Annotated in this window: 50 protein-coding genes (1 of these 50 running past the window's edge); 24 read left to right on the forward strand and 26 right to left on the reverse strand. The window is 60.2% G+C overall.

Annotation, left to right across the window (positions count from 1 at the left end):
* Positions 1 to 59: 59 nt before the first annotated feature.
* The 5 genes from J5286_RS23515 to J5286_RS23535 form a co-directional block, all read right to left on the reverse strand.
* Positions 60 to 695, reverse strand: coding sequence for a FecCD family ABC transporter permease (locus tag J5286_RS23515; RefSeq protein WP_245206509.1), 636 nt, complete (start codon positions 693 to 695; stop codon positions 60 to 62).
* Between the two features lie 52 nt (positions 696 to 747).
* Positions 748 to 1,887, reverse strand: a complete 1,140-nt coding sequence (locus J5286_RS23520; RefSeq protein WP_209192143.1) for an ABC transporter substrate-binding protein — start codon at positions 1,885 to 1,887, stop codon at positions 748 to 750.
* A 346-nt stretch (positions 1,888 to 2,233) separates the two neighbouring features.
* Positions 2,234 to 3,373 (reverse strand): mandelate racemase/muconate lactonizing enzyme family protein, encoded by a 1,140-nt coding sequence (locus J5286_RS23525; RefSeq protein WP_209192144.1) that lies wholly within the window; start codon positions 3,371 to 3,373, stop codon positions 2,234 to 2,236.
* A gap of 10 nt (positions 3,374 to 3,383) precedes the next feature.
* Positions 3,384 to 4,292 (reverse strand): dihydrodipicolinate synthase family protein, encoded by a 909-nt coding sequence (locus J5286_RS23530; protein ID WP_209192960.1) that lies wholly within the window; start codon positions 4,290 to 4,292, stop codon positions 3,384 to 3,386.
* A 13-nt stretch (positions 4,293 to 4,305) separates the two neighbouring features.
* A complete protein-coding gene (locus J5286_RS23535) occupies positions 4,306 to 5,016 on the reverse strand; it encodes a GntR family transcriptional regulator (protein ID WP_209192145.1) in 711 nt (236 codons plus the stop codon).
* 128 nt (positions 5,017 to 5,144) lie between these two features.
* On the opposite strand from J5286_RS23535, the gene J5286_RS23540 reads away from it, so the two are divergent.
* From J5286_RS23540 to J5286_RS23560, 5 genes are read left to right on the forward strand one after another with little or no spacing between them, the layout of a single operon-like run.
* Complete coding sequence (locus J5286_RS23540; protein WP_209192146.1) at positions 5,145 to 6,740, forward strand: ABC transporter substrate-binding protein; 1,596 nt, start codon at positions 5,145 to 5,147, stop codon at positions 6,738 to 6,740.
* 24 nt (positions 6,741 to 6,764) lie between these two features.
* A complete protein-coding gene (locus J5286_RS23545) occupies positions 6,765 to 7,826 on the forward strand; it encodes an ABC transporter permease (RefSeq protein WP_209192147.1) in 1,062 nt (353 codons plus the stop codon).
* A 4-nt stretch (positions 7,827 to 7,830) separates the two neighbouring features.
* Positions 7,831 to 8,742 (forward strand): ABC transporter permease, encoded by a 912-nt coding sequence (locus J5286_RS23550; protein WP_209192148.1) that lies wholly within the window; start codon positions 7,831 to 7,833, stop codon positions 8,740 to 8,742.
* Complete coding sequence (locus J5286_RS23555; RefSeq protein ID WP_112436484.1) at positions 8,735 to 9,583, forward strand: ABC transporter ATP-binding protein; 849 nt, start codon at positions 8,735 to 8,737, stop codon at positions 9,581 to 9,583. The genes J5286_RS23550 and J5286_RS23555 overlap by 8 nt, the downstream gene beginning before the upstream one ends.
* Before the next feature lies 1 nt (position 9,584).
* Positions 9,585 to 10,367, forward strand: coding sequence for an ABC transporter ATP-binding protein (locus J5286_RS23560; RefSeq protein WP_209192149.1), 783 nt, complete (start codon positions 9,585 to 9,587; stop codon positions 10,365 to 10,367).
* 167 nt (positions 10,368 to 10,534) lie between these two features.
* Here J5286_RS23560 and fhuB (J5286_RS23565) read toward each other — a convergent pair whose 3' ends face one another.
* The 18 genes from fhuB (J5286_RS23565) to J5286_RS23650 all read right to left on the reverse strand — a co-directional run bounded on the left by fhuB (J5286_RS23565) (position 10,535) and on the right by J5286_RS23650 (position 34,709).
* The gene (fhuB, locus tag J5286_RS23565; RefSeq protein ID WP_209192961.1) at positions 10,535 to 12,502 is read right to left on the reverse strand and encodes a Fe(3+)-hydroxamate ABC transporter permease FhuB; all 1,968 of its coding nucleotides are present in this window, start codon (positions 12,500 to 12,502) and stop codon (positions 10,535 to 10,537) included.
* A complete protein-coding gene (locus J5286_RS23570; protein ID WP_209192150.1) occupies positions 12,499 to 13,380 on the reverse strand; it encodes an ABC transporter substrate-binding protein in 882 nt (293 codons plus the stop codon). The genes fhuB (J5286_RS23565) and J5286_RS23570 overlap by 4 nt, the downstream gene beginning before the upstream one ends.
* Positions 13,381 to 13,393: 13 nt before the next feature.
* Positions 13,394 to 14,224, reverse strand: coding sequence for an ABC transporter ATP-binding protein (locus tag J5286_RS23575; RefSeq protein WP_209192151.1), 831 nt, complete (start codon positions 14,222 to 14,224; stop codon positions 13,394 to 13,396).
* Between the two features lie 3 nt (positions 14,225 to 14,227).
* Positions 14,228 to 15,118, reverse strand: coding sequence for an alpha/beta hydrolase (locus J5286_RS23580; protein WP_209192152.1), 891 nt, complete (start codon positions 15,116 to 15,118; stop codon positions 14,228 to 14,230).
* A gap of 49 nt (positions 15,119 to 15,167) precedes the next feature.
* Complete coding sequence (locus J5286_RS23585; protein ID WP_209192153.1) at positions 15,168 to 17,285, reverse strand: TonB-dependent siderophore receptor; 2,118 nt, start codon at positions 17,283 to 17,285, stop codon at positions 15,168 to 15,170.
* A 506-nt stretch (positions 17,286 to 17,791) separates the two neighbouring features.
* The gene (gene fhuB / locus J5286_RS23590; RefSeq protein WP_209192154.1) at positions 17,792 to 19,750 is read right to left on the reverse strand and encodes a Fe(3+)-hydroxamate ABC transporter permease FhuB; all 1,959 of its coding nucleotides are present in this window, start codon (positions 19,748 to 19,750) and stop codon (positions 17,792 to 17,794) included.
* Between the two features lie 10 nt (positions 19,751 to 19,760).
* Complete coding sequence (locus J5286_RS23595) at positions 19,761 to 20,645, reverse strand: ABC transporter substrate-binding protein (protein ID WP_348529900.1); 885 nt, start codon at positions 20,643 to 20,645, stop codon at positions 19,761 to 19,763.
* Positions 20,646 to 20,647: 2 nt separating this feature from the next.
* On the reverse strand, positions 20,648 to 23,083 hold the full coding sequence (locus J5286_RS23600; RefSeq protein ID WP_209192156.1) for a TonB-dependent siderophore receptor: 2,436 nt from the start codon (positions 23,081 to 23,083) through the stop codon (positions 20,648 to 20,650).
* A 147-nt stretch (positions 23,084 to 23,230) separates the two neighbouring features.
* The gene (locus tag J5286_RS23605) at positions 23,231 to 24,169 is read right to left on the reverse strand and encodes a FecR family protein (protein ID WP_209192157.1); all 939 of its coding nucleotides are present in this window, start codon (positions 24,167 to 24,169) and stop codon (positions 23,231 to 23,233) included.
* Positions 24,170 to 24,217: 48 nt separating this feature from the next.
* Positions 24,218 to 24,730: an RNA polymerase sigma factor gene (locus J5286_RS23610; RefSeq protein ID WP_209192158.1), complete on the reverse strand. Its 513-nt coding sequence runs from the start codon at positions 24,728 to 24,730 to the stop codon at positions 24,218 to 24,220.
* A 333-nt stretch (positions 24,731 to 25,063) separates the two neighbouring features.
* The gene (locus tag J5286_RS23615) at positions 25,064 to 26,077 is read right to left on the reverse strand and encodes a LacI family DNA-binding transcriptional regulator (RefSeq protein WP_209192159.1); all 1,014 of its coding nucleotides are present in this window, start codon (positions 26,075 to 26,077) and stop codon (positions 25,064 to 25,066) included.
* Positions 26,078 to 26,187: 110 nt separating this feature from the next.
* Complete coding sequence (locus J5286_RS23620) at positions 26,188 to 27,468, reverse strand: D-tagatose-bisphosphate aldolase, class II, non-catalytic subunit (RefSeq protein WP_209192161.1); 1,281 nt, start codon at positions 27,466 to 27,468, stop codon at positions 26,188 to 26,190.
* 1 nt (position 27,469) lies between these two features.
* A complete protein-coding gene (locus J5286_RS23625; protein WP_209192164.1) occupies positions 27,470 to 28,414 on the reverse strand; it encodes a tagatose kinase in 945 nt (314 codons plus the stop codon).
* A gap of 19 nt (positions 28,415 to 28,433) precedes the next feature.
* On the reverse strand, positions 28,434 to 29,396 hold the full coding sequence (locus J5286_RS23630; RefSeq protein ID WP_037179243.1) for an ABC transporter permease: 963 nt from the start codon (positions 29,394 to 29,396) through the stop codon (positions 28,434 to 28,436).
* A complete protein-coding gene (locus J5286_RS23635; RefSeq protein WP_209192166.1) occupies positions 29,393 to 30,910 on the reverse strand; it encodes a sugar ABC transporter ATP-binding protein in 1,518 nt (505 codons plus the stop codon). The genes J5286_RS23630 and J5286_RS23635 overlap by 4 nt, the downstream gene beginning before the upstream one ends.
* 173 nt (positions 30,911 to 31,083) lie before the next feature.
* A complete protein-coding gene (locus tag J5286_RS23640; RefSeq protein ID WP_209192168.1) occupies positions 31,084 to 31,977 on the reverse strand; it encodes a substrate-binding domain-containing protein in 894 nt (297 codons plus the stop codon).
* Positions 31,978 to 32,521: 544 nt separating this feature from the next.
* Complete coding sequence (gene purU, locus J5286_RS23645; RefSeq protein WP_209192170.1) at positions 32,522 to 33,406, reverse strand: formyltetrahydrofolate deformylase; 885 nt, start codon at positions 33,404 to 33,406, stop codon at positions 32,522 to 32,524.
* A 76-nt stretch (positions 33,407 to 33,482) separates the two neighbouring features.
* Positions 33,483 to 34,709 (reverse strand): NAD(P)/FAD-dependent oxidoreductase, encoded by a 1,227-nt coding sequence (locus tag J5286_RS23650; RefSeq protein ID WP_209192172.1) that lies wholly within the window; start codon positions 34,707 to 34,709, stop codon positions 33,483 to 33,485.
* A 402-nt stretch (positions 34,710 to 35,111) separates the two neighbouring features.
* On the opposite strand from J5286_RS23650, the gene J5286_RS23655 reads away from it, so the two are divergent.
* From J5286_RS23655 to J5286_RS23685, 7 genes are all read left to right on the forward strand, one after another.
* On the forward strand, positions 35,112 to 36,728 hold the full coding sequence (locus tag J5286_RS23655) for an extracellular solute-binding protein (RefSeq protein ID WP_209192174.1): 1,617 nt from the start codon (positions 35,112 to 35,114) through the stop codon (positions 36,726 to 36,728).
* 69 nt (positions 36,729 to 36,797) lie between these two features.
* On the forward strand, positions 36,798 to 37,658 hold the full coding sequence (locus J5286_RS23660) for a carbohydrate ABC transporter permease (RefSeq protein ID WP_209192176.1): 861 nt from the start codon (positions 36,798 to 36,800) through the stop codon (positions 37,656 to 37,658).
* Positions 37,655 to 38,611 (forward strand): carbohydrate ABC transporter permease, encoded by a 957-nt coding sequence (locus J5286_RS23665; protein WP_209192178.1) that lies wholly within the window; start codon positions 37,655 to 37,657, stop codon positions 38,609 to 38,611. Before J5286_RS23660 ends, J5286_RS23665 begins: the two co-directional genes overlap by 4 nt.
* Complete coding sequence (locus J5286_RS23670) at positions 38,608 to 39,702, forward strand: ABC transporter ATP-binding protein (RefSeq protein ID WP_209192180.1); 1,095 nt, start codon at positions 38,608 to 38,610, stop codon at positions 39,700 to 39,702. The genes J5286_RS23665 and J5286_RS23670 overlap by 4 nt, the downstream gene beginning before the upstream one ends.
* Complete coding sequence (locus J5286_RS23675) at positions 39,702 to 40,772, forward strand: ABC transporter ATP-binding protein (protein ID WP_209192181.1); 1,071 nt, start codon at positions 39,702 to 39,704, stop codon at positions 40,770 to 40,772. Before J5286_RS23670 ends, J5286_RS23675 begins: the two co-directional genes overlap by 1 nt.
* A 24-nt stretch (positions 40,773 to 40,796) precedes the next feature.
* Positions 40,797 to 41,891, forward strand: a complete 1,095-nt coding sequence (locus J5286_RS23680) for a Gfo/Idh/MocA family protein (RefSeq protein ID WP_209192182.1) — start codon at positions 40,797 to 40,799, stop codon at positions 41,889 to 41,891.
* A 22-nt stretch (positions 41,892 to 41,913) separates the two neighbouring features.
* A complete protein-coding gene (locus tag J5286_RS23685) occupies positions 41,914 to 42,828 on the forward strand; it encodes a sugar phosphate isomerase/epimerase family protein (RefSeq protein ID WP_209192183.1) in 915 nt (304 codons plus the stop codon).
* 101 nt (positions 42,829 to 42,929) lie between these two features.
* Here the strand turns inward: J5286_RS23685 and J5286_RS23690 are convergent, their stop codons facing one another.
* Positions 42,930 to 43,952, reverse strand: a complete 1,023-nt coding sequence (locus J5286_RS23690) for a LacI family DNA-binding transcriptional regulator (RefSeq protein WP_209192184.1) — start codon at positions 43,950 to 43,952, stop codon at positions 42,930 to 42,932.
* Between the two features lie 315 nt (positions 43,953 to 44,267).
* On the opposite strand from J5286_RS23690, the gene J5286_RS23695 reads away from it, so the two are divergent.
* Genes J5286_RS23695 through J5286_RS23725 form a run of 7 tightly spaced genes read left to right on the forward strand, consistent with a single transcriptional unit; the run spans position 44,268 to position 50,524 of the window.
* Positions 44,268 to 45,206 (forward strand): sugar ABC transporter substrate-binding protein, encoded by a 939-nt coding sequence (locus J5286_RS23695; RefSeq protein ID WP_209192185.1) that lies wholly within the window; start codon positions 44,268 to 44,270, stop codon positions 45,204 to 45,206.
* 48 nt (positions 45,207 to 45,254) lie between these two features.
* Positions 45,255 to 46,253 (forward strand): ABC transporter permease, encoded by a 999-nt coding sequence (locus tag J5286_RS23700; RefSeq protein WP_209192962.1) that lies wholly within the window; start codon positions 45,255 to 45,257, stop codon positions 46,251 to 46,253.
* 1 nt (position 46,254) lies between these two features.
* Positions 46,255 to 47,034: an ATP-binding cassette domain-containing protein gene (locus J5286_RS23705; RefSeq protein WP_209192186.1), complete on the forward strand. Its 780-nt coding sequence runs from the start codon at positions 46,255 to 46,257 to the stop codon at positions 47,032 to 47,034.
* A gap of 13 nt (positions 47,035 to 47,047) precedes the next feature.
* Positions 47,048 to 48,247, forward strand: a complete 1,200-nt coding sequence (locus tag J5286_RS23710; RefSeq protein ID WP_209192188.1) for an aldose 1-epimerase family protein — start codon at positions 47,048 to 47,050, stop codon at positions 48,245 to 48,247.
* Positions 48,248 to 48,263: 16 nt separating this feature from the next.
* Positions 48,264 to 49,373, forward strand: a complete 1,110-nt coding sequence (locus J5286_RS23715) for a fatty acid desaturase family protein (protein ID WP_209192190.1) — start codon at positions 48,264 to 48,266, stop codon at positions 49,371 to 49,373.
* Positions 49,374 to 49,387: 14 nt separating this feature from the next.
* Positions 49,388 to 49,696 (forward strand): MocE family 2Fe-2S type ferredoxin, encoded by a 309-nt coding sequence (locus J5286_RS23720; RefSeq protein WP_209192193.1) that lies wholly within the window; start codon positions 49,388 to 49,390, stop codon positions 49,694 to 49,696.
* Positions 49,697 to 49,726: 30 nt separating this feature from the next.
* The gene (locus tag J5286_RS23725; RefSeq protein WP_209192195.1) at positions 49,727 to 50,524 is read left to right on the forward strand and encodes a 3-methyl-2-oxobutanoate hydroxymethyltransferase; all 798 of its coding nucleotides are present in this window, start codon (positions 49,727 to 49,729) and stop codon (positions 50,522 to 50,524) included.
* A 214-nt stretch (positions 50,525 to 50,738) separates the two neighbouring features.
* Here J5286_RS23725 and J5286_RS23730 read toward each other — a convergent pair whose 3' ends face one another.
* Entirely contained in the window at positions 50,739 to 51,749 is a 1,011-nt protein-coding gene (locus J5286_RS23730) for a LacI family DNA-binding transcriptional regulator (protein ID WP_209192197.1), read from the reverse strand.
* Between the two features lie 264 nt (positions 51,750 to 52,013).
* Between J5286_RS23730 and J5286_RS23735 the strand changes: the two genes are divergently transcribed.
* From J5286_RS23735 to J5286_RS23755, 5 genes are all read left to right on the forward strand, one after another.
* Positions 52,014 to 53,060 (forward strand): ABC transporter substrate-binding protein, encoded by a 1,047-nt coding sequence (locus tag J5286_RS23735; protein ID WP_037179377.1) that lies wholly within the window; start codon positions 52,014 to 52,016, stop codon positions 53,058 to 53,060.
* Between the two features lie 69 nt (positions 53,061 to 53,129).
* Positions 53,130 to 53,951, forward strand: coding sequence for an ATP-binding cassette domain-containing protein (locus J5286_RS23740; protein ID WP_209192199.1), 822 nt, complete (start codon positions 53,130 to 53,132; stop codon positions 53,949 to 53,951).
* A complete protein-coding gene (locus J5286_RS23745) occupies positions 53,948 to 55,210 on the forward strand; it encodes a sugar ABC transporter permease (protein WP_209192201.1) in 1,263 nt (420 codons plus the stop codon). Before J5286_RS23740 ends, J5286_RS23745 begins: the two co-directional genes overlap by 4 nt.
* A gap of 22 nt (positions 55,211 to 55,232) precedes the next feature.
* Positions 55,233 to 55,961, forward strand: coding sequence for an SDR family oxidoreductase (locus J5286_RS23750; protein ID WP_209192203.1), 729 nt, complete (start codon positions 55,233 to 55,235; stop codon positions 55,959 to 55,961).
* A gap of 61 nt (positions 55,962 to 56,022) precedes the next feature.
* Positions 56,023 to 57,639: an FGGY-family carbohydrate kinase gene (locus tag J5286_RS23755; protein ID WP_209192205.1), complete on the forward strand. Its 1,617-nt coding sequence runs from the start codon at positions 56,023 to 56,025 to the stop codon at positions 57,637 to 57,639.
* A gap of 10 nt (positions 57,640 to 57,649) precedes the next feature.
* Here the strand turns inward: J5286_RS23755 and J5286_RS23760 are convergent, their stop codons facing one another.
* Positions 57,650 to 57,671, reverse strand: partial view of an efflux RND transporter permease subunit gene (locus J5286_RS23760; protein WP_209192207.1) — the 3' portion only. The gene runs 3,143 nt beyond the window's last position; 22 of the gene's 3,165 nt are visible here — the last part of the coding sequence; its start codon lies off the right edge, out of view — the gene reads right to left on this strand; its stop codon occupies positions 57,650 to 57,652.

The following is a 57,671-nucleotide window of genomic DNA, read 5'->3' on the forward strand; positions in this document are numbered from 1 at the left end:
GCCGCTGGTCTTCCGGGGCGCGCCCCGGAAGACCAGCGGCCGCAGCACCTGGGGAAGATTCAAACGGCACTAATGAGGAGTATTGCTCCGGTACTGACAGCCGTCAGCGCGCCGAAGAGCTGCGAAAGCGCAATGCCGACGAGGATGAGCGTCGTCGCATGGAGATTGCGCGACGATGCGAGTGAAAGGACAAGCGCCGTGTTGATGAGGGAGAACAGAAGCGCGCCGATGACAAGCGACACCGCCGCACTTCCGGCCGTCGCGCCAAAGACGACGATCGCCAGCGAGGCGCCAAAGGCTGCTGCAGGCGCGATGCCGAGCGTATAGGGGCTGACCAGCGGATTGCGCAGCAGGCCCTGAAACAGCGTGCCGGCGACGGCGAGTGCCGCGCCGCCGAGAATGGCGAGAAGCACGCGCGGCAGGCGCAGCTCCCAGATGACGTTGTGCATCAGAAGCGTTGTGCGATCCGTCGGTACCGTGCCGGTGATCTTCGCCCAGAAGGTCTGCAGGACGTTGACCAGTGTTGCCCCGGAAGTTCCAATCTGGATGCCGACAAGAGCGGTGATGACGACGGCGGCGATCCCGAGGCCGATTGCAAGCTTCTGGCCGGTATAGCGGTCACGCGGTTTGCGGGTATCGGTCGGCAGGGAATGCGGTAAAGGCGAAGAATGGGATTCCGTTTGGACTGAACTCATCTTTTCCTCGAAACTGAATGGGTGTCATAGCGCTGAGGCGCGTCGCGGCATCTCAGACCTTGCCGTCGAGCCTGTAGGCGTAGTCGGCGACGGAGCGGGCTTCGACGCCCTGCGCCTTGAGCCAGCGGGCGAAATAGGCATCGACATCGACATCCGCGAGACGATCGGGATAAAGCCATTTGGCGACGGCGAGCGCGCCGAGCTGCTTGCCGAGGGCGGAGAAGAAGAAGTTGCTGAAGACGATGACGTTTTTGTCCTGAACCGCCTTGATCGCGCTCCAGCCGGGGCGATCGATGATGCGCTGCGCCTGCGCCGCGAACTGTGTCTGGTCCCACGGCTGATAGCCGGCCGCCAGGCCGTCGACGCCATTGTGGATGATCACATCCGGGTTGCGGTTGATGATCTCGACCGGATCGACCGTGTAAGTGTGGACCGATGCACTGCCGGTATTGGCAATGGCGATGTCGCCGAAGATGTTCTTGCCGCCGCCGAGCACAATCGTGTCATGGAAGCCGGAGCCGGGAAGCGAGGTCGCGAAATCCGCATTGTTCTCGAAATAGACCTTCTTCGGCTCGACACCCTTCAGATGCTGTGCAAGCACCGCATCGATATCATCGTAGAGTGCTGCAAGATCCGCCGCGCCCTTTTCTTGGCCGAAGATCTTGCCGAGGTTGGGCAGCTGCGCGCGCAGAACCTTCGGGTCCCAGGTGCTGACGACGACAACCTCGATGCCGAAAGGCTTCAGCTTCTCGATCGCATCCTGCCATGGCGCATTGCGGCGGGTGAAGAAGACTTCCGCGCCGGAGGCGGCAATCGTCTCCCAGTTGGGGCCATTGTAATTGCCGGCATCCGGAAGGCTGGCGAATTTGGCGAAATAGTCCTTGTTCGCCGGGTTCTTGGCGGGATTGGTGCTCTGGTCGATCGAGACGATCGTATCGCCAGCGCCTATCGCCCGAACGATCTCCGCCTGGTACCAGAGGTCGGTGTAGACGGCCCTGATCGGCGTCTTGACGGTGACCTCACGGCCAAGTTCGTCGGTGATCGTCACCGTCTTCCTGTCATCCGTCTCGGCGAGGACCGGTGGCGAAAATCCCTGGACCGACAGTAGCGAGCCGAAAGCCAAGGCGCCAGACAGCGCAAGCGCCCCGCGACGATTGACGGAAACGTCGGATAGGATGGTCGATTTGCGCATTGGTGTCCCCTTGCAGCCGGATGGTGAAGGCGGATCGGACGAAACCCCTCGCCGACCGCTTGACTGTGAGCTTAGGGAAACCGACAGCGTCTGAGAAAGGCCGATTTTTTATTGTCTATAGATTTAGTAGAATATTATTTGGCCCTCGATTGCCGCGCTGCCGCTATGTGCCGGACCCACGCCGAAAACTGTTCCGTTACAGTCAGATTGCCCTGACCTTGCGGTTGCCGATCGACCAGCTTTCTGGAGAGTTTGGTTCGAATTCTCTCAAGAGCGATAATATTCAGATCTCTGGATCTAATGCTGGCCGCGGCGCACTCCGTCGCCGCGGCCAAGCTAGAGCATATCAGGGATAAGCCGTCGCGCCGTCGGGCTTGCGGGTAATCTTCCGCTCCCAGTGGATGTAATCCTCCGTCTGCAGCGCCTTTTCGTCGATCTCCAGGCCCCAGCCAGGGCGATCCGGGCGTAGCTCCATGTGTCCGTCGACAGGCATGTAGGGGTCGGCTGCCCAGGGCGCATGGACATGCGGCTTGAATTCCAGCACCTTGAAGTTCGGCTGGGCCGCGCAGAAGTGGATGTTGACCGCGGTTGCCAGCGGACCCATCGGGTTGTGCGGCGCGACCGTCACATAGTGCGCCTCGGCGATAGCAGCGATGCGCCGCATTTCGCTGACCCCGCCGACCACGCAGATATCGGGCTGGATGATGTCGGCGCCACGGGCCGACAGCAGCGCCAGGAACTCGAAGCGCGAATAGAGCGATTCACCGGTTGCGAGCGGAACGGTCACCTTCGACTTCAGCTCCGTCCATGCCGGGATGTGTTCCGGCCGGATCGGCTCTTCGTAGAAAAGCGGATCGTTTGGCGCGATGGCGGCTGCAAGCTGGACGGCCTGATACGGTTCGAAAATCTTCGCATGAGCGTCGAACGCGTAGTCAAAATGCGATGGCGTGATCTCGCGGATCTTGCCGAACCAGTCGCCCGTTTCCTTGACGAGTTCGCCCCAGCGGCCGGTATGAAGATCGCGGCGATAGGGGCTGAGCTTGAAGGCGGTGTAGCCGTATTTCTCGTTCAGCTCGAGCGACTGGTCGCGCGCGGCTTCCGGGTCCGGCGCCGTATAGACGCCGCAATAGACCTTGACGCGATCGCGTACATTGCCGCCGAGCAGCATGTAAACGGGCAGGCCGGCAGCCTTGCCGGCGATATCCCAGAGCGCGTGGTCGATCGCCGAAATCGCCGCGAGGCCAAGCGCACCCGGCGGAAAACGGCATTGCTGGTTGAGCTTGAGCACGAGGAATTCCACGCGGCGCGGATCCTCGCCCTCGATCTGATGAAAGAGGTAGTCGAGAAGCGGCGGCAGTGCCCAGTCCGGGCCGTGGTTGTAGCACTCGCCCCAGCCGGAGATGCCTTCGCTGGTCTCGATTTTCAGAAGCAGGCGAGGGCGGTCGTCCACGCGCTGCATGTAGGTCTTGATGCCGGTGATATGCATTGGATCTTCCTCAGGCCGCGCGGCTCTTTTCGGCGACATTGTCGACGATGGCGCGCAGGTCGGCGCGTTCGGCTTCGGTCAGGCTCTCGACGCCGGGCACGCGCACGGGGCCGACCTCTGTTCCGAGCATGCCGAGCGCTTCCTTGACGACGGTGACATTGGCGCCGTTGAGGTATTTGGTGCGCAGCGCCTCGAAGCCGGCGATATCGTCGATGAGCGCGCGAGCGGCGGCGTAGTCACCGGTTTCCAGCGCCTGATGGATGGCGTGCGAGCGTTCCGGAAAGACGTTCACGAGGCCCGAGGTGAAGCCACGGGCGCCCGTGGCATAGAAGGCCGGCGCCCAGCCCTCGGCAAGGCCGCAGACCCAGATCGCCGGCGCATCCCTGGTGGCGCGGATCACTTCGGCGAGCAGCATGAGATTACCGGATGCAAACTTGATGCCGGCGATATTCGGGTGCAGCGCCAGCTTGCGGAAGTCGGCGACGGAGAAGGTGTCGCTGCGCACATAGGCGATGACGGGAACCGTGCTGGCGTCGGCGAGCTCCAGGAAGTAGCGCGCCTGGTAGCTTGGGCCGGCGAAGGGGTCCATCGGGTGATGGCCCATGATCGCGTCGGCGCCTTCGGCGATGGCATCGCGGGCAAGCGCCTTTGCTTCGGTCAGCGAACGACCGACAGCTGCGCTAACCAGGGACTTGCCGCCAGCGGCCTTGATCGTCGCGGCGTGGACAGCGCGCACTTCATCCATGGTCAGGGTGAAGAACTCACCGGTGTTGCCGGCGGCCATCAGATTGTGGACCCGCGCATGGGCGAGGCGGGTGATCAGAGCCGAGAGCTTGGCGACATCGACGCTGCCATCTGCTTTGTAGGGGGTCACGGGCACGCCCGATATGCCCGTCAGGGCCTTGCGGATCTTTTCCATTGCCTCGGTCACGTCAGATGTCCTCCTTCTTCTTGAACACGATGTTGAGGTAGGTTTCGCCGGAACGGACGACGTGGTCGCGCATCACGCGTTCGGCCTTGTCGCTGTCGCTGGAGATGATGGCGGCGGCGATCGCGGCATGTTCGGCCAGCGCCTTGCCGCGCTCGAGCGGATCGGAATGAATGACCCGGCGGATGCTGCCGTCGTAAAACTGCTGCCGTTCGATCATCCGCGAGAGATACTGGCATCGCGAGGCGATGTGGATCTGCTCATGAAATGTCTCGTTGAGCGAGATCAGATCGTCGGCCACGCCCTCCTCGGTCGCTTTGCGCATCAGCGCGACGATATCGTCCAGATTGGCCGCTTCGGTCTTCTCGATGCGCTTGGCGGCGAGGTGGGCGATCATCGATTCCAGCGCGGCGCGCGCCAGGATCATCTCTTCCGCCCAGCCGGCATTGAAGCGGATCAGCACGCCGCGACGCGGCAGCGTCTCCACCAACCCTTCGGTTTCAAGCTGACGCAGGGCTTCCTTGATGGGTGTCGTACTGACGCCGAGCTGCTCTGCGAGCTGGCGCTCGTTGACGCGCTCATCCGGCGCAAAGCGGCCGGAGAGGATCGCGGTGCGCAGCGTCTTGTGCACGTGGTCGCGCAATGTCGTCAGAAAACGCGGGTCGATCTTCGCGATGCGGTCTGCGGCAGGCTGCGTCGATGCCTCTTTTTGCATGTCCCGAAAATTCCCCCGTTGACGACAAAATCGTTTTGTGAGATCTGATATACCAGATTTCAGATCGATGTCGATATGAAAATTCGCGCTCGGGGCGAGGTCCGGCGCACCAGGGAGGAGATAGGACGATGAAAAGACGCAGTTTTCTGATGGCATCGGCTATGGTGGCGTCGACGCTTGCCATGCCGCTCGCAGTGCAGGCGGCAACGCCCAAGGATCAGCTGGTGATCGCCACCAACATGTCCTCGATGCGCGGTCTGGATCCGAACGAGCTCAACCAGCTGGAATCAGCGGAAATCGTCGCCAATCTCTATGAGCGGCTGATCGTGCTCGCCGCTGACGACATCACCAAGCCGCAGCCGGGCATCGCCGAGAGCTGGACAGTGTCCGACGACGGCAAGACCTTCACCTTCAAGATCCGGTCCGGCGTCACCTTCCATTCCGGCAACGCGCTGACCGCCAAGGATGTCGAGTGGTCGCTGCGCCGCCTGGTGAAGCTCGGGCTGGCGCCCTCCGTCGATCTTCGCCAGTGGGGCATCACCGACAAGAATGTCGATGAGCTGATCAAGGCAACGGATGATTCAACCGTCGTGCTCCAGACGCCCGAGGTCTGGAACCCGAACCTGATCCTCTTCTCGCTCGCCAGCTTCTCGACCTCGATCCTGGATAGCCAGCTTCTCGCCAAGAACGAGAAGAACGGCGACATGGGCCGCGAATTCCTGCAGACCAATGATGCCGGGTCCGGCCCCTATTCGCTGCGCACCTGGCGCGTCAACGACCTTTTGATCGCCGAGGCCTTCAAGGATTACTGGCAGGGCGCCCCGAAGATGCGCCGGGTCATCCTTCGCCATATGCCCGAATCGTCAGGCCAGCGTCTGCAATTGGAAGCCGGCGACGTTGATGTCGCGACGCGTCTGTCCTCTACCGATCTGGCGGCGATCGAGGCCGGCGGCAAGGCCGATATCCAGAAGACGCCGGGCTTCGGCTTCTACTATCTGGCGCTTAACCAGAAGGACGAAATCCTCTCCAAGCCGAAGGTCCGCGAGGCATTCCGCTATCTCATCGACTATGACGGCCTCGCCAACACCGTCATGAAATATTACGGCATCAAGCAGCAGACGATCATTCCGGGCGGCCTGCCCGGCGCCAGCACCGAGAACCCGTACAAGCTCGATATCGACAAGGCCAAGCAGTTGCTGGCGGAAGCCGGCTATCCCGATGGCTTCTCCAAGGTCTATTACGCAACGCCTGTGACGCCCGAATACGAAGTCGCGCAGTCGCTGCAGGCCAACGCCGCCAAGGCCGGCATCAAGCTCGATCTACAGGGTGGCGATCATATCGGCAAGTTCCGCAACCGCGAGTTCGAGATCTTCTCGGCGCGCACCGGCGAACGTCTTCCCGACCCGCATGCGGTTCTGGCGTCCTATGCCACGAACCCCAACAATGCCGACGATGCGAAACTCTCCGGTCTGATCGCCTGGCGCTCTGCTTGGGAGGTTCCGAAGGACATCCAGGACATGGTGACAGCGGCCGCGCACGAGACCGACCAGCAGAAGCGCGCCGATCTCTACGCCAAGATCAACAAGGCCTATCTGGATGCTTCGCCGGCCTTGATCACCTCCTTCCAGCGCACGGACGCAAAGGCGGTCAGAAAAGAAGTCAAGGGCTATGTCGGCCATTCGACCTGGCTCACCCGTTGGGACACCGTCTCGAAGGGCGATTAAGCCCTTCCTGTCGAGGAGAATGACGTGAGTATCTCACAGACATCTGGAAACACGCCGGCAGGCGCACGGGCGGCGCTTGGCGCGCTGCGCAAGGTGACGGCATCCTTTGCCGTCATCCTGACAACGCTGCTCGGCCTGCTCGTGATTACCTTCGTTGTCGGTCGCATGGTTCCCGCCGATCCGGTTATCGCCGTGATCGGCGACCAGGCCGATCACGAGACCTACGAGCGCGTCTACAAGGAGATGGGGCTGGATCAGCCGCTCTATGTGCAGTTTGCCACCTATCTCGGCAATGTCGCACATCTGGATTTCGGCCAGTCACACGTGACGAAGAACCCCGTCGCCAGCGATCTCGCCCGCGTCTTTCCGGCAACGCTGGAGCTCGCCACGCTGGCAACGATCATCGGCGCCGGCTTCGGTATCCCGCTTGGCATCATCTCCGCTGTGCGCAAGGGCACCTGGGTCGATCACCTAGCGCGTGTCGTCGGACTGCTCGGCCACTCGACGCCGATCTTCTGGCTGGGCACGATCGTCATCCTCGTTTTCTACGCGAAGTTCGGTCTCATACCCGGCAGCGGCCGCCTCGATGTCTATAATGAAGGGCTGGTCGAAGGACCGACCAATTCCATCCTCGTCGACGCGATCCTTGCCGGCGAGTGGGAAGTCTTCCGCGATGCCCTGCTGCATGTTGCGGCGCCTGCGCTGATCCTCGGCTATGCCGCGATGGCCTATCTCAGCCGCATGAGCCGCAGCTTCATGCTCGAGCAGCTGCGGCAGGAGTATGTGTTGACCGCCAAGGCCAAGGGCCTCGGTCAGCGGGCGATCGTCTGGCGCCACGCGTTTCGCAACATCCGCGTGCAGCTGCTGACGATCGTGGCTCTCGCCTATTGCGGCCTGCTCGACGGCACGGTTCTGATCGAGACGGTTTTCGCGTGGCCCGGCCTTGGCCAGTATCTCACCTCGGCACTGTTCTTCGCAGACATGAACGCGGTGCTCGGCAGCGTGCTCCTCATCGGCATCATCTCGATCGCCATCAACCTCCTGTCGGACCTGACCTATCGGTTCCTTGATCCGCGTACCCGGTGACATCATGGCGACACGTTATTTCAACGATCTGCACAATTGGCTGATCAACGAGGAGTTTTCCTCGACGCGTCAGGCGCGGCTCCACAAGGCCTATGTCCTGTGGCTGAACCTGATTGCCAACCCATTGGCATTCGCCGGCTTCATCGTCGTGCTTTTGCTCGTCTTGATCGCGACCTTCGCGCCGCTGCTCGCCAATCATGATCCGATCCTCCAGGATCTGACCATGGCGCTGAAGCCGCCATCATCCGCCAACTGGTTCGGTACCGACGAATTCGGCCGAGACGTCTATTCGCGCCTCGTCTACGGTGCCCGCACGACGCTCTACATCAGCATTCTGGTCACGGTCATCGTGGCGCCCATCGGCTTTGCGATCGGCGCGACCGCCGGCTATCTTGGCGGCTGGGTCGATGTCGTCTTGATGCGCATCACCGATATCTTCCTTTCGTTTCCAAGTCTCGTTCTGGCGCTCGCCTTTTCCGCAGCCCTTGGTCCCGGGATCGAGAATGCGGTCATCGCCATCGCGCTCACCGTCTGGCCGCCGATCGCGCGTCTGGCGCGTGCCGAAACGCTGACGTTCCGTGCTGCAGATTTCGTCGTTGCAGCCGAGCTGCAGGGCGCTGGCATGGGCCGCATTCTGTTTCGCCATATCGTGCCGCTCTGCGCGCCGTCGATCATCATCCGCCTGACGCTGAACATGTCGAGCGTCATCCTGACGGCCGCCGGTCTTGGCTTCCTCGGGCTCGGCGCGCAGCCGCCAATGCCCGAATGGGGCGCCATGGCGGCTTCCGGACGCCAATATCTTCTCGATGCCTGGTGGCTGACGACGGTTCCCGGTATCGCCATTCTCCTGGTCAGTCTCGCCTTCAACCTGCTTGGCGACGGACTGCGCGACATCATGGATCCCCGCAATGCCTGAACAGTCAAAACCGATCCTCTCGGTCAAGAACATGTCGGTGCAGTTTCCTACGCTGTCCGGCGTGGTCAACGCCGTCAAGAATGTGAGCTTCGATGTCGGCCGCGAGAAAGTTGGCATCATTGGCGAATCCGGTTCCGGCAAGAGCACGACCGGACGCGCGATCATGCGCTTGCAGCCGGGTACGGCTCAAGTCGTCGCCGATGAGCTGCGCTTCGAGGATGTCGATCTCCTCGCTGCCAGCGAGGCCGACATGCGCGCGATCCGCGGTAGCCGGATTTCGATGATCCTGCAGGACCCGAAATATTCGCTCAATCCCGTCATGACCGTCGGAGAGCAGATTGCCGAAACCGTCATCCTGCACGAGCGCCTTGGCAAGAAGGCGGCGCGCGAGCGTACGCTTGCCATGCTGGAGCGGGTGAATATCCGCGACCCGCAACGCGTCTTCAATCTCTACCCGCACGAGGTCTCGGGCGGCATGGGGCAGCGCATCATGATCTCGATGATGCTGATCTCCTCGCCATCGCTGATCATCGCCGACGAACCGACCTCGGCACTCGATGTGACCGTGCGCCAGCAGGTGCTGTCGATCCTCGACGACCTGATCACGGAACGCAACATCGGCCTGATCTTCATCTCTCACGACCTCAACCTCGTGAAGAGCTTCTGCGACCGCGTCATCATCATGTATGCGGGCCGGATCGTGGAAACGATCGAAGCCTCAAGGCTCGACGAAGCAACCCATCCCTACACACGCGGCCTGCTTGAGGCGCTGCCCAGTCTCGACCATCCCAGGGATCGGCTGGAAGTGCTGAAGCGTCAGGCAAGCTGGGCGGAGGCGTGACATGTCCATCATATCGGTAAACGATCTCGCCGTGTCCTTCGGTAGCGGCAATGATTTCAAGCAGGTCGTAAAGAGCGTCGCCTTCGAGGTCGCGCCGGGCGAGACATTCGGTCTGGTCGGCGAAAGCGGCTGCGGCAAGTCGACTGTGCTCGGCGCGCTGGCGGGACGCATCAAGGAATGGAGCGGTTCTGTCTCGATCGACGGCGACGTGGTCGGCTCGAAACGGTCGCGCGCGCAGCTCGCCAAGCAGCAGATGGTGTTTCAGGATCCCTTCGGCTCCCTGCATCCGCGCCATACGATCGGTCGCACGCTGCTGGAGCCCCTCGAGATCCACGGGCTGGATCGCAGGCAAGAGCGTGTCGAGCAGGTGCTGCGCGACGTCGGCCTGCCACCCGGCTTCCGGCATCGTTTCCCGCACCAGCTCTCCGGCGGCCAGCGGCAGCGCGTGGCGATTGCTCGCGCGCTTATCCTTGAACCCAAGATCCTTTTGCTCGACGAACCGACATCGGCGCTCGACGTCTCGATCCAGGCGGAAATTCTCAATCTCCTGAAGGATCTGCGTGAACGCTCGAAGCTGACCTACATCCTCGTCAGCCATGACATGGCCGTTATCGCGCATCTCTGCAACCGCGTGGCTGTCATGCAGGACGGCGTTTTTGTCGAGATCGCGACGCGCGAGCAATTGCTTTCAAACAACGTCGAGCACGCGTATACGAGGACGTTGCTCGATGGGAGCAGAGGATATGTGCCCCATCCAAGGTCACGCGCGAACGGCGCGCCATGACCGCCGGTTGCCAACGACACGGCAGTGAGTTCAAAAGATTGGCCATTTCCGGGACGCTCGCAGTCCCTGCAAAGCTAGGTCGGCCATGCAGATTTGCCCCATACCCGACGGGCGCATCGTGTTTGCGTGTCGAGGCGTGACGTGGAGATCATGTTGCGGCGCCTGACCTAGGCCTTCCTCCGCATCATGAACATCAGGAATGGCGCCCCGATCATCGCGGAAACCAGTCCGGCCGGGATCTGATAGGGCGATACGAGCGTGCGCCCCAGGAAATCGGCAGCAACCATGAGTGCGCCGCCGATCAGGGCTGCGCCGATCATCTGTGGCAGTGCGCGCGTCAGACCGGCCTCTCGTGCCAGATGCGGTCCCATCAATCCCACGAAAGAAAGGGGGCCGACAGTGAGGGTAGCGGCGCCGGTCATCAGGCCTGCCAAAGCGAAAAGAACAAGTCTCGACTGCGCCAGTGATATGCCAATGGCTGATGTCGGTGACGGTCCGAGTGGAAGGATATCCAGCCAGCGTCGCGTGGCAAAGGCAATGGTCATCAGTACCAAACCAATGGTCATTTCCGCGAAGGCCGTTGACCCATCGACGAGATAGGTCGAGCCGCTCATCCATCTCATCAGAAGAGCGGCTCTTGGATCGCCGGTGGAGCTCAACACGCCGACGACCGCATCGACCATTGCGCTTAGCGCGATCCCGGCAAGCAGGACGCGTTCGGGAGAAAAGCCGGACCGGCGTGAGCTTAAGAAAATGACGACAAGCACACCGATCGAGCCGGCGACCGCGAAGGTAAACTGGCCAAACAGGCCGGGTCCGATGGCAAACAGCCCGATTGCAACTCCGAATGTCGATCCGGCGCTGATGCCGAGAACCTCGGGGCTCGACATTTCGTTGCCTGTGAGGCGTTGCAGGACAGAACCTGCGACCGCAAGCATTGCGCCTGAGGCCAAAGCTGCAAAAACCTTTGGCGCTCGCATTGCGAGGATGTCCGATGACATGTCGCCGGAAAGAATTGAAAGGCTGCCATCAACGCCGCGTCCCACGACCATGCTCACGCCAACGGCCAGAAGCAACCCAAACGCGACAAAGGAGATCGATGCCGCTGTGTTGGTACGTCGAGGTCTGTTCCACACCCCAGACTGTTGAATCCGGTGGCGGATTTTCAGTCGGGGCAAAAGCGCCAACAACAGGGGGGATCCGAAGATCGCGGTAACTGCGCCCGTCGGCAGGAAGTCCCCAAGCCCGCCAGCAACCAATTGAAGGACCGCGTCGGCACAGAAAAGAAGGCTGGCTCCGATCAGCGGAGACCAGAAAATCAATTGTCCGGGACGCCGCGCGCCGGATAGTCGCGCGAGCGTCGGCGCGACCAGACCAATAAAGCTGATCACACCTATAGCACTGGTGACAACGGCGGAAAGGGTCACGGCACAGCCGACAGCAATGACCCGAAGTCGGGCCACGCGGATACCAAGAGATGCAGAATTGTTATCGCCGAGATCGAGCAGAGACAGCGGCCTTACGATCAAGGCGCAAACCAACGTCACCGCTGCCATCTTCCAGAGCAAGGACAATGGTATGACCCAGCTCTGTTGTGACAGCGATCCGCTTCCCCAAATGAAGAGGCTCGCAAGGTAGCGCTGATTGAGATAGGTCAGGATGGCGGAGAGGCCGCCGCACCATAGACTAAGCACCAGCCCTGACAGCACGAGGGAATAAGGCGAAAATCCACGCCGCGCGCCGAGGCTGAGAACAATCGCTGCGGCAGCAGCACTCCCTGCCAGGGCGACGAGATCGCGGTTGGCTCCAAGCAGTCCCGGGATGAAGAGCGATGCCACCACCAAGGCGAGGTTGGCGCCGGCTGACACGCCAAGCGTTGTCGGATCGGCGAGCGGATTGCGCAACACCTGTTGGAAGAGAGTACCCGCCAAGGCAAGCGCTGCACCGGCAAGGATCGCTGTCGCGAGGCGGGGGAGGGTCGAGTAATAAAGCACAAGCCGTGTTGCATCGTAGCTTGCCTCGGAAGGCGCCCTCAAGGAGGGGGTGACAAGCAACAGGGATGCACAGCCTCCAACGATGAAAAAGATGGCGACCACAAGTGCCGGCCCGAAGACGTCTCGACGAAGAATGGTCATGCGTCGCGCTCCAGGAGATCGGTCAGAAGACTCGCAAACCGGATGGCCTCGTTCATCATCCCGAACATCAGGGCCGCGGGAAGAATCGACAGGTGTCCGGGGCGAGCAAATGGAAGCCGGTTCCACAAAGGACTTTCTGCAAGTTTGGGAAGAACGTCCGGTGGGACAGGATCAAAGGCAACGAGGCGCGCATCCGGCGCCGTGATCTTGGCAAGATCTTCAATGCCAATGGTTTCGAACCCCCAATAGTTCGATTCCCTCGTCCATGCGTTGCGGACGCCGAGCCGCTCGAGCACACCATGAAACAGTCCGGGGTTTGAATAGATACGGACGTGACGCGCATCCATGAAGTTCACCAAAGCGATCGGCGGAATGTCTTTCCCTGCCAGTCGTTCGCGGCACCTTTCAAAGAAGGCCTCGGAGCGGGTCAGGAATGCTTCCGCTTCCTTCTCGCGTTCTATTTCCACCGAAAGCTTCTGCGTTCCTGATATCGCCGACTGAAGAGCAGGCCCACTATCAGGCGTGAATATCTCCAGGCGCACAACTCTTCCATAGGGCTTCAACCTGGGCAGCAACTCGTCGAGATAGGGCGTCGTCAAGATAATGTCGGGTTTCAGCTGGACCAGGATTTCGAAGTTCACCTCGAAGGAGCTGCCGATATCAACTACGGAATCCGGCATTGCCGGCTCGACCACCCACCGACCCCAGTCGGCGAGATCGGAGATGCCGACCGGCGGCAGACCGAGCGAGAGAAGCGTCGATGACAGGCCGTAGTCGAGACTGACGATCCTATGGCCAGACGTCTGAGCGAATACCGGCGTCGGAACAGCCGCCATCGCAGTCGCATAGTGCAAAAAGGTCCTTCGCGAGATGAGCATCAAACCACCTGACCTAGCAAGCATAGGCAAGTGGGTGGTTCAAATTCGGCGCGGCGATAACATTCATGTCGATCCCATAAATGTCATACAGCGTCTCGGGCACGAGTATGTCGGCCGGCGTGCCGCTGGCAACCACGTGACCATGGTTCAGAGCATGGATCCGATCACAGAAGCGCGCTGCCATGTTGATATCGTGAAGGACAATCACCACGCTCCGACCGCCTTCATGTGCCAGGCGACGGACGAGTGAAAGAACCTCGATCTGGTGGGCGACGTCGAGTGCTGCGGTCGGTTCGTCGAGTAGCAGACAGCGAGCATCTTGAGCGACCAGCATGGCGATCCAGGCGCGTTGTCGTTCGCCGCCGGACAGGGTGCCGACCAGGCGTTCGGCAAGCATCTCTATGTGTGTTGCCGCAAGCGCGGCATCGACCTTGCCCTTGTCGATCTCGGAAAAACGACCGAGGGCGCCATGCCACGGATAGCGCCCGCAACCGACAAGTTCGCGAACTGTCATCTCAAGACCCGTGCTCAGATCTTGCGGCAAATAAGCGACCGCTCGCGCAAAGTCGCGGTCGCCATAGTGATCGAGTGCGTGGCCGCTACAGGTAACAGTTCCTGACGTGGGCGACTGTTGGCGCCCAAGAATTTTCAAAAGGCTGGATTTGCCTGATCCATTGTGCCCGACCAGAGCCACGACTTCCCCTGCGGGAAATTCAAGTGTGACGTTAGACAGGATGGTATTGTCCTGGATGCAAAGCCCAACGCCGCTGACGTCGAACGCAGTTGCCAATTGGGGGATCGCTTGCGCGGGCTTTAGCGAGGTCAAAGTGTTTCCCTTTTTCATTGGCTACTGGTCAGACGGTTGATTGTCGTCCACGCGGCCGCTTTCAAACGCAATACCAACGGCTCGATTGACGGCTGGTCCGAGCACGGACATGTGTGTCTGCCCCGCGAAGAGCTCGAACTGCGCCTGAATGCCCGTGGCGGGATCATGCAGTCGATCCGCCATTTCCCGCGCGAGTGCGACCGTGCGTTCGATCTTGCGCTTCTCCGCACGGGATGCAGCGTCGTCGTTGCGATATTGGAATGGAGCTAGCTCATCGCCTTCATACTCGCCAGCCGACAGATGAAGGAAGGCGGCTGGACCAATGATGGGCTGCCGTGCGGCCTCGTTGTTCAAGATCTCGCTTGCCTCCCAATAGATCGTCGGACTTGCCGCAATCCAGTTCGTGAAAAGGCTTGGGCGTTCGAAAAGGGTATAAAGCGTGAAAAGCCCGCCGAACGAATGGCCGAACAGCGACCTGCGCGTTCGATCGATGCGCGTGATCGCGTCGAGCCGTGGAAAGAGGCGGTGCTCGATGAAGTCGACGAGTTGCCCGGTCCCGCCAATGCGGACCGGTGGTCCGCCCTCGAAATAGGGCGGATAAGATTTGACCGGCGGAGGGCCAAGATCCCAAGCCCGCCGGAAGGCGTCATAGGGTTCGTCGCAGGGGTAGCCGATCGCGGCAATAACCCCCCACTCGACGTTGGTTCCAGTCGGATAGGGTGCTTGCGTCACCGTGCTGGCGAAAGCGAAAGGGAATGTCGCATTGCCGTCGGTTGTGACCAGAAGGGGCCAGCCGCCGGCAGGCGGCTCGCCTTTCGGTATGAACAGGAAAATGCGATACGGGGCGCCACCGTCTATCGGCTCCAAATCGAAATGAACTGTTCCCGGCAAGGCGTAGGCTTGTTCAGACATATTCATTCCGTCTATCGCTTAGTCGATCGGCAAGTGGTTGCAATGCTCGTTACCACTTGAATTTCAGCGAGCCCATGACCGTACGACCCTGGCCGGTGTAGCAATAGCCATCGGTGCAGACCTGCTCGCGACGATCGGCGAGGTTTGTGGCGCTTACCGAAAGCGACAGTCCTTTGAGTTCTGGAGAGCTCACACCAAAGTCATAGGAAATGACCGCATCGAGATAGCCGACGCCGGCGTTCTTGGCCGTGTTGGCATCGCTGGTAAAGGAGTCGCTCATCGCGCGAATGCCGCCCCCAATGCTCAGCCCAGGTATGGCCGAGGTCTCCGGCATCGCGTAATTCACCCACAAGGAGGCGACGTGGCGCGGTACCGTCGAAGGGGCATTACCAATCAAGGTCGCATCGTTGTTGCCGGTGATCTCAGCATGAGCGTAGGTGTAGGCAGCAATCAGGCTGATGCCGTTGTCGAACTGGGTGCGGCCCTCAAGTTCGAAACCCGTATAGGTGTTCTCTCCTGAATTCTCGGAAAACAGGAAGCTTGAATCGTACTGCGGCTTGCCGGTTTCAACCAGCCGATAAACTGCCCCGCTCAGAGAGTAGTTCTCACCTTCCGGCTGGTACTTGACGCCAACTTCGATCTGCCGCCCTTTTGTGGGGTCCAAAACCGAGCCATCTTCCGACAGAGCTGTCGATGGAACGAACGATGTTCCGTAACTGACATAAGGGGCGATGCCGTTGTCAAACAGGTAGAGCAGTCCCACCTGGCCGGAAAGCACGCCATCGTCCTTTTCATCCGTCGAGCCGCCAGCGCCTTTCACGGTTGATTCCTGGTGTGCCCAATCATAGCGAAGACCTGCTACGGCTCGCCAGTTGCCGAATTCCATCTGATCCTGTGCATAGACGCCAGTCTGATTGAGGCTGCTGCCGGTGAAGTAGTTGAGCGCTGGCACCGGAACGAGGGAGCCGGGCGTATTTGCTGCGACACTATCGCTGCCCATGGCGAAGTCGGACGAAACCCATGTGTAATCAAGGCCGCCGAGCAGCGTGTGGGAGACCTCGCCGGTATCGAATTTGGCTTCGAGCTGATTGTCGATCTGATAGCTGCGCATGTCCTCCGTCACGGCGGTCGTCGGCCAGCTACCGTCTGTATTGACGAGGATGCGGTTGAGGTAATGGGCCTTCAGATTTACATCGCCTGCGCGGGCATTCTGGCGGAAGGTCAGGCCGTTTTCGAACTCATGTTCCAGCTGGTATCCCAGCTGATACTGTTCGACCTTCTGGCTGTTGAAGTCCGGGTCGGTGTAAAGGAAGACATCGTTGTCCTGCAGATAGCTCCAGGCGCTTGCACCTGTCTCGCTTTTCTGCGCCAAGCCATAAACGGTGAAGGTTGTATCTTCACTCGGCTTCCAGGTAGCGGACGGCTGTAGGAGATAACGATCATCATCAATGTCGTAGCTTCCTTCGCCTGCGCGGGCCAACCCGACCAGGCGGTAATCTATCTCGTCATTGATCGGTCCGCCAAAATCGAAGGCTGCCTGCTTGCGGCCGAAGGTGCCGTATTGCAGTTCAATTTCATGATGCTCTTCATCTAGTGGCAGCTTTGAGATGCGGTTGACGATACCGGCGGCGCTCGCCGCGCCGTACATCACCGATACAGGCCCCTTGAGCACCTCAATGCGATCCAGCGTGTAGACTTCCGTCATGAACGAGCCGTAGTTCATGATCGGCTGACGCAGCCCGTCGCGGAAGTCGCCGGTGGTCGTGGTCTCGATGCCTCGGATGTAGATCTGGTCGAATCGCGGGTCGTAGCCGAAGGCGCCGGTGGTCACGCCCGAGGCGTAGCGGGCCGCCTGGATCATGTCGGTGACCGCACGCTCATCCATTTCCGCCCGGGTGACAACGGAGACGGAGCGTGGCGTCTCGACGAGTGGGGTGTCCGTCTTCGTCGCTGATATCGTGCGTTTGGGCACGATCGTAGCATTGTCCTCTTTGATGGACTGGGGGCTCGAACCATTTCCGGTAACGGTGATTTTCTCCAGCTCTGTGCTGTTGCCGTCTTGCGCGAATGCCGGTCCCGCGTTCAAAGCGGTTGTCACAATCCCTACGAGCATCGTCGAACTGAGCAGGCCACGATGCGAGCGAACCCGTTTGAAAGAAAATGCCATTGCGCGACCCTTCCCGGCAAGCAGCAGCGCCGGCATGTCGCTGACGCAAGACCAAAACTTCAATGCGGCAATTTGCGCCGCGGAAAGGCAAATCACCTCTCGAGCGCATCAATAAAAACATTACTAAATGAGTCAAGATATAGTGTGGGCCTTTGTGGTCATTCCTCGGTCTTTTCGCCAGTTTCTCACAGGACACGAGGCACCGGGCTCCGACATTCGTTCGATAGTCTGACCTACGACGACACAATGAGGCGCCCGGACAGAAAAAGTAGTCTTGGTCGGCGCGAATGACGAAGTCTGCGGCTTGATTTCAACAGTCATGCCATCGTCTGCGCGATGGCCATACCAATGGAGTCGCCGACCGCCCCTGCTAGGTCCCGTATAGGCCTTGATAAACGCCATCGTGACAAGGTTCGCGTGAGAAGCGTTCTGTTCACCGAGCCGATGTTGCGGTTGGCTCAAAAGCCGGTGCCGCCGGGCCTGTTCCGGTTTGATCTCGGAGCTGTCTATCTACTTCTGGCGCCTTGGCGGATAACCACCAGGATAAAGTACGGGCATCCAATAAATGCCGCCAGAACGCCCGCTGGGATTTCATAGGGAAAGTCGACACTTCTGCCGATCCAGTCTGCGAGTGTCATCAGCAGACCTCCGATGATGCTTGACATCAACATGAAGGATCCTGGGCCTTTTGGGTGGGCCATGCGTGCCATGTGTGGCGCCATAAGGCCGACAAAGCTCAGCGGTCCGACAATGAGCGTAGCAGCCGCAGTCAGCGCGGCGGAAAACAACATCAGCGTTGCGCGAACGCGCACCGGTCGCATGCCGATCGATCGAGCGAGTGCGTCGCCCATCGGCAGGATCTCGATCCAACGCCGGAACAGAGGAGAAAGCAGAAGCGCGAGGCTGGCAATCGCAGCGGCGATGGTTGCGACCAAGCCGGTGGCGCGAAACGTCGGCCCCATCGTCCACGCGAGAACGTATGTTGCTCGCGGATCGCCACTGGCGACGATGACTGATATGACCGAGGTGACCAATGCGCCTACCGCCACGCCTGCGAGCATGACCGGGCCAGGCGCAAAGTTGTGACGCCCGGCGACAAAGAGGATGGTGGCCAGCGCAAGTAGCGCGCCGATAATGCCGCCTGCCAACGGCATGACCGGTGAGCTTGTGCCGCCAAGGAACAGGGCTGCGATTATGCCCAAGCCAGCACCACCGCTCACGCCCAGACCTTCGGGACTTGCCATGGGGTTTCTCGCAATGGCTTGCAGGACAGCTCCGGCCAGCGCCAACATGGCGCCGGCAGCTACAGATGTGAGAACGCGTGGCCAACGGCCGTGCACGAGAACCGAAACGTCGATGGCGTCGGAAAAGGCATGCTCGGTCAGCGATAAGCTTGCAACCACGACCATCAGTACGATTGAGAGCGGCAGTGGAAGGTTTCTGGTGATCGGCGCCATCGTCTGATGCGCGCGTTCGGCGGTCGGCTGAAATGGAGCGGAGGGCACCTTGCGCAGCATGAACAACATTGCGAGCGCGCCAGCGAGTGCGGTGATCGTTCCTGTCGGTACTTCTCCTATGAAGGGCGTGACGAACAGCACGATGCCATCTGCCAACAGTAGCAGAGCGCCACCTACCAGCGCTGCCCAGACGAGCCGCTGCGGCAGTGTCCGTGCGCCTGCGAGGCGCGCGATATGCGGGGCAGCTAGGCCGATGAATGCGATGACCCCGGCGCGGGAGACGACCATCGCCGACAACATCGTTGCCAGAAAGAGAACGGCGAGACGCAACTTTGAGGGGGATATCCCGAGGCTTCGGGCGCCGGCGTCATCAAGTCCTGCAATGGCGAGCGGTCGAACGAAAAACAGGAGCGCCGGGATTAGTACCAGCATCCGCAATGAAAGTGCGGCGGCATCCGAGAAGTCGTTCTGGATAAGCGAGCCACTTCCCCAGATAAATACGCTTCGCAGGTACTCGTGGTGGAACAGCGCCATGACGACCGATGCTGAGCCGGCCGCAAAGCTGACGATCATGCCCGCCAGAAGCAGCGTGACTGGGGCATAACCGCTCCTGGCCGCAAGTCCGCAAACGAGAGCGACGGCCGCCAATGCGCCAACGACGCCTGCAAGTTCGCGCTGCTCGGCAGAGACGCTGGCAACGGTGAGGGATGCGACCGTGATTGCCAGTTGAGCACCCGAGAGAACGCCGAGCGTCGAAGGCTCGGCTAGCGGATTTTTCAGGAGTTGCTGGAAGATCGCACCCGTAAAGCCGAGCGCCGTCCCCGCGAGCACGGCAACCGCCATGCGTGGTAGCAAGGAGAAGTGCACATACGCTTGGCCGAACAGTGTAACATCTGGATAGAGAAGCGCTTGGAGTAGGCGATCCGGCGAGACGTACCTTAGTTGTGCCAGGAAGCAGAGAGCAAGCGCTATTAGCATCGCCAGGCAATAAGCGCGGGGAGGCGTCACGAATGGGATCCTACGCAAAACCAAGGGCCTTTCGAAGAACGACAGCAAATCGCATTGCTGATGGGAACGCCCCGAACACCCAGGTGGGCGGAATGGTGGCGACATCGCCGCGCTGTACTGCAGGCAGTGACTGCCAGAGCGCGCTTTTAAGAAATGCGTCCGGCGGGCCGGGTTCGATGATCAGCAATCGCGCCTCCGGATACCTGGCGATGGCGTCGAGGCCGCCGGTCGCAAAGCCCCAATTGTTTGTGGGCTCGTGCCACGCGTTGGTGATGCCGATCTTTGCCAACACGTCGTCGAACAGGCTTCCGGCGCCATAGACGTCGATCACGCGATCATCGGTGAACTTGACGATCAGGAGAGGGCGTCCGTCGTAGGCGCTCATCTCCGCCTTGATGGCGGCAAGCCTCGCGTAACTGCGATCAAGAAACGCTTCGGCCGCCGAGGATCTACCGATACGCTGGCCAATCGCGATCAACGCCTCGTGCGATCGTCGCAAGGGCTGTTGTTCAGCCGTATAAAGTGGCAGCGCCATGGTGGGCGCGATGTCCTGCAATCGCGCTTGAGAGACGCCATAATCGGCCTGCGACAAGATCAGGTCCGGTTGCAACGACCTCAGCAGCTCCATATTGGGCCATGAACGCAGACCGAGATCGACCGTGCCTTTTGGAAGCGCCGGCACGACAACGCGGTCACCGTAAAGCGGCGCTTCCGCGACAGCCTGCGGTGCGACGTCGATCGCAACAAGACTTTCGGCCCAGCCCCAATCCAGGACCGCGATCTTGGGGATAGAGGGCGCGGCCGAGGCGACACGCGGCATCATGAACGCCGCGAACGCGGCGGCAAATTGCCGCCGCGTCAGTTGACCGGGATAAGGTTGGCGCTGCTTCGCCACTGTCACCAGCTGTACTTCAACGTGGCGTATACGGTGCGCCCTTCGCCCCAATAGCATCCGGTCGCCGCAATGCAGGTCGACACGTATTTGCGGTCGAACAGATTGCTGACGTTGATCGATGCCTTCAGGCCCTCAAGCTTCGGGTTGGCCTTGCCGAAATCGTAGCGCACGGCGGCGTCGAAGACGGTATAGCTCGGGATGTCGAACTTGTTGGCATTGTCGCCGAATGTCTGGCCCGTGTAGCGCGCGCCGGCGCCGAGGCTCAGGCCGTCCCAGTTGGTCGAGCTCTGCAAGGCGTAGTCGAGCCAAACGGACGCCTGGTTGCGCGGCACGAAGGCAAAGCGGTTGCCTTCGTTGCTGACGCCGGCGGCATTCGGATTGTCCTTGGTGATTTCGCTGTCCGTATAGGCGTAGGAGGCGATCACCGAGAAGGCATCGCTCAGCTCGGCCTTTCCTTCGATCTCGATGCCCTTCATCGTGACCTGGCCCGTCTGGACCCGGAAATTCGTATTGATCGGATCTGGCGACAGCACATTGTCTTGCGTGAGGTGATATGCGGACAGCGTGACGAAGCTGTTCATGCCGTCAGGCTGGTATTTCACGCCGACTTCGAACTGCTCGCCCGTCGTTGGATTGAAGGCATTTCCGAACCGATCCGTACCGCTGGCGGGGTTGAAGGACGTCGAGTAGCCCGCGTAGGGCGAGATTCCATTGTCGAAATTGTAGACGATGCCTGTCTTCCAGGTGAAACGCCCGTCGGTCTGATCGACAAGGGTGTTGGACGAAGTTGTCCGCGTCCGCGTATCGGTGTTGGCCCAGTCGTAGCGGCCACCGATGGAAAACGCGAAGCGGTCCCACTCGATCTGGTCTTGGGCATAGATGCCGAGCTGGCTGCGATGTTGGTCGATCCTCGTCGCGATAGGCGGCCTCGTGACCGTGCTGGCGCCGTAGTTGGGATCGTAGGCGTTGAACGGCGTCAGGATGCCCGCGAGCGCGGATTCCTCGTAGCGGCTGCTTTCGTAGGAGTAGTCGAGCCCGAAGAGAGCGGTGTGTTCAAGCGCGCCGGTCGAAAACTTGGCAACGGCCTGGTTGTCGACGGTGACCGCGCGCGCACTTTCCGGGAAAGCCCAGGCATAGCGATAGAAGCCTGCGGGATTGCACACCGCGGTCGGGCAATAGGGCTGGACGCGCTGCGTGTCGGTTCCGATATAGGAATAACGCAGGTTCTGGCGAACGGTCCACGTATCATCGAACTCGTGCTCGAATTCGTATCCGACCGAGGCTTGGTCGCTCTTGTAATAGTCATAGCCGGGTTCGCCGGGAAAGGCGCCGCGCGACAACTCGGGATAAATGCTGGTGTAGAGCGTGCCATTCGCGGGCAAGGCCGGTGCGCCGCCGCCGCCCGGCGAATAGATCTTCTGGTAGTCGGCGTGCACCGTGAGGGATGTGGCTGCGTCCGGCTGGAACGTGAACGACGGCGCGATGTAGGCCTTCCGCTCCTTGACGAAATCGTACTGCGTGTCGGTGATGCGGCCAACGCCAACGATGCGGTAAAGGAAGGCATCGTTATCGCCAACCGGGCCGCCGAGATCGAACGCCGTCTGGACACGGTTGTCGGTGCCAAGTTGCAGTTCGACCTCGTTCTTGGCCGTTGCGCTCGGTCGCTTCGACACCATGTTGATCAGGCCACCGGGCTCGCCTTGGCCATAAAGGACGGACGATGGGCCCTTGAGGACTTCTGCGCGCTCGAGGCTGTAGGGTTCCACGCGTGGCTGCGCATAGCCACGCGAGCCGAATGGCAAGCGCAGGCCGTCGAGATAACGCCCTGGGCGGAAACCGCGGATGGTGAACCAGTCATAGCGGGAATCGTCACCATACTGGCTGATGACGCCGGGCGTATAGCGCAGCGCCTGCGTCAGCGTCGCGGAACCTTGTGCCGTCATCTGATCCCTGGTGACCACGTTGATGGCCTGCGGTGTCTCCTTGAGCGATGTGTCTGTCTTTGTTCCGGTCGCGCTCTGTCTGGCAACAATACCGTCGACGGGGCCGAGTGCATTCTCGCCGCTCACGCTGATTGGCTGAAGCATGGTCGACCCATCCGAGGGAGCAACACTGACGCCTCCGGCCGGGTTGACCAGGACGACGGTATTCGCTGACGAGAAGCGGTAGGACAGACCCGTTCCAGCCAGAAGTCGAGAGAGCCCGGCTTCTGCCGGCATGTCACCCGAGAGCCCTGACGAGCGCAGGTTGCCAGGCATTGCCCCGTCGAAAACGACGTCGACGCCTGTGATCGATGAGTAGCGGACGAGTGCAGCCGATAGCGACTGACTCGGTATCGAGAATTGATAGGTTTTGCCGGCAGTCTGGGCATGAAGCGTCGTTGCGGCAGCAAGCGGCAAAAAGACGACACTAGTCGCAAGAAGAGCGCCACGTGCCATCTTCAGTTTGCTTCGACGATCTCTTCCGAAATAGTTCAACACAGACACTTACGCCCCCTTGGAAACAAAGTCGGACCCCGGCAATGCGGGGTTTCAAAAAGGGGACGAACGGTGGTGGAAAAAACCTGAGTGCGTTTTGAAATATTTTTATCGCGGATAGATCAGCGCCAGCCAAGGAGAATAGGTATCAACGCGGATCGGCAGTCCGTGCTGCAGTGTCTGAAGAATGTTGCCGGCCCGTCTGACATCGACGATCAACGTTATCGGCCGTCTTGCAAGCGCGCTATCCATGACGATCATCTTGCCGCGGCGCCATTTCGACAATGCGTGAACAGCGTCTTCCAGGGGCGTCGAGATGAAGACGAGCTTGCCGTCGCGCCACGAAAGCCGGGATCCGATATCCGTGTCGGACGGCTTTGAAATCCTGTCGTTGGCAAACACGACGGATTGGCCTGCCTGTACCTCGGTGGCCTCAAACGGCGAGGACACATGGACGGAATGTTCGGCGACAGCGACGATGATGCGGTCGTCTTCTTCGGAGACAGAGAACTGCGTTCCGAGCGCAACCGTTTTCAGTGGCCCGGCGTTGACGACAAAGGGGCGAGAGCTTTCGCTTGCGACCGTGAAAAATGCCTCTCCCTCGACAAGTGTGACGGCGCGCTGTGTCGCCGTGTAGGTCAGGGAGATTGCGGACGCGGTGGAGAGTTCAGCGGTCGACCCATCCGGCAGAGTGACTGTTCGGGTCTCGCCTTTTCCTGTCCTGAAGTCTGCGGGAAGGGGGCGCATGTAAGCGGCCGTGGCCAAGGCGGATGAGGCGACGACCACGAGCGCACCGCCCGACTTGAGAAGCTTTCGGCGCGACAGGCGTTCTGATCCCGATTTGTCGGGCACCATGCCGGCGCCGAGCCATAGGCGTTCAATGTCGGCATAGGCTGCGGCGTGCGAAGGGTCGGCCTGCAGCCATGCCCTGAAATCCGCCAGATCATTTGGAGTCGCACCGTCATCCAGCAACCGCGCAAACCATTCGGCGGCGCTTCGCGAGACATCGACGGGTGTCTGCTGTGAGTTTCCGATGGGTTCGTGCATATTTTTCACGGTTCCCGCCCGTCCATGTGTGATCCGGTCATCGTTTGATTAGTTGTTTGACAGCATCTCGCTTCGCAAACGTTCAAGCGCAACCACCATATGGCTGAAGACGGTCTTTGGGGAAATCCCGAGATGGGTGCCGATCTCCGCATAGGTGAGGCCATCGACGCGAGACATCAAGAAGACCTGTCTGGCGCGGGGCGGCATATCGTCGATGATAGCGGATATGCGCCTCAACTCGTGTATCCCAATCGCGATTTGCTCGGCAGATGGGGAAGGGTCAGATACCGCCTCCAATCCATCAATGCCATCCACGAATGGGGCGATCCTGTTGCGCCGTTGATGGTCGAGGGCGAGATTGCGACCTGTCGTCATGAAATAGCCAGCGAGGTCAGCGACCTCTCGCAACAACGACCGCCGCTCCCAAAATCGAAGAAAGGTGTCCTGCAACAAGTCCGCGGTCGTCGCCGGGCATCTAACTCGCCGGTAGATGACGGCCGAAAGGCGCGTTCGCACATTCATGAAAGTGTCGAGAATTTCGGGGCGATGAGCGCTGGTCATGGAAGGCTGCTACCATCCGGAGGCAGATCAGCGCAATGTTAAAGTTGATTGCGATAATCATATTTGTTTGCGCAACCCATTCGCCACGTTGCTCACTGGTTTCTTCAGAGGCCGGTAGTTCCCGTTCGTCGTGCCGCGCGGCTTAAGCTTGGGGACGAAATCCAGGGACGCGATATGTCATCTCGTCGATAAAGATTCGCTCCGTATGATAGGGTCAATCAGTGGTCCCGGTCGGGAATACCAAGCCGAAGGTGCTGGCCTTCGCCGCCGGACGACGGATTCCTTGGGTTGGCGGCGAGCGCTCCATTGTACAACGTCTTGCGGGGAATATTGCTAGGCCGAGTGTCTAAGGATGATCTCGGCGTTGAGCAAGACCTGTTCGGGCTCCGTCGTTCTGGCGCCCTCGATCTCCTGATCCATCTTTTGCAGCAACAGCTGCATCGCAATGCGGCCAATGTCGTTGTAGCTCTGTGCGACAGTAGTGATCGGCGGGCACGCATAGCGCGACAGGGGATGGTCGTCATGGCCGGCGATGCGCAGACTGCAATCGGGCGTGCGGCCAATTTTCACGCCGGCCTGAAACGCCGCGGCAATGGCGCCGAATGCCACGCGGTCATTGGCGCAAAGCACGGTTGCGGTGGGGAAGCCGCCTCCTTCCAGAATGCGCTTCGTTTCGTCATAGCCAAACTTCTCGAAGTCCCAGCCGGCAGCTCTCTCAATCGGCAGCACGATCGGCTCCATCCGAAGCTCGGTCATCGCCTCGACATAGGCCGTCTCGCGGGTTGATGCGTTGGTGTTGACCGGCGGCATGCCGAGATAGCACGGCGGCTCTCCCGAACGGCACAGATAGTCCACGATCAGCTGGAAGCTCTGGCGGTTGTTGGTACCGACAAAGGGAGAGACGTCGTCCAGTGGCGAATCCACGAAGATCAACGGGATCGACGCAGACAGCGTAAGCAATGTCTCGTGATGTGATTGCACCCCGAGCGGCGCGATGATGGCGCCCGCGACGTTCATAGATTTCAGCGTTTCGATCGCGCGCGCTTCCATCAGGGCATTGCCATCTGACGACAGCACGAAGGCGAGAAAGCCCGCATCGTTGGCGATCAGCTCGACCCGGCGCGTCAGCGCCATGTAGAACGGGTCGGTCGAGTTGGGAATGATGATCCCGATGATGTTGCTGCGCCGGCGATTGAGATTGACGGCAAAGAGGTTGGGACGGAAGCCGCTATCCTTGAGCGCGGCCTCGATGATATCGCGGGTCTTGCGCCGCACGGAGCTCGGGTCGTTGAAGTACTTCGAGACGGTCGGCCGCGACAGGCCGACATACTCGGAAAAGTCTTCCATCGTTCTGATCGGCCTGTCTGACAAACGCGCGTCCCACTCATTCTTATTTAATCGATTGAAATTGTTGATGCAGTTCAATCAAAACTTTTGCGCCGGCGCAAGCCGCGCCTTTAGGCGCGGCAAGCTTCGAAGTAATCTTCCAGCACCCGGTCGACGGCCGCAAGCGCCAGCGAACGGGCATCCGGTTTGACCTTCCCGTCACGCACGCCGACATAGGCGCCGGTCAGGTACTGGTTGATCAGGGTCTCCGGAATCTGCACGCCATCCAACAATGAAAACAGCGCCTTCACCGCCGCGTCGATCTCCGGTTGCGGCCAGTAGTAGCGAATTCGGTCGCTGTAGCTGAAGTGGCGCTGGATGTGCTTCTCGGCGTCCGTGCCGTGGTAATACTTGTCCCAATTCTTCGGATCGGCGGTCAGAACGCGCTCGATGGTGGCAACCAGGGTTTCCTTGCGCATGTCTGGAAACAGGAAGGCGGCGATCTGGTCGAGCCCGTAATAGGCTTCGCGCAGCGCAAAGGTCAGACCGGGGCCAACTTTCAGGATCGCGAAGCCGTCCATGACCAGCTGGCGCAGCATGTCGCGGGTCTGGTAGTCGGTGGAGTGGGCCTCGAAGACCATGCCCGGCATGTCGGACAGCGTGGCGCTCAGTGCAGCCGCCTTTTCAGGAGCGTAGGCAATGACGTTCTCGTTGCCGAACTCCACGCCCGGCTGGACCACGGCGCCGACAACACGGGAGAACGCGTCAGACACGCCGGCGGCCTCGAAAGCCTGGCGGTGGATGGCGATGGTTTCGCGCGCGGCGTCCGGCTTGGTCACCTCGAGCTCATCGAGCTCTTCCATGGCACCGCCCGGGATCGGTACTTCCGTACCGACGATGTAGACCGGCTTGATGCCATCAGAGCTCTTCAGCGCCGCCTCGGCCACTGAGGCGAGCTTTGCTGCGCGCTCAGCGGTGATCGCATCGGGCAGGGCAATCGGCTCACCGGCGCAGCCCATGCTGGTGTCGAGATGCAGCTTGGTGAAGCCGGCCTTGGCGAAAGCCTCGATCATCACGCAGGCCTTGGCCATCGCCTCGTCGGCGGGCAGGCTCTTCCATGGATTGGGACCGAGGTGGTCGCCGCCGAGGATCAGCTTCTCCAGCGAAAAGCCAGTCTCGGCCGCGATCTTTTCCACGAAGGCGCGGAAATCGGCGGGCGTCATGCCGGTATAGCCGCCGTCCTGGTTCACCTGGTTGCAGGTCGCCTCCACGAGCAGGCATGCATCCTGCTTCAACGCGTGCAGCATCGACGCCTCGATGACGAGAGGATGGGCCGAGCAGATCGAGGGAATGCCCTTCACGCCGGTTCCGTGGCGCCATTGTGCGATATCCGTGAGGTAGCTCTTCTGCATGTCAGGCTTGTCCTTGCGCTTTGATGAGGGCGTCGAGTTCGGCTTGGGTGGATGCGCCTTCCATCGGGCCGGCCTTGGTGACCGCGCGGGCGCCGGAAGCGTTGGCGTAGCGCAGCGCTTCGGCCGGGTGCATTCCCTTCAGCCAGAAGGTGACGAAGGTCGCGCCGAAGCAGTCGCCGGCGCCGGTCGGGTCGACTTCCTCGACCTTGTAGCCCTCAAGATCGATCTGGTTGGTCTTGTCGAAATAGCTGGAACCCTTCTCGCCACGCTTGATGACGATGGCCTTGATGCCCTTTGCGAGCAGCTCGGCGACGGCTTCCTTCTCCGTCTTTGCCTCGGCGAACAGGAACAGTTCCTCGCCGCTCGGCATGAAGAGATCGGTGACGGAGAGAACGGTCTGCAGCGCTTCGCGCATGCCGGGGCTGTCGAGGATTTCAGGGCGCAGGTTCGGGTCGAAGGACACGGTGCCGCCGCCGGCCTTGATGCGTTCGACTGCGGTGAGGATGCTCTTCACCACGCTCGGGGCGTATAGAGCGGTGCCCATGACGTGCATGTGCGTGCAGCCGTCGATCAGCGCCAGCGTCTTGTCCGAAAGCTCGATCTCTCCGCAGGCGCTGTGGCGGATGTTGAAGACGAAGGCGCGGCTGCCGTCCTCGCGGTAACGCACGAAGGCGCTGCCGGTCGTGCCCTGCGGGATAACCTCGATGCCCGAGACATCGACACCGTCCTCGGTCAGGCGGTTGATGTTGACCCAGCCGAAATCGTCGTCGCCGACACGGGAGATGATCGCGCATTCCTGGCCGAGCTTGCCGACCTGATCGATGAAGATGGCTGGCGCGCCCGAAGGGAAGGGGCCGATCAGCGGCACGGCTTCACGAAAGCCGTTGCCGCGATTGGTGGCGACGATTTCGACCAGGATTTCGCCGATGGTGAGGATTTTCGACATGGCTGCTTGCTCTTAGGGATTACTGCTTGGCGCGCTTCGAGCGCACGTCGAGATAGACGGCGACGAGGATGACGAGGCCCTTGACGATCAGCTGGTAGAAGTAAGGCACCGACAGCATGTTCATGCCGTTGTTGAGCACGCCGATGATGAGCGCGCCGATCAGCGTGCCGATCATGGTGCCGACACCGCCGGCAAGGCTCGTGCCGCCGAGAACGGCCGCGGCGATGGCGTCGAGCTCATAGCTCATGCCGGCGTTGGTCTGGGCCGAGAACAGGCGCGAGGAGAGCAGGATGCCGCTGATCGCCGCCATGATGCCCGAGATCATGAAGATGATGATCTTCAGCCGATCGACCTTGATGCCGGAATAGAGCGCTGCCTCGCGGTTGCCGCCGGTCAGATAGGCGCGGCGGCCGAACTTGGTCTTGCTGAGCAGGATGTGGTTGAACAGGAAAAGCACCGCGACGACCCAGATCACGATCGGGATGCCGATGAAGCTCTGGGTGCCGATGGCGGTCCAGGTCGGCTCCATGATCATTGCAGGTGCGCCGTTCGTCGGCAGGCTGACCATGCCGCGATAGATACCCATCGTGGCCACCGTGACGATGAAGGACGGCAGCAGGAACTTCGCGGTCAGCACGCCGTTGGCGAGACCCAACAGCGCGCCGGCTGCGAGCGTCAAGACGAGTGCTGGAACGAAACCCATACCGAACGCGAAACATTGCGCGCCGACCATGCCGGCGACCGCGATGATCGAGCCGATAGACAGGTCGATCTCGCCGAGCAGGATGACCCAGGTCATGCCGAAGGCGGCGATCGCGATCACCGAGACCTGCTGCAGCACGTTCAGGAAGTTGGCAACGGACATGAACCGCTGATTGGTGATCGAGAAGATCACGCAAAGGACGATCAGCGATAGGAAAATACCGCCATACTGCTTCATCACCTGCCGGAATGCGGCATTGGCTGCGCTCTTGTCGCTCATGATACAAATCCCGTAGCAAAGCTCATGATCTTCTCCGGTGTCATCTGATCGCCGGCAACGATGGCGGTGGCCCGCCCTTCGCTCATGACGACGGCGCGGTCGCTCATGCCGATGACTTCGGGGAGTTCGGAGGACACCAGCAGGATTGCCGTGCCTTCCGCCGCCAGCTGGCGGATGATCTTGTAGATTTCAAATTTGGCGCCGACATCGACGCCGCGTGTCGGCTCGTCGAGGATGAGGATCCTCGGTTTGGTCAGCAGCCACTTGGCCAGCACGATCTTCTGCTGGTTGCCGCCGGACAGCGATCCCGCCGAGGTCTCGAGCGACGCCGTCTTAATGGCCAGCCGGCCGACTTCCACCTTCGCGTCGTCGCGTTCGCGGCGGCGCTTGAGGAAGCCGAAGGGGCTGGAATAGTTGTCGAGGGCCACCATCGAGATGTTGCTCTCGACGCTGTGGCTTAGCACCAGCCCTTCTTCCTTGCGGTTTTCGGTGACGAAGCCGATGCGACGGTTGATGGCATCGACGGGGGAGGTGATGGTCACCGCGCTGCCGTCGATCAAGATGGTACCCGAGGTCGGCTGCGTCATGCCGAAGAGGGTCTTCATCACCTCCGAGCGGCCGGAGCCGATCAGGCCGAAGAAGCCGAGGATCTCGCCGGGGCGTACATCGAAGGAGATGTTCTCAAACTCGTCGTGGCTGGAAAGCCCGCTCACTGCCAGCACCGGCTTTTCGGCAAGCGCTGGAGCCGGCACATCGCGCGGTGGATAGATCTCGTTCATGTCGCGGCCGACCATCAGCGCGATCAGCTCGTCGATCGTAGCTTCGGACTTGTCGCACGTGGTAATGTAGCTGCCGTCGCGCACGACAGTAATGTCGTCGCTAAGGCGCATGATCTCTTCCATGCGGTGCGAGATGTAGATCACGGCGACGCCGCGCGCTTTCAGCTGCGCGATGATCTCGAACAGAATCTCGGCTTCGCTGTCGCTGAGCGAGGATGTCGGCTCGTCGAGGATGACGACCTTGGCGTCGATGCTGAGGCCCTTGGCGATCTCCACCAGCTGGCGCTGGGCGATCGACAGGTCGCCGACGCGTTCCTGGACGGAGATCGGCAGCTTCAGATCGGCGACGATCGCCGCCGCCTGGCGCACAAGCGCCTTGTCATTGATGAAGCCGGCCCTGGTCGGCTCGCGGGTCGCGAGAATGTTCTCGGCGACGCTGAGATTGTTGCAAAGGCTGAGTTCCTGGAAGACAATCGTCAGTCCCGCCGCCGCCGCATCCTGCGGATTGGCCGGCGCGTAGGGTTTGCCGTCGAGAAGGATCGAGCCCGATGTCGGCTGGTAGACGCCGGCGAGGATCTTCATCAGCGTCGATTTTCCGGCGCCGTTTTCACCGAGGATCGTGTGGACCCGGCCGGGGCGGACCTTCAGCTGCATGTTCTTCAACGCGGTCACCGCGCCGAAGACTTTCGTAATGTCCTTGATCTCGAGGATCGCGTTGTCGCCGGAGGTTTCCATGGCGTCACCTTTCACCAAGAGCCGCAGGCATCGGAGGGATGCGTGGGGCGCTCTGATTTGTCGCGAGGATGTCGCTGCTTTCCGGCGGCCGGTTCTTCAAAGAACCCGGCCGCCGGAAGGAGCGGCCACTGTGCGAGACTTGGGACCTTCGCACAGTGCGCCTTGGGAGGACTTTACTGCTTCTTGACGTAGACGCCGGGAACGATCGGCTGCTCGGTGGGCACGTCCTTGCCGGCCTTGAGGTCCAGCGCGGTATCGACGGCGAGCTTGCCCATCTGGTCCGGGAACTGCTGGATGACTCCGACCATGTCGGGATCGCTGTCGACAGCCTTGATCGCCTCAGGCATGCCGTCGAAGCCGATGACCTTGACCTTGCCAGTCAGGCCGGAAGACTTGACCGCAACCGCTGCAGCAAGAGCAGCGTCGTCACCGAAGCCGAAGATGCCGTTGATGTCGGGGTTTGCCTGCAGCATGTTCTGCGCAACGGCCAGCGCCTCGGCGCGGGTGATGCCGGTCTGGATCGACACGATCTTGATGCCGGGGTGCTTGGCAATGGCTTCCTTGAAGCCGTTGACGCGGTTCACGACCGACTGGACCAGCGGATAGTCGATGATCGCGACATTGCCCTTGCCGCCGAGCTGTTCGGCCATCAGTTCGCCAGCCTTGACGCCGCCGGCGTAGTTGTCGGTGCCGATGTAGGACGAAACCTTGGCGCCTTCGACCGGTACGTCGACGGTGATGACCTTGATGCCGGCCGCCTGAGCGCGGGCGACGGCTGCGAGCGCGCCCTTGCTGTCAACAGGCGACATGATGATGACGTCGACGCCCTTGACGATGAAGTCTTCGATATCGGCGAGCTGCTTGTTCAGGTCCTGATTGGCGATCGCGATTTCGACCGAGACGTTCTTGGCCTTGGCCTCGGCGGTGATCGCCTTTGCGAGCTCATTGTAGAAAGGATGCTGCTGCGTCAGCAGCGACGCGCCAATGCCTTCGGCCTGCGCGGCAACGGAGGCGAGCGTGAAAGCGGCGGAAACGAGCAGCGACTTGGCGATGCGAGAAATAGTCAATTCTTCCTCCCGGAAAATGTATCGAGGCCTGTGCTTGGGACCGTCGGATGTGGCCGCCTCCTAGCCAACCGACGCCGCTTATTCATCATAAAACTTTCCGCGCGTCAATATTAAAATATTTGTGCGTAAAATTAAGATTGTCGGTAGACATCGTCAGGCTTCGGCCGGTGACTTGGGAGCGGGTTTCATTTTATCCGACGATGGCCACGGCGAAGGACTTGAGAAGGAGTTTCTCGTTGTCGGCCGCGTCCGACAACACGCCTATATCTGCAAAACTTGCCGCGAGACTGCGTGCGATCTTATGGCTCTGGCGCTCGCGCAACTCGACGTCGACCTGAGAATGAGCAGCAAGCCATGGCGACAGCGGTGTTCGAGGCGTTTCAACGATATCCGCTGTCTTGGCAACAACACGAATGGTTGCCCGAATGCCCTTTGCGAGGAGGCTCAGTTACCCAGGCATTAAGGCGGGTCCGGTTGAGCATTTCGTGGGCATGGTGGTGGGAAAGTGCATCGCCCGTTTCCGTTAGCACAACACCTTGACGGCTTAGCCCATTCGTTCCGACGCGAAGGATCCTGGGCTGGCTGGGAAGACGATCGTTCTGTTGCCGTTGATAAATACGCGGTGGTGGATGTGGGCGTGGATGGCGCGGGCGAGAACCTGGCTTTCGACATCGCGACCGATCGAGACGTAATCGTCGGCCGACTGCGCGTGGGTGATGCGCGCCGTGTCCTGCTCGATGATCGGGCCTTCGTCGAGGTCGGCGGTGACGTAGTGCGCGGTGGCACCGATCAGCTTCACGCCACGCTCATAGGCCTGCTTGTAGGGGTTGGCGCCCTTGAAAGACGGCAGGAAGGAGTGGTGGATGTTGATGATGCGGCCGGACATCTTCTTGCACATGGCATCCGAGAGCACCTGCATGTAGCGGGCAAGCACGATCAGCTCCGTACCGGTCGATTCGACGATCTGCATGATCTGCGCTTCGGCCTGCGGCTTGTTTTCCTTCGTCACCTTGATGTGGTGGAAGGGAATGTCGTGATTGACCACGACCTTTTGATAATCGAAGTGGTTGGAAACGACGCCGACGATATCGATCGGCAGCGCGCCGATCTTCCAGCGGTAGAGCAGATCGTTCAGGCAATGGCCGAAGCGCGAGACCATCAGCAACACCTTCATGCGCTGGTCGCCGTCGTGGATTTCCGCGGTCATCTCGAATTTCTCGGCGATCGGCTGGAAGCCTTCGCGGATCGCAGACAGCGTCGCACCCTCTTCGGAGATGAAGCTGACGCGGGTGAAGAACATGCCTGTCGACAGGTCATCGAACTGCGAGCTGTCGATGATGTTGCAGCCCTTGTCGGCCAGATAGGTCGAAATCGCCGCCACGATGCCGCGTGTCGATTTGCAGGCTACCGTCAATACATAGGTTTTCATGGATGTATTAGGCCTTCTCGAAATGGTGCCGCGAGGCGCCGGGTCTGGCAATCGGCTAAACAGGATGAAGTTCGGTTCATGCCGCCAATAGCGATTTCAATCGGGTAGAGGGCGAGACAAGTTCTTCGCGCTTGGGATGGGTTTTTGCAGCGATGAGCATTTCGCACAAGCGGATGTCACGTCCGATCGCATTCCCGCGGCCGATCCCGCTGGCCGCCACCAGTCTTCCATCGCGGTCGAGATGAAACAAAAGAAATGAACCGTCCGAAAGCTCACGCCGTACTGTCTCGACGGCAAGGCCAGGAAGGCCGGCAATCTGCAGGGTGAGGTCGTATTGATCCGACCAGAACCAGGGCACGCCTTCGTAAGGCGTCGCGATTCCAAGCATGTTTACCGCAGCGATAATCCCCTGATCCTGGGCGCAGCGCCAGGATTCCAGACGCACTCGGCTGCCATCATACGCCTGGAGCGGAAATGAACAGCAATCGCCGGCAGCGTAGATGTCGATATCCGATGTGCGCATGAAGTGATCGACGGCGATACCGTTGTCGATCGCAAGGCCGGCAGCCTGAGCGATCTCGATATTGGGAATGGCACCGATGCCGACAACCACGAGATCTGCGGCAATGTCACGGCCATCGGCAAGATGGAGGTGAACGCCGCTCGCGTCCTCTGTGATCGATGCGATGCCCGCTTGCAGCAAAACCTCGACTCCCTCCAGCTGATGCCGCTCCTGGATGACCGATGCAACTTGAGCCGGTACAGCGCGCGCCAGAAGCCGCGGCATGCTCTCGACAATCGTTACCGATGTCTGGAGTTTGCGCGCCGTTGCCGCAAGTTCGAGCCCGATAAAGCCGCCGCCGATGATCGCGAGCTTGCGACCCGGCCCAATGACGTCCCTGATTTTCAGTGCATCGTCAAACGAACGAAGAGTTACAACCTTCGTCAGACTTTCGAGACCGGGCAACAGCCGAGGTCGCGCACCCATCGCCAACAGAAGCTTGTCGTAGGTCAGGCTCCGACCATCACCCAATGTAACGCTATGGCGAGTAGGATCGATATCCGTGATGGCGACGCCACCCACGTGTTCGATCCCGACGGCGCTGTAACTGGCTTCCTCGGCAACGTACTGGATTGACAGCGATCCATCATCCGCATGCTTGGATAAAGGAGGACGATCGTAAGGAGCGTGCCGCTCGCTTCCGATAAGGACGACCTGTCCCTCATATCCACGTTCCCTCAGCGAGAATGCTGCGCGTGCGCCGCACAATCCCGCGCCGGCGATGATGATCGTTCCTGTCATTTTCGTCCCTGTAATTTCATTGGCAAAGAGCTCGCGACGCGGGCCAGCCTTTCCGAGCGGCCATGGCGATCATGCGCGACACACAAGAGCCCGCCAGGCAGCTACGCAGCCTGACCCCTCATGTCCGCGTCTCTCAACCTGATCTAGAAGCCGATACGGCATTTCGCTGCCACGCATCGAGGCGGAAATGATTGTTTTTGATGTGTTGAAGCAGCTGAAAGTAACCGGCATCAATAATTTCTCTTTCAGGCGCCTAGCCCGCGACCCGAGGTGAAGTGTGGCTCAGTCAGTCAGATGACCAACCTTTGGGATGATTGGAAATGATGTTGACATCAATCGAATGACGCGTCAATAATCATCAAAGTTGACGGAGGAGGAACCGTCGATGGGGAGGAACACCAGATGTCAGATTTTATGCGCATGTCGCGACGCGACCTGCTGAGCACCAGTGGTCGTGCCTTGGCCTTGACTGCCGCCGCGGGGATTGCACCCCAGTTCATCAGGCCTGGCCGCGCTTATGCCGCCGACGCACTCGCGCCGGGTATGATCGGCGGTCCTACAGGTTTTGACGGCGCCGAACGCTATCAGTATGGACCCGATACGCCGGAAGGGCGCGCGATCGAGGCCGTGAAGGCACTGAAGGGATCTGGCAAGGCGCCGGCCAAGATCGTGCTCGGTCTGTCGGACGGCTCGATCGGCCAGCTGACAAAGCCCTTCCCGGCGGGCGCTCCTTCCATCAAGGATCTTTGGGAAAAGGAGACAGGCATCGTTCTTGACGTGGTCGGCGTACCAAACGGCCAGGAATTCACCAAGACGATGCAGGATATCTCCACCAAAGGCGGCGCCTTCGACATCTATGCGGTCGAGTGGAACCGCCTCGGCGATCTCGCAGAAACGGGCGGCATCATCAAGATGGACGATTTCGTCGCCCAGTACAAACCGGAATGGGACGACCCGCAGCGCGGATACGTCAATGGCAAAGCCGGCGTATCGCTGCTTAACCAGTATCGCGGATCGACTTACGGTGTATCGCTCGATGGAGACTTCCAGACCTGGAACTATCGTACGGATCTGTTCAACGACGAGACCGAAAAGAAGGCTTTTGCCGACAAGCACGGCTATGCGCTCGCGCCACCGCGCACCTTTAAGCAACTGGACGAGATTGCGGCCTTCTTCCATCGGCCGGACAAGGGGCTCTTCGGCTGCACCGATCTTCGAAACCAGGGATGGGGTTATACCAACTGGTATCAGCGCTTCACCTCGATGGCCTCGCCGAACCAGTACCTATTCAGTGACGATGGCAAGCCGCTGATCAACTCGGATGCCGGCTATCAGGCAACGCAGGAATATGTGGACGCACTGGCCTATCATTCGCCCGATGCCGTCTCTTGGGGTTGGCCGGAGCAATACGGCAACTTCGCGAGCGGCGGGGCGGCCATGACATGCGCCTTTTCGAACCTGCCGAAGTTTCTAGATAACAAAGCCAATGAGGGCTCGAAGATCACCGGCAAGATTGGCTCAATGCTGCCGCCCGGTCGTGAAATCGATGGGCACCTGGTACGCCGTTCCGTCCTATGGCTCAATCTGTCGGCTTCGATCTCGTCACAGAGCAAGAGCCCGGAGATCTGTTATCTGCTACTGCAGTGGCTCGGTTCAAGTCGGATCTATTCGTGGATGACGGCAAATCCGGGCGGCTACTTCGACCCGTTCCAGCTAGCCAACTTCGCTGATCCGCTGGTTCGCGATACCTACCACGCCTATCACATGGACGTCGTGCGTGAGACCGTCAGCCGTGTCGTTCCGTCCATAAATTACCCAGGCGCAACGGCCTTCCACAGCGCGCTTGACGAGAACCTTGTCGCAGCGCTCACCAAGGCCAAGACCGTCCAGCAGGCAATGGCCGACACCGAAAAGCAATGGACGCGCATTGCCCGCCGCGTTGGCGAAGACAAGCTCGTTGAAGCCATTAAGACCAACAAACAGGCCTGGCCGACCTTGCTGGATCCGCTGGAAAGCTGACGACCAGGCGCCGGATGTGCGGGCACGTATGCCCGCACATTTAATCATCCAGTCTCGATCGTGGTTGCCATGAACCGTTCGCTGCCTTTTGAAATCTTCCGCTACTGCGTGATCCTTGCTGCTCTGGCTGTCACGCTTGTGCCGACCGTGTGGATGGCCTCGATGGCGTTCAAGCCGATTGCCGAGTGGTCGGCCAGCGGTGCGGATTTGACATGGTGGCCAAGGAACCCGACGCTCGACAATTTCCGCTTCATCTTCGGCACCTCGACAACGGATCTCATCGTCGCCCTGGATCGCACCGCCGCCAAGCCGATCGTCGCATCCCTGCTGTCTGCAATCTTCGGAACGCTGATTGCCATGGTCTGCGGCACCTCGGCCGCCTACGGACTGTCCCGCTTCGGATCCGGGCAGAACCTTCCGCTCGCGCTCATCCAACTGCGGCTCTTTCCGCCCATGGCCGTCATGATCCCTGTCATGATCATGTGGGCCTTTTTCGGCATGATCGATACCTGGTGGGGTCTTTCACTGATCTACGGTATCGTCACGCTGCCCTTTGCATTCTGGCTGATGAAGACATTTTTCGACGACATGCCGCGCGAGATCGAGGATGCCGCGCTTGTCGAGGGTTGCACGCGGATGCGCGTCTTCATCAAGATCACGTTGCCGATGATGCGTCCAGCGCTTGCCAGTTCAGCGCTTTTCGTCTTCATCCTGAATTGGTCTGACTATCTCATTTCGCTGCTCCTGACGACGCGCGAATGGGTGACCATTCCCGTCTATATGGCCTCACTCTCGTCGTCGATGACGGGGCAGCTCTACGGCGCCAAGGCCGCCCTTGGCCTGATTGCCGCCGTTCCGCCCGTTGTCATGGGGATCGCCATCCAGCGCCATCTTGTTCGTGGGCTGACTTTTGGAGCTCTCAAGCAATGAGTGCGGTTGCAACCGAAAAGAAGCTGCCCATCGCCGCGCAGGAGACATCCGATGGCGCGCCCGAGACGCGCAGGCTGGGTCTCCTTTTGACGCTACCAGCGCAGGTACTCGTGCTGTTTATCGCGCTTTTTCCGCTGCTTATGCAGCTCTACATCAGCATGACAGACTGGTCGCCGCTCGATGGCGTCGGCTGGTGGCAAGCCTGGCAGTCCTGGAACAGCTTCGCAAACTATACCGATCTCGCCGTTGACGGTCGCTTCTGGAGCGCGCTCGGGCGCACCGCGCTGATCATGGTCATTTGCGTGCCGGTCGAATTCCTTATTGGGCTAGGGCTTGCCATCCTGTTCATCGACAACTTCCCGGGAAAGCGGTTGTTCTACTCCATCATGCTGATCCCAATGATGGTCGTGCCGGCTGTCGCCGGCTACATGTTTTTCATGCTGTTTCAGTCGGGCGGGCCAATAAACAATATCCTCTCGGCTCTGACGGGAACGCCGATCACGCTTGCCTGGCTATCGAGCCCGACAACTGCATTGATCGCGGTCATGGTCGCCGATATCTGGCAATGGACGCCCTTGATGTTTCTCATCCTTCTTGCAGGTCTTGTCGGCGTTCCCGAAGACCAGATGCGCGCGGCAACCCTGCTCGGCGCTTCCCGGGCCCAGCGTTTCCGCACGATCGTCTTTCCGAAGATGAAGACAATCATCATCATCGCCTTGGCAATCCGCGTCATCGAGAACTTCAAGATCTTCGATACGCTTTACATCATGACCGGTGGCGGGCCCGGTGTCGCGACCGAAACCATCTCCGTCTACATCTACAAGGTCACGCAGCAGGACCTGATCTGGGGCTATGTCGCCGCGATCGCCCTTGCCATCCTCTTTGTCCTCTCGATCCTCGTTGCCTTCGCCATTGGGCGGATGAACGCCACCAGGAAGGAGCGCGTTGCGTGACAACCATTCATCTAAACAATCTCGTCAAACGCTTCGGGGCGTTCACCGCTCTCAAGGAAATGGAGCTTGAGGTTCGCGACGGCGAGTTCATGGCGCTGCTTGGGCCGTCCGGTTGCGGCAAGTCGACGACGATGAACATGATTGCCGGCATGGAAAACCCGTCGCAAGGTCGAATCCTTTTCGACGGCACGGACATGAACGGTGTTGCCATGGGGCGACGCGGCGTCGGCTTCGTCTTCCAGAACTATGCGATCTTCACGCACATGAGCGTCTACGACAATCTCGCCTATGGGCTGAAGGTACGCGGCGTTGCCTGGGCCGAAATTAACCGGCGCGTCGTGGCCATGGCGGATTTCCTGCAACTGACCCAATTCCTGAAGCAGCCCTCCGCAAAGCTGTCGGTGAATATTCTCCAGCGACTCGCGATTGGCCGCTCGGCGATCGTTGAACCGGCGATCTTTCTTCTCGATGAACCCTTGTCGAACGTCGATGCGGCCTTTCGCGCCGTCATGCGCACCGAGCTCAAGCACCTGCAACGGCAATTCCGGCAGACGATGGTCTATGTCACCCACGACCAGTTGGAAGCGATGACCATGGCTGACCGGATCGCTGTCATGGACCACGGCGTGCTGCAGCAGGTCGGCACGCCGCTTGAGGTCTATAACGACCCAATCAATCTCTTCGTCGCCGATTTTATCGGAGCGCCTGGCATGAACCGCCTCAAAGGCACGCTCGCACAGTCCGATCGTGGGCTCGTGGTCGATCTAGGTCCATCGGGACAGAGTGCGCCTCTGCCGCCGGAGATCGCCGAGGGCGCCCGGAAAGCGGGCATCAGGGAGGTGGTCTATGGATTTCGTCCGGAGCGCGTTGCCTTTTCGGATCAGGGCGGGATCGCCATGCAGGTCACCTTCGTCGAGCGCATTGGCGCACGCACGATCGTCCATCTCGGCCTCGGCGAACAGTCGGTCAAGGCCGTGCTCGACAACAATGTTGGACTGGTGGCCGGCGAAGTGGCGCATGTCGTGGCCGAGCAAGAGGCCGTGCGGCTCTTTGATGCCGCAAGCGGCACTGCGATTAAGGGGGCGCGCTGATGGCTGGCATATCCTTTCGAAACGTCTCCAAGACGTACGGCAAGACCATCGCGGTCCGCAATGCGTCCTTCGATATCAAGGCTGGGGAGTTCTTCTGTTTCTTCGGCCCGCCGCTATCTGGAAAATCGACGATCCTCAAGCTGATCCTCGGGCTCGAAAGACCCGATGAGGGAGAGGTGCTGATCGGCGGAAAGCCGGTCAACGATGTCTCGCCGGCGGCCCGTAACGTCGCCATGGTGTTTCAGAACCTGGCGCTCTTCCCACACATGAGCGCCGGCGACAATGTTCGGTTCCCGCTTGTCGAGCGCAAGGTTCCGGAAGCAAAAATCGCGGCGCGTGTCGAGGCTGTGGCCGCTAAGCTGCACATTGCGCACCTGCTTCACAAGCCGCCGGCACAGCTTTCGGGCGGCGAGCGCCAGCGTGTCGCCATTGCCAGAGCACTGGTGCGCGATCCGGTAGCCTATCTGATGGACGATCCGATTTCCGCGCTTGATGCGAGGCTTCGCGAAGAGACACGCGTCGAGCTCAAACGCATTCAGAGCGAGCTCGGCCAGACGCTGATCTATGTGACCCACGACCAGGAAGAGGCAATGTCGGTCGCCGACCGCATGGCGATCATGGAGAACGGCCGCATCCGCCAGATCGGGTCGCCGGTCGAAATCTACGACAGGCCGGCCAGCGAGTATGTTGCGCGCTTGCTTGGGGCACCGGTCATGAACATCATGTCCGCGGAGTTCACCGACAACGCGGGTGGAGGTCAGCGTTTTGCCCGGGGGACGATCAGCGTGCCTGTGGAGGTTCTGCCGAAAGCGGTGTCGGCGATCGGCATCAGGCCGGAGGATCTCAAGGTTGCGGCCTGGGCTGATGGTCGGGACGGCGAGCCAGCGCGCGTGTTCGAGGTCGAGCCGCTCGGAGGCTACACCGTGGTAACGATCGATACGGGCAACCAGAAGCTCAGAGCCTTGATGCGCGGTCAGCCGCGGCTTGCGCCCGATAGTGCCGTCGCACTGAGTTGTGATCCGGCAAGGATGCACTTCTTCGGGCCAGCGGGCGAGGCGCTGGCTCGATAACTGAAAAGGGATTTGGGAGGAAACATGTCAGACACAAATGGGTTCACACCGGATCCGCCGATCCGTTTCCGTGACTATCGCATCGGCTGCATCGGAGCCGGCATGATCATGGCGGAGTGTCATCTCGCCGCATATCACCAAGCCGGCTTCCCGGTCGTTGCCATCGCATCGCGGACGAAGTCGAAGGCGGAGGCTGTCGCCAGACGCTGGGACATTCCGACAGTGCACGACACGCCCGAGGCACTGATTGCCGACGAGACTGTCGACATCGTCGATCTTGCCTTCCCCCCGGACCAGCAGCCAGCCCTGATCCGCAAGGCGCTTCAGGCCCCACACATAAAGGCAATTCTGGCGCAAAAGCCGCTTGCACTTTCGCTCGAAGAAGCGATTGCGCTTAGAGACGAAGCAGCACGGGCAGGAAAGATCCTCTCGGTCAATCAGAACATGCGCTATGACCAGTCGATGCGCGTCCTCAAGCAGATCCTCGATCGCGGCGATCTCGGCGACGTCGTGATGGCGACGATCGAGATGCGCGCCATCCCCCATTGGCAGGGTTTTCTGGAAGGCTATGACCGGCTCACGCTCGCCAATATGAGCGTGCACCACCTCGACGTTCTGCGCTTCTTACTCGGTGAGCCCGAGGAAATCACGACCGTCTCGCGTGTGGACCCGAGAACCGCCTTCGCTCACAAAGACGGCATCACCGTCTCGACGATGAAGTTTCCGGGCAATGTGCTGGCCGTCTCGATGGAAGACGTCTGGGCGGGGCCGCGCGAAGAGGGGTTCGATAGCGACAACTACATCAAATGGCGCGTGGAGGGCGCTGCCGGTGTCGCTCAAGGCACGATCGGCTGGCCTCATGGCAAGCCATCGACCCTCAGTTACGCATCGAAAACTGCAACCGGCGGCAAGTGGGTGACGCCAAGCTGGGAGACGATGTGGTTCCCACAGGCCTTCATCGGTGTGATGGAGCAGTTGCAATATGCGATCAAAAGCGGCGAGGCCCCGGCCTTGTCGGTTGCCGACAATGTCAGGACCATGGCGCTGGTGGAGGCCGGCTACAGGTCCATGGCAAACGGCCGCGCCGTCAAACTCACCGAAATCTCAATCCAGTCATAGATTCCAAGGGAGGAACAAAATCATGATGCAGACAGGTATATTCACCGGCTATTTCCCCTATGGTCTCGACGAGACCGCCGCCAAGATCCGGGCACTCAATTTCAACACCGTTCAGCTCGACATGCATTTCAAGGATATCGACCTCTCGGCGGGCCAGATCACCAAGGAAAAATGCGTTCGTATTCGCGAGACATTTCGCGACCACAACCTGCCCATATCCTGCATGTCCGGCTACACGAACATCATTCATCCTGACAAGGCCGAGCGCGAACGCCGGGTCGGCTATCTCAAGGAGATCATCCGTCACGCCCAGTATCTTGGCACGCCCTACGTGATCTCGGAGACGGGCACATTCAACACGGAATCGGACTGGGTCCACCACCCGAAGAACAAGACGGAGGAAGGCTTCGAGGAGTGCCGCAAGGTGATCGCCGATTTGTCGCAGTTCGCCTACGACCATGGTGCGATGTTCCTGCTCGAGACCTATGTGAACAATGTCGTCGGCTCGGTTGAGGAAACCGTCAGGATGTTCGCCCAGGTCGATCATCCCGGCCTTGGCCTGCTGATGGATCCTACCAACTACTTTGAGACCCACAATATCGATCGTATGGATGCGATCTTGAATCAGGTTTTCGATACGCTCTCGGACAAGATCAAGATTGGTCATGCCAAGGATGTGAAGCGCTCAGGCGACGACAAGAGCGAAAAGCATGCCGATATCGGCGACGAAAATGCTTCCGAGAGCCATACGTTCCGCGGTGTCGGCGAAATCGAGCTGCCGGCTCCCGGTCTCGGCTCGCTGAACTACGACCTTTATCTCAAGCGCCTTGCACAGAAGCATCCCAACATCTCGATGATCATCGAACACCTGGATGAATCCGATGTGCCGCGCGCCAAGAAGTTCCTCGATGGGAAGCTGCGCGCACAAGGTCTCTGATTATGCAGTAGTGCCAAGGGGGGTGGTCGTGGCGAAAGCCATGGCCACGTTTGCGCGTGCGGCTTCATTGGGGCGCGAACAGCACTTCCGGGCGCCGCAGCCTAGAATTCCGGGATGTTTTCTTTGAAAATCACCTGCAGCCGTGGCGGATGGCCTTCGTAGGGCAGGCCGCGTACTGCGTGGGTGAGGATGTTGAGCGACTCACGCGCTTCGACCCTCGGATTCTGGTCGATCGCGGCATCCATGGTGCCGTCGAGAAGCAGTGGTTTCGTGTCTTCCGTCGCGTCATGGCCGACAAAGACGATCGAGGACTGGAGATTGCGGTCCTTTAGAGCCTTACCAATCCCCATGCTGCCGGCACCGACATTATAGATACCCGCGAGGTCGGGATGTTTCTCCAGAAGGGCAGCCGCCTCGGAATAGGCCCGATCTTGGTCATCCAGCATCTCGCGGATCTCGACGATCTCGATGGACTGGAATTCTTCTTTCAGGATGTGGCGGAATCCCATCTCGCGCTCCTCGTGCCCGCGATAGGAAAGCGAACCAGCCAGAAGCGCGACTTTCGCGTTCGGCCGCGATCCGATGAAGCGGCTGAGCAGATAGCCGGCGAGGCGGCCCGCCGCTCTGTTATCGATCCCGATATAGGCGGTACGAGGCACATGCGATATATCGGAAACAACGGTCGCAACCTTGACGCCACTTGCAGCCAGCGACCGGATCGCCTCGCGCACAGTCGGATGATCGAGCGCGATGACGCCGACGCCGTCCGTCTGGCCTTCGAGCTCCCTTAGAGTGCGAGCCAGTGAGTCGGGGCTGAAGCCTTCGATCAACAGGACAGAAACGTCGAGCTCCGGGCGCGCCGCGGCAAGGATTTCGATCTGTCGGCGGAACGTCGCGATGAACGCGTTGCTGCCGGCCGGTAACGCAAAATGCAGCCTGATCTTGGCCGAATTGACCACAACAGGACCGCTGTCGATCTCCGCTGAATAATCAAGCTTCTGTGCTGCGGCAAGAACGACCTGCTTGGTGCGCAGTTTGACGCCGGGCCGGTTGTTCAGGACCCGATCGACCGTTGCCGGGGACACGCCGGCTTCGCGCGCAATATCTAAAATGGTGGACCGCAACCGTGGACCTTTCGATCGCTGCGGCCTCGTTGCAAGGCCATGTTGATGCGAATTGATGCAATGCTCCATTCAATTGGCCACAAACGGTCGGCTGTCAAGTGATGATGTTATGGTGGAATTATCATTTGATGTTTTATGATTTGTTTTGATGTTGACATGAAGATAAACCATCTTTATTCCTCATGGTGGATATCGTCGCAGGGAGGCGGCGATGTCATTTCCTGGATGGCGAGAAAAACGTCACGGAAACGCCGCTCGGAGATTTCCGAAGGATTGCTATCCGGCCCTCGGATCGGCCGGTCGGGAGGAGTCATCATGAAATTCTACAGGACAGTCGTCATCACCGCGGGCGTTGCGCTTGCGTTCGCAGGGACTGCCACGCAGGCGGCCGATAGCCAGAAGACCTTCTACCTGCTTTCACATGGCGGTCCGTCGGATGCCTTCTGGCTAGATTGGAACGCGGGCGCCCAGAAAGCTTGCGATCAGCTGAAGGTCACCTGCAAGATCTCGTTCAGCGGTGGCGATATGGCGTCTCAGAAGGAGGCGTTCCGCTCGGCAATCGCCGCCAAGGCAGATGGCATAGCGACGACGTCGGCACAGCCGGGGCTGTGGACCGGTGAGGTCAAGGACGCGCGCGCTGCTGGCATCCCGGTCGTCTTCTTCAACACCGATGACACATCGACGACACGGCAGGCATATGTCGGCGCCGATCTGAAGGCGGCTGGCGTCATGTGGGCCCAGTATCTGGTCGACAAGAAAGCGGTAAAGAAGGGTGACAAGGTTTTCCTTCCCGTCGAGGTTCCCGGAGCAAGCTATCAGCAGTTGGAGACGGAAGGCATTGCCAGCGTCTTTGATCCACTGGGCATCAAGTACGATGTCGTCGATTGCGGCACGGACCCAGCTGGCATCATCTCGAAGATGAGCGACTACATGCTCGCCAACAATCCGCCGGCCATCATCGCACTCGGGGATTCTGTTGCCGCAAGCGTCAAACAGGTCTTTGACAGCGCCGGTCTCGCACCTGGCAAGATCCCGGTTGTGGGCTGGGGCAACTCGAAGGCAACGGCCGAAGCGGTCAAGGCCGGCTATGTCAACGCCGCCGCCTGGCAGTATCCATCCGCCCAGGGCTTCATGCCCGTCTCGCTCTTGTCGCTGGCGGCCTCGGGTGAACCGATCGGCTACGACATCCATACTTTCAGCCTGTACGACGCCAACAGCGTCGATCCGATCTTGAAGCTCTATGAAAAGAAATGAGCTGCGGGCAATCAGGTCATCCGGCGATAGCGAGCGCATAACATGACAATGTTGACATCGGCGACGACAACGAAGGAAAGGGGGCTGCCGGTCATCGGCCGCTCCCCGGAGATCGCTTCGCTCATTATCCTGATCGTGGTGCTTGCGGCGTTTGCGATTGCCGACGGCAATTTTCTGTCGCCTCTAAACCTGTCCAACATGTTGGCCTTCCTGCCCGAGCTCGGCATCATAGCGCTTGCAATGACGCTCCTGTTGACGGCGGGCGAGTTCGATCTCTCGGTGGGTGCCGTCTTCGGCCTTGCGCCTGTTCTCGTTACTCTTCTGGTGCAGAATGCGGATTGGGCGATCGGCTTTTCGCTTCTCGCCGGCCTGCTGCTGTGCGTCCTCGTCGGTGCGATAAACGGGCTGATCGTCACCAAGGTCAAGATTTCGTCCTTTCTGGTGACGCTGTCCATGCTGCTGATCATTCGCGGCATCGCCCTTTACATCACCCAGGGCTTCCCTTTGAAGTCGTGGGATCAGCCTGGCATTTTCGTGACACTTCTGGCCGGCGATTTCACCATCGGCCCGTTCAAGCTATATGTCTCCCTTTTGTGGTTCATCGCGCTGGCCCTGGCCGCGACCTACCTGTTGCGTTTTGCAAAGCTCGGCAACTGGATCTCCGCCATCGGCTCGAACCGCCATGCCGCCACTGCGCGCGGCGTACCGGCGGACAACGTCAAGATCGGGCTGTTCATCCTGACGTCCGTTCTGGCGGGCCTTGCCGGCATGATCAGCGCCTTTCGCATTTCCGCTGCGTCGCCCGTTGCAGGAACTGGCTATGAACTGGAGGTCATTGCAATGGTCGTCGTAGGCGGCACGGCGCTGACCGGTGGACGCGGCACGATCCTTGGCACCGTCGTGGGCGTCGTCATGTTGCGTGCCATCCGAAACGGCATCGTGTTGATCGGCGTCCCCGGCCTTGCCTACAACATCTTCGTCGGCGGTATTATCCTCGTCATGCTCATCCTGCACGCCCTGCTGCAGAAGACGGTCGCAAGGAGCTGAAATGAAAGAAGTCCTCCGACTGGAAAACCTGCAAAAATCTTTCGGCAATGTTCGCGCCTTGCGCAACGCGTCATTTGCGTTGAACGAGGGCGAAGTCGTTGCGCTGCTCGGCGACAATGGCGCCGGCAAGTCGACCCTGATCAAGGCCATTTCCGGCATCCACCCCGCCGACGGCGGCAACATCTTTGTCGGTGGCCACAAGGTGTCGGTGAAGTCGCCGCGCGACGCCATGGATCTCGGCATCGAGACGATCCATCAGGATACCTCGCTCGCGCCCGATCTCAGCATCGCTCGCAACCTGTTTCTAGGCCGAGAGCCGACGACGCTGTCCTTCCTTGGCGTCTTTGCGCCGATGGATTTCGAAAGGTTGCGCAATGCCGCGTCCACGCTTTTGAAGCGGGTCGGCATTTCCAAGAAGCTCAATGCAGATGCGGCGGTCAACACGCTGTCAGGAGGCGAGCGACAATCCATCGCCATATCGCGCGCCATGCAATTTGCCGCGAAGGTCATCATCCTCGACGAACCGACCAACAATCTGGGCGTCGAAGAAACGCATGGTGTGTTGCGTTTCGTCAAGGACATGCGTCAGGCAGGCCATTCCGTCCTGTTCATCACACACAATATCCATCACGTCTTCCAGGTCGCCGATCGAATCGTCGTCATGCGCCGCGGTGAGGTGGTCGCCGAGATGGCCGTAGCCCAGACCGATCTCCTGACGGTCGAAAGCCTCATCATGGGGGTCGACAAATCGGCCCTTGCCGGCGAAGCGGCACTGCATTGAGGCGGCATCGACCATGGTAGAACTTTTTGGTCAGACGCTCACCCAACGCCAGCTCGCCGAGCGAGCGGGCTCCCTGTCGCAGGTCGCGGGTGTCCGGTTGATGACGCTTTCGGACGGTGTCGAGCGCGGCGTGCGTATGCTGGATTTTCGCACGGGAAGCGGATTGCGCTTCACCGTGCTCGTCGATCGGGCCATGGATATCGGCGACTGCGACTACAGGGGACTGGGCATTGCCTGGAATTCGCCGACCGGTTTTCGAAACCCGGCCCTTCACGAATACGAGGGCGAGGGGGGACTTTCCTGGGCGCGGTCTTTTTCAGGGTTGCTGGTGACCTGCGGGCTCGATCATATCCTCGGGCCGGAAGAGGTCTCCGCCGAGCATTTCAACTATCCAGGCAAGCGCAGCATTCGCCATTCCCTCCACGGACGGATCGGTAATATTCCAGCCCGTCTCGTCGGCTATGGCGAAAGCTGGGTCGACAACCGTTGTGTGCTCTGGGCGGAGGGTGTCGTTCAGCAGGCGGCCGTGTTCGGAGAAAACCTGCATCTGGTGCGCAGGATCGAAGCCGATGTCGGCGGCAACGAAATCAGAGTGACCGATCGGGTGGTTAACCAAGGTTTCATGCCGACGCCACACATGCTCTTCTACCACGTCAATGTCAGCTACCCCTTGCTTGATGCCGGCGCGCAATATCTGGCGCCGATCGACGATGTCGTTTGGGCGTCGCATGCGGGCACCGATTTTCGCAAGCAAGATGCTGGTTACCGCACCGCGGTTGCGCCGCGGGCCGCGTTCCGCGAACAGGTCTGGCAGCACTCGATGACCGCAGACGAAGCGGGACGCGTGTCCGTCGCCGTCGTCAACGATCGATTGAAGCTGGGTTTGGAGATCGAGACGGTCAAGGAGCAACTTCCCTGCGCCTACGTCTGGCAAAACTTCCAGGCCGGACAGTATGCCTTGGGGATAGAACCTTCGACCAATCATGTGCTCGGAGAGAATTTCGCGCGCGAACGCGAGGAAATTATCTGGCTCTCGCATGGCGATGAGCGGCCTTACAGCCTGACGTTTCGAATAATCGACGGCCGTAGCGCATTGGACGACGCTGTCCGCAGGATTGCATCCGTCGTGACAGCGCCGGACGAAGAGTTTCCTGAACCATCGAACGTTTTTCCCAAGCTTGCGCGGCGCACCAATGCCCTGTCGAGCGCCTAGTCGAGGTGATGTCGCAATGACAGATCAACAGCAAGAAAAGGTCATGATGAAGCGCGATTACAGTCTCGTCGGTGAAAGCACAAAACGTGCAATCGAGATCGGATTGGCTTCGGCCGACTGGTATCATACCGAAGTGCCGCGCAAGACCATGAAGGAGCTGATGCAGCGCTCCGATCTGCCAGCCATTCGCGACACGCTGGTCTGGTTGGCCGCGTTTGCAATCTCCGCAGCAGGCGCGATCTACTTCTGGCCGACCTGGTTCTGCTTACCCTTCCTGTTCGTCTACGGTGTTCTCTATGGTTCGTCGTCGGATTCCCGGTGGCATGAGTGTGGTCATGGCACGGCCTTCAAGACCCGATGGATGAACGATGTAATCTACCAGATCGCCAGCTTCATGCTGATGCGCAATCCGGTCACTTGGCGTTGGAGCCATGCACGCCATCATACCGACACGACCATCGTCGGGCGCGACGCGGAAATCGCCGTTATGCGTCCACCGGACCTGATGCGGGTGATCCTCAATTTCTTCGGCATCCTGGATGCCTGGTATTCGATGATCGCACTTCTTCGAAACAGCCTCGGAACCGTGACGGCGGAAGAAAAGACATTCGTGCCGGAAAGCGAATGGTCGAAGGTGGTGTTTGCGGCACGCATTCACATTGCAATTTACGTGGCGACGATCGCCCTCTCGCTGTTCATCGGCTCGATCCTGCCTCTAATGCTCATCGGGTTGCCGCGCCTCTACGGTTGCTGGCACATGGTCTTGACTGGCCTGCTGCAGCACATTGGCCTTGCTGACAATGTCATCGACCACAGGCTGAACACGCGTACAGTCTACATGAACCCGATCAGCCGGTTCATCTACTGGAACATGAACTACCATGTGGAGCATCACATGTTCCCGATGGTGCCGTTCCATGCACTGCCGCGACTGCACGCCTTGATCAAACACGACCTTCCCGAACCCAATCCTTCGATGTGGCATGCCTACAGGGAAGTGTTTCCTGTCTTGATCCGCCAGCTGCGTAACGAGGACTACTTCCTCAAGCGCGAACTGCCTGCCACGGCGCGACCCTACAAGGACGAATTTCATCATCTGGACGGTGCGACGAGCGCTGCGGAATAAGGAAGCAAAGCATAATGTGGATTGAAGTATGCAAGGTTGACGACATCGAAGCCGAAGATCTTATTCGGTTTGATCATGACGGGCAGACGTTCGCAATCTATCGGTCCGAGGACGACGAATATTTCGCAACTGCCGGCCTTTGCACCCATGAGAAGGTCCATCTCGCTGATGGTCTGGTCATGGGTGACATCATCGAGTGTCCGAAACACAACGGGCGCTTCAACTACAAGACGGGTGAGGCCAAGGGTGCTCCGGTCTGTATCAACCTGAAGACGTTCCCTGTGAAAACTGAAGCCGAAACCGTTTGGATCATGATCGGCTGAATAAGCTATCTACGCTCAAAAGAGGCTACCATGCGTCAGACAAGACCGACTGTTGCAGACTTGCGATCAATGAAGGGTAAACGGCAGCTGACGATGCTGCGCGTCTTGACGCTCGAGGAAGCTGAAGCCGCCGACAGGGCTGGCGTCGATATCGTCTCCGTTCCGCCGCAGCTGATCTGCGACCCCCGCTATCGCGATGCGGCGCCCAACCTTTTTACTATGCCAGGCGACAATTTTTTCGAAATCGGGACTGCCGATGATTTCGTGCGATGGGCGTTTCGGGTCTACAAGGCCAGCGCTGACGCGGTCTATTGCAGCGCGAGCCTTGCCACCGTCAAGCGCATGGCCGACGAGGCGATTCCAGTCATCGGCCATGTCGGCCTCATTCCATCCCGGGCTACCTGGACAGGAGGCTTCAAGGCGGTGGGCAAGACAGCGGCACAGGCAATGGACGTCTTCAACGCCGTCCGTCAGTTGGAGGCCGCAGGTGCCATCGGAGCGGAAATCGAGGTTGTTCCTGTCGAAGTGGCAACGGCCATCTCTCAACGCACGCCCCTGATCATGCTCTCGATGGGCGCCGGCGCTGGTTGTGATGCACAGTATCTCTTTGCAGACGATATTCTTGGTCAGACCAAGGGGCGTATCCCGCGTCATTCCAAAGTGTACCGAAATTTCGCTGCCGAGTTCGAGCGGCTCCAGAGCGAAAGGATCGCCGCCTTCCGAGAGTATGTTGCCGACGTCAATTCAGCCGCTTATCCGGAAAATCGCCACATCGTAAATATGGATGTTGCGGAACTTCAGCGGTTCCAGAAAATGCTGGATAGCTAACCAATGCCATGGGCTCGAGGTTGGAAGATAAGAAGACGCGGGTGAAAGATCCGAACACCTCGTAGCGACAGGATTCCAAGCATGCTTTAGATGGCTGCCGTGTTAGTCTCGTCTTCCGATCCATTTCCATCCAATTTCGACGAAACGGTCTTTCAAGTCTATTAGCTGATCGCGAGATCTCACACCGCCATGGCAATCGGCCGAATGGAAGCGGCTACCGTAGCAGCGGCGGGATTTCGGACACGTTTGGCTCGAAATTTCCATGCTCGATCAGTTCAAACATCCTGGTCAGCATCGCTGGTACGTCCTGGCGCACCATCTCGATATTGTCGCCTAAGAGGGCGACGAGCGGATCGTAGTCGAAGCAACCGAGGGCGAATTCCTGTTCGCTGACGGGTCCGGCGAGCCGCACCCAGCGTAGGACACCTTCAAGGGTGATCGTCGAATTGACGAACATGCCTCTGGAAAAGGGTAAGCCGGTGGCGGCGCGCTCTTGGAGCGCGTTCTGCGCCTTTTCGGGGGCGTAGCCACAGGCAATGACCCTGTTGTCTTCAAGCTCTATTCCGTGATCCGCATGTGCCTGGCGAAAGCCCCTCAAGCGCTCCATCGTGTTGTGATCGCCGCCGCGGCCACCAACGAACATCAGCGGTTCCATGGAGCCAAATCGTTGTTGGCAACTGGCGAGAATTCTCCGCGTCAGCTCACGGGCGCCCGCGAAATTGTCGGAAATGACGGAGGGAGCGAGTTTGCCCGGTAGGTCGAGGTTGATCGTGCGCACGCCGGCAGCGGCGCAAAGCTCGGTTATCCTGTCAGGGTCGGTTGCGCCGGTCGCGATCACGCAATCCACTTGATACGAGAGCATCGTTCGAGCGGCCTCGATCTCGAGTGCGGGGTCGCGCCGCGTGCAGGTGATGAGCGGGAAGAAGCCTTTGTCACGCGCCATGGTCTCGAAAAGTTCGACAATCGAGCCAAAATATCGGTTGTCGTACTTGGGAACAATCATGCCGATGATGTGCGACTTCTCCCGGCGCAGGAGACTTGCCTGCATGTTGAGGGCGTAACCCTGCTCCTCGGCGATACGCGTTATCTTTTCGGCAAGCTGCTTGCTGATGCGGCGCTTCTTCCAGTTTCCGTTCAGGACAGCGCTGACCGCGCTCGCGGATGTGCCCGCGAGTTCCGCAAGATCGTAGATTGTCGTTCGCTTCTGCTGCCTGTCCAGACTCAAAATTCTCATCTCCTGTATCGGGCGCTAACTTGACATCAAACGAGAGAAGTGGCAAATCTTGCTTCATCGATTGAGCAAGTGCGCTCAATCGATGATACGTGTCAGCTAGGAGGCTGACACCGGGAGGTGATTTCGCAGCTATTGGTGGTCCTCTTTGCCGTGCGGCTCTCGTCGAGCTGCGGCTTGAGGCAATGACGCATCGCGCGTCAGGTCAATGTTGCGGCAATGGCCGAACCTTGCTGTTGGTCAATTAAGGAGGAGAACATGACCTATCGCAAACTTTCCCTGATGTCGGCGACCATGCTGATGGCGCTCGGCGGAGCAGCATTCGCCCAGGAAGCGTCCACGGTGGCGTTCCTGATGCCCGATCAGGCGTCGACCCGCTATGAGCAGCACGATTTTCCGGGCTTCAAGGCCGAGATGGAAAAGCTGTGCGCCAAGTGCACCGTCGTCTACCAGAACGCCAATGGCGACGCATCGCTGCAGCAGCAACAGTTCAACTCGGTGATTGCGCAGGGCGCCAAGGTCGTGGTCCTTGACCCGGTCGATTCCGCCGCAGCCGCTGGGCTCGTCGAGCTCGCCCAGTCCCAGGACGTCAAGGTCATCGCCTATGACCGTCCGATCCCGGACAAGCCTGCCGATTTCTACGTTTCCTTCGATAATGAAGGTATCGGCTACGCGATTGCCAAGTCGCTTGTCGAGCATCTGAAGAAGGCAGGCGTGCCTGATGGCGCCGGCGTGCTAGAGATCAACGGTTCGCCGACAGATGCGGCCGCCGGCCTTATTCGCGACGGCATCCATCGCGGCCTGAAGGAATCCAAGTACAAGACGCTTGCCGAGTTCGACACGCCGGAATGGGCGCCGCCGAAGGCGCAGGAATGGGCGGCCGGCCAGATCACGCGCTTTGGCGCCGATATCAAGGGCGTGGTTGCCGCCAATGACGGCACCGGCGGCGGCGCGATCGCCGCGTTCAAAGCGGCGGGCGTCAACCCCGTTCCACCTGTGACCGGCAACGATGCGACGATCGCGGCACTGCAGCTGATCATTTCGGGCGACCAGTACAACACGATCTCCAAGCCGTCCGAGATCGTAGCCGCCGCAGCCGCACAGGTGGCTGTCCAGCTCATCAAGGGCGAGAAGCCGGAAGCCAAGACGACGCTCTACAACACGCCGTCGCAGCTCTTCATCCCGGCCGTCGTCACCGCCGAAAACATCAAGGCGGAAATCTTCGACAAGAAGATCCAGACGGCTGAGCAGATCTGCACCGGCGAATATGCCGAAGGCTGCAAGAAGCTCGGCATCGGCAACTAAGAGCCGATCCGCCATTCCGGCCGCACTGCGTGCGGCCGGTTTCTCAAGGACGTACAAAGGCCCTCAGCCATGAGCACCACAGCAAGCAATGTACCGGAGCGCGGGCAGCCTATCCTGCGACTACGAAACGTGTCGAAGAATTTCGGTGCCGTCTCGGCGCTGACCGATATCGAACTGGACGTCAAGGCGGGCGAAGTCGTGGCCCTTGTGGGAGATAACGGCGCCGGCAAATCGACCCTGGTCAAGGTCCTGGCAGGCGTTCACCAGCCCTCTTCCGGCTCGATCGAATTCTGCGGCCAGAGTGTCTCGCTCGATAGCCCCGGCAAGGCGCTGGAGCTCGGCATCGCCACCGTGTTCCAGGACCTGGCGCTCTGCGAGAACCTCGACGTCGTCGCCAACCTGTTCCTCGGGCATGAGCTGTCGCCATGGGCGCTCGACGAGGTCGCGATGGAAGTCCGCGCCTGGACGCTGCTGAGGGAACTGGCCGCGCGCATCCCATCCGTCAGGGAGCCGATCGCCTCGCTCTCCGGCGGCCAGCGCCAGACCGTAGCGATCGCCAGGTCGTTGCTCCTCAATCCTAAGATCATCATGCTCGACGAGCCGACGGCCGCACTCGGCGTCGCGCAGACCGCCGAGGTGCTCAATCTCATCGAGCGGGTCCGCGACCGCGGCCTGGGCGTCATCATCATCAGCCACAACATGGAAGACGTCCGCGCCGTCGCCGATCGCATTGTCGTATTGCGGTTGGGCCGAAACAACGGCGTCTTCACGCCAGATGCCTCCAACCACGAACTCGTGGCCTCGATCACGGGTGCCACGGAAAACTCCGTCTCGCGCCGCATCGAGCGCAAGACAGGCACGGCGCAGGAAAACAGCGGGAGACCGGCATGAGCCAGAAACCATCCGATACAACACTCGCACCCGCCACGACGCTCGATCGCAGCGACGAACGCGTCCGCCACGACGACAGCATGATGGCAATGGTCGGGGCCTTCATCGATCGCGTCAAATCCGGCGATTTGGGCATGCTTCCCGTCGCGGTCGGGCTGATCGTCATCTCCACGGTCTTCTCGCTCCTCAATCCGGTGTTTCTCGCGCCGAACAACCTCGTCAACCTGCTCTTCGACTGCGCGACCGTCGGCATCATCTCGCTCGGCATCGTCTGTGCACTGATGCTTGGCGAGATCGATCTCTCCGTGGGCTCGATGAGCGGCCTGTCATCCGCCATCCTCGGTGTTCTCTGGGTGAACAACGGCGTCCCGTTCGTCCTCGCGATAATTGCCGCCATCGCCGCCGGCGCGGTCATTGGGACGGTCTATGCGGTGCTCTACAACCGGTTGGGAATGCCGAGCTTCGTGGCGACGCTCGCCGGCCTCCTAGCGCTGCTCGGCATGCAGCTTTACATCCTCGGCCCGAGCGGCAGCATCAACCTTCCCTATGCATCCCCGCTGGTTCGCTTCGGCCAGATCCTGGTGATGCCCGATTGGCTGTCGTATGTGCTCGCTCTGGTTCCGGGCGCCGTGATCATCGCCAAGGGCCTGCGAACGCGCCGGCAGCGCGCTGCCGTCAACCTGTCCTCGCAGCCCTTCGCCGCAACAGCTATCAAGGCCGTCGTGCTGACCGCGGCACTCGAATTCGCGGTTTACTACCTCAATCTCGGCCGCGGCATTCCGTGGATGTTCGGCCTGTTCGTCGCCATCGCGGTTGTCCTGAACTACGGGCTGACGCGCACCCAATGGGGACGCTCGATGTTCGCGGTCGGCGGCAACCGCGAAGCGGCACGGCGCGCTGGCATCAATGTTCGCCGCATCTATCTGAGCGCCTTCGTGCTTTGCTCGACGCTCGCGACCATCGGCGGCATCCTGTCGGCATCGCGTCTTGCCTCGTCGAGCCAGCAGGCCGGCACGGGTGACGTTAACCTCAACGCCATCGCGGCTGCCGTGATCGGCGGGACGAGCCTCTTCGGCGGTCGTGGCAGCGCCTATTCCGCGCTGCTCGGGATCATCGTCATCCAGGCGATTTCCAACGGCCTGACGCTGCTCAACCTCAGCTCATCTTTGCGCTACATGATCACCGGCGGTGTTCTCGCCATTGCCGTCATCGTCGACTCGCTCGCCCGCCGTTCCCGCGTCAGCCACGGACGCGCCTGATCAAACTTAAAGGAGTAAATTCATGACCGACCTCATGAAAGGCAAAGTCGCCGCCATCACCGGTTCGGCATCAGGCATCGGCCTCGAATGCGCCCGCACATTGCACGCCGAAGGCGCGACCGTCGTTCTCATCGACCGCGCCAAGGACAGACTGGATGAAATCTGTGGGGAATTCGGCGAGCGCGCATTCCCTCTCGTCGTCGATCTTCTCGACGGCAAGCAACTCTCGGGCATCCTTCCAAGGATTCTGGAGATCGCAGGCAGGCTCGACATCTTCCACGCAAATGCGGGCGCCTATATCGGCGGGCAGGTCGCGGAAGGCGATCCCGATGCCTGGGACAGGATGCTGAACCTCAACATCAACGCCGCCTTCCGCTCCGTTCATGCCGTGTTGCCGCATATGATCGCCCAGAAGTCGGGCGACATCCTGTTCACCAGCTCGATCGCCGGCGTCGTCCCGGTTGTCTGGGAGCCGATCTACACCGCCTCGAAATTCGCGGTGCAGGCATTCGTGCATTCGACACGCCGCCAGGTCGCACAACACGGCGTGCGCGTCGGCGCCGTCCTGCCGGGTCCCGTCGTCACCGCGCTGCTTGACGATTGGCCGAAGGCGAAGATGGAAGAGGCGCTTGCCACCGGCAGCCTGATGCAGCCAAAGGAAGTCGCCGACTGCGTGCTCTTCATGCTGTCGCGGCCGCGCAACGTGACCATCCGCGACCTCGTGATCCTCCCCAATAGCGTCGACCTCTAGAGACCGTGATCTCCGCGCGAGGCGCGGGCATCAGCCATTCATGCCAGAAAGATGAGAGACCATGAGCGACGAAGTCCAAACACCGCGCTACGTGATCGGCGTTGACGTCGGCACCGGAAGCGCTCGCGCGGGGGTGTTCGATCTCGGCGGTCGGATGCTGGCCTCCGCCAAGCGCGACATCACGCTTTACCGCGAGGCGGGATCGATCGTCGAGCAGTCGAGCAACGAGATCTGGCAGGCGGTGTGCGAGGCCGTGCGTCAGTCCGTTCTAGACGCCGCCGTGGACCCGAGAGCCGTTGTCGGACTGGGCTTCGACGCCACATGCTCGCTCGTCGTTCTCGGTGACCAGGGCAAGCCCTTGCCCGTCGGCCCATCGGAAGATCCGGAGCGGAATATCATCGTCTGGATGGATCACCGAGCGGTTTCTCAGGCGGAGCGGATCAATGCGCTCGGCCACGAGGTCCTGCGCTATGTAGGCGGACGTATCTCTCCGGAGATGGAGACGCCCAAGCTGCTGTGGCTGAAAGAGAACCGGCCGGAGGTATTCGATGCGGCGTGGCAATTCTTCGATCTCGCCGATTTCCTGACCTGGCGCGCCACAGGCAACCTCTCGCGCTCCACCTGCACCGTGACCTGCAAGTGGACCTATCTCGCGCACGAGAAGCGCTGGGATCCGACATATTTCGAAGAGATCGGCCTCGGCGCGCTGGCGGATGAAGGCTTTGCTCGTATCGGCCAGGCGATCGTCGAACCGGGCGCGGCGCTTGGCGGCGGCCTGACGCAGGCGGCGGCAGCGGAACTTGGGCTGTTACCTGGGACGGCAGTCGCGGCAGGATTGATCGACGCCCACGCCGGCGGTATCGGGACGGTCGGCTTTGGCGACGGGCCGACGGCGAACCTTGGCTATGTCTTCGGCACCTCATCCTGCACGATGACATCGACCGTCGAACCGGCTTTCGTGCAGGGCGTTTGGGGACCCTATTATTCTGCGATGGTTCCTGGGCTTTGGCTCAACGAAGGCGGCCAGAGCGCTGCGGGTGCGGCGATCGAACAGCTTCTTTCATCTCATCCTGCAGCCGTTGAGGCCACGCGGATCGCAAAAGACAAGGGCCAATCGCTTCCCGTCATGCTTGCCGACCTTGCCGTCGGCGCGGCAGGCGCCGATGCGACCTCGCTCGTCACAGGTCTTCACGTCGTCCCCGAATTCCTGGGAAACCGCGCACCGCTGGCCGATCCGCACGCCCGCGCGCTGATCGCAGGCCTCGGCATGGAGCGCGATATCGACAGCCTCGTCCGGCTCTACGTGGCGGGGCTCTATGGTATCGGTTATGGCCTCAGGCAGATCATCGACGCACAGGCGCAGGCGGGTGTCGAGATAGATACGGTCGTCATCAGCGGCGGGGCTGGGCAGCAGGCCTTTGTTCGTCAGCTTCTGGCGGATGCCTGTGGCAAACCCATCGTCGCGACGTCGGCCGACGAACCGGTCTTGTTGGGCGCGGCGATCCTCGGCGCCGTCGCCAGCGGCAGTTACCGCGATGTTCGTGAGGCGATGACAAAGCTGACGATGGTCGATGGAACGTTCACGCCGTCGGTGGGGCGGATTGCCGATATTCACTTAAGAAGATACGACGCCTTCAAGCTGCTGCAGCAACTGGGCCAGAAGGTGCGCGATTGTTGATAACTGCCGATCATTTCGGCAACCCGTCTTGA

The organism is Rhizobium sp. 16-488-2b (assembly GCF_017741815.1).
GTDB lineage: Bacteria > Pseudomonadota > Alphaproteobacteria > Rhizobiales > Rhizobiaceae > Rhizobium.

Coding starts and splice junctions, on each gene's coding strand:
- J5286_RS23515 (WP_245206509.1), bottom strand. CDS start 695: ATGAGTTCAGTCCAAACGGAATCCCATTCTTCGCCTTTACCGCATTCC.
- J5286_RS23520 (WP_209192143.1), bottom strand. CDS start 1,887: ATGCGCAAATCGACCATCCTATCCGACGTTTCCGTCAATCGTCGCGGG.
- J5286_RS23525 (WP_209192144.1), bottom strand. CDS start 3,373: ATGCATATCACCGGCATCAAGACCTACATGCAGCGCGTGGACGACCGC.
- J5286_RS23530 (WP_209192960.1), bottom strand. CDS start 4,292: ATGGAAAAGATCCGCAAGGCCCTGACGGGCATATCGGGCGTGCCCGTG.
- J5286_RS23535 (WP_209192145.1), bottom strand. CDS start 5,016: ATGCAAAAAGAGGCATCGACGCAGCCTGCCGCAGACCGCATCGCGAAG.
- J5286_RS23540 (WP_209192146.1), top strand. CDS start 5,145: ATGAAAAGACGCAGTTTTCTGATGGCATCGGCTATGGTGGCGTCGACG.
- J5286_RS23550 (WP_209192148.1), top strand. CDS start 7,831: ATGGCGACACGTTATTTCAACGATCTGCACAATTGGCTGATCAACGAG.
- J5286_RS23555 (WP_112436484.1), top strand. CDS start 8,735: ATGCCTGAACAGTCAAAACCGATCCTCTCGGTCAAGAACATGTCGGTG.
- J5286_RS23560 (WP_209192149.1), top strand. CDS start 9,585: ATGTCCATCATATCGGTAAACGATCTCGCCGTGTCCTTCGGTAGCGGC.
- fhuB (WP_209192961.1), bottom strand. CDS start 12,502: ATGACCATTCTTCGTCGAGACGTCTTCGGGCCGGCACTTGTGGTCGCC.
- J5286_RS23570 (WP_209192150.1), bottom strand. CDS start 13,380: ATGCTCATCTCGCGAAGGACCTTTTTGCACTATGCGACTGCGATGGCG.
- J5286_RS23575 (WP_209192151.1), bottom strand. CDS start 14,224: ATGAAAAAGGGAAACACTTTGACCTCGCTAAAGCCCGCGCAAGCGATC.
- J5286_RS23580 (WP_209192152.1), bottom strand. CDS start 15,118: ATGTCTGAACAAGCCTACGCCTTGCCGGGAACAGTTCATTTCGATTTG.
- J5286_RS23585 (WP_209192153.1), bottom strand. CDS start 17,285: ATGGCATTTTCTTTCAAACGGGTTCGCTCGCATCGTGGCCTGCTCAGT.
- J5286_RS23600 (WP_209192156.1), bottom strand. CDS start 23,083: ATGGCACGTGGCGCTCTTCTTGCGACTAGTGTCGTCTTTTTGCCGCTT.
- J5286_RS23605 (WP_209192157.1), bottom strand. CDS start 24,169: ATGCACGAACCCATCGGAAACTCACAGCAGACACCCGTCGATGTCTCG.
- J5286_RS23610 (WP_209192158.1), bottom strand. CDS start 24,730: ATGACCAGCGCTCATCGCCCCGAAATTCTCGACACTTTCATGAATGTG.
- J5286_RS23615 (WP_209192159.1), bottom strand. CDS start 26,077: ATGGAAGACTTTTCCGAGTATGTCGGCCTGTCGCGGCCGACCGTCTCG.
- J5286_RS23620 (WP_209192161.1), bottom strand. CDS start 27,468: ATGCAGAAGAGCTACCTCACGGATATCGCACAATGGCGCCACGGAACC.
- J5286_RS23625 (WP_209192164.1), bottom strand. CDS start 28,414: ATGTCGAAAATCCTCACCATCGGCGAAATCCTGGTCGAAATCGTCGCC.
- J5286_RS23630 (WP_037179243.1), bottom strand. CDS start 29,396: ATGAGCGACAAGAGCGCAGCCAATGCCGCATTCCGGCAGGTGATGAAG.
- J5286_RS23635 (WP_209192166.1), bottom strand. CDS start 30,910: ATGGAAACCTCCGGCGACAACGCGATCCTCGAGATCAAGGACATTACG.
- purU (WP_209192170.1), bottom strand. CDS start 33,406: ATGAAAACCTATGTATTGACGGTAGCCTGCAAATCGACACGCGGCATC.
- J5286_RS23650 (WP_209192172.1), bottom strand. CDS start 34,709: ATGACAGGAACGATCATCATCGCCGGCGCGGGATTGTGCGGCGCACGC.
- J5286_RS23655 (WP_209192174.1), top strand. CDS start 35,112: ATGTCAGATTTTATGCGCATGTCGCGACGCGACCTGCTGAGCACCAGT.
- J5286_RS23660 (WP_209192176.1), top strand. CDS start 36,798: ATGAACCGTTCGCTGCCTTTTGAAATCTTCCGCTACTGCGTGATCCTT.
- J5286_RS23665 (WP_209192178.1), top strand. CDS start 37,655: ATGAGTGCGGTTGCAACCGAAAAGAAGCTGCCCATCGCCGCGCAGGAG.
- J5286_RS23675 (WP_209192181.1), top strand. CDS start 39,702: ATGGCTGGCATATCCTTTCGAAACGTCTCCAAGACGTACGGCAAGACC.
- J5286_RS23680 (WP_209192182.1), top strand. CDS start 40,797: ATGTCAGACACAAATGGGTTCACACCGGATCCGCCGATCCGTTTCCGT.
- J5286_RS23685 (WP_209192183.1), top strand. CDS start 41,914: ATGATGCAGACAGGTATATTCACCGGCTATTTCCCCTATGGTCTCGAC.
- J5286_RS23695 (WP_209192185.1), top strand. CDS start 44,268: ATGAAATTCTACAGGACAGTCGTCATCACCGCGGGCGTTGCGCTTGCG.
- J5286_RS23700 (WP_209192962.1), top strand. CDS start 45,255: ATGTTGACATCGGCGACGACAACGAAGGAAAGGGGGCTGCCGGTCATC.
- J5286_RS23705 (WP_209192186.1), top strand. CDS start 46,255: ATGAAAGAAGTCCTCCGACTGGAAAACCTGCAAAAATCTTTCGGCAAT.
- J5286_RS23710 (WP_209192188.1), top strand. CDS start 47,048: ATGGTAGAACTTTTTGGTCAGACGCTCACCCAACGCCAGCTCGCCGAG.
- J5286_RS23715 (WP_209192190.1), top strand. CDS start 48,264: ATGACAGATCAACAGCAAGAAAAGGTCATGATGAAGCGCGATTACAGT.
- J5286_RS23720 (WP_209192193.1), top strand. CDS start 49,388: ATGTGGATTGAAGTATGCAAGGTTGACGACATCGAAGCCGAAGATCTT.
- J5286_RS23725 (WP_209192195.1), top strand. CDS start 49,727: ATGCGTCAGACAAGACCGACTGTTGCAGACTTGCGATCAATGAAGGGT.
- J5286_RS23735 (WP_037179377.1), top strand. CDS start 52,014: ATGACCTATCGCAAACTTTCCCTGATGTCGGCGACCATGCTGATGGCG.
- J5286_RS23740 (WP_209192199.1), top strand. CDS start 53,130: ATGAGCACCACAGCAAGCAATGTACCGGAGCGCGGGCAGCCTATCCTG.
- J5286_RS23745 (WP_209192201.1), top strand. CDS start 53,948: ATGAGCCAGAAACCATCCGATACAACACTCGCACCCGCCACGACGCTC.
- J5286_RS23750 (WP_209192203.1), top strand. CDS start 55,233: ATGACCGACCTCATGAAAGGCAAAGTCGCCGCCATCACCGGTTCGGCA.
- J5286_RS23755 (WP_209192205.1), top strand. CDS start 56,023: ATGAGCGACGAAGTCCAAACACCGCGCTACGTGATCGGCGTTGACGTC.